Annotated in this window: 49 protein-coding genes and 2 pseudogenes (1 of these 51 running past the window's edge); 19 read left to right on the top strand and 32 right to left on the bottom strand. The window is 71.1% G+C overall.

The annotated features are described in order from the left end of the window. Positions 1–987: the 5' portion of an MFS transporter gene (locus ACZ60Q_RS20255; RefSeq protein WP_469636209.1), read on the bottom strand. Its footprint begins 483 nt before the window's first position; only the first 987 of its 1470 coding nucleotides appear in the window; it begins with the start codon at positions 985–987; its stop codon lies off the left edge, out of view. Between the two features lie 264 nt (positions 988–1251). Here ACZ60Q_RS20255 and ACZ60Q_RS20250 point away from each other — a divergent pair, with 264 nt between their 5' ends. The 3 genes from ACZ60Q_RS20250 to ACZ60Q_RS20240 all read left to right on the top strand — a co-directional run bounded on the left by ACZ60Q_RS20250 (position 1252) and on the right by ACZ60Q_RS20240 (position 3162). After that, positions 1252–1695 (top strand): winged helix-turn-helix transcriptional regulator, encoded by a 444-nt coding sequence (locus ACZ60Q_RS20250; protein WP_469636207.1) that lies wholly within the window; start codon positions 1252–1254, stop codon positions 1693–1695. 54 nt (positions 1696–1749) lie between these two features. After that, positions 1750–2268, top strand: coding sequence for a DUF1707 SHOCT-like domain-containing protein (locus ACZ60Q_RS20245; RefSeq protein ID WP_469636204.1), 519 nt, complete (start codon positions 1750–1752; stop codon positions 2266–2268). Positions 2269–2466: 198 nt separating this feature from the next. Next, positions 2467–3162: an alpha/beta hydrolase gene (locus ACZ60Q_RS20240; protein WP_469636201.1), complete on the top strand. Its 696-nt coding sequence runs from the start codon at positions 2467–2469 to the stop codon at positions 3160–3162. On the opposite strand, the pseudogene ACZ60Q_RS20235 reads toward ACZ60Q_RS20240, so the two are convergent. The 5 genes and pseudogenes from ACZ60Q_RS20235 to ACZ60Q_RS20215 form a co-directional block, all read right to left on the bottom strand. Continuing rightward, positions 3146–3374: pseudogene (locus ACZ60Q_RS20235) on the bottom strand (ElyC/SanA/YdcF family protein); the annotation flags it as partial. The gene ACZ60Q_RS20240 and the pseudogene ACZ60Q_RS20235 sit on opposite strands and share 17 nt — an antisense overlap. Positions 3375–3454: 80 nt before the next feature. Continuing rightward, positions 3455–4621 carry an acyl-CoA dehydrogenase family protein gene (locus ACZ60Q_RS20230; protein WP_469636199.1) on the bottom strand — a complete coding sequence of 389 codons (1167 nt, stop codon included), beginning with the start codon at positions 4619–4621 and terminating at the stop codon, positions 3455–3457. 7 nt (positions 4622–4628) lie between these two features. Continuing rightward, entirely contained in the window at positions 4629–5600 is a 972-nt protein-coding gene (locus ACZ60Q_RS20225; protein ID WP_469636196.1) for a hydroxymethylglutaryl-CoA lyase, read from the bottom strand. After that, on the bottom strand, positions 5597–7549 hold the full coding sequence (locus ACZ60Q_RS20220) for an acetyl/propionyl/methylcrotonyl-CoA carboxylase subunit alpha (RefSeq protein WP_469636193.1): 1953 nt from the start codon (positions 7547–7549) through the stop codon (positions 5597–5599). Before ACZ60Q_RS20220 ends, ACZ60Q_RS20225 begins: the two co-directional genes overlap by 4 nt. Before the next feature lie 7 nt (positions 7550–7556). Next, on the bottom strand, positions 7557–9179 hold the full coding sequence (locus tag ACZ60Q_RS20215; protein ID WP_469636190.1) for a carboxyl transferase domain-containing protein: 1623 nt from the start codon (positions 9177–9179) through the stop codon (positions 7557–7559). A gap of 112 nt (positions 9180–9291) precedes the next feature. Between ACZ60Q_RS20215 and ACZ60Q_RS20210 the strand changes: the two genes are divergently transcribed. The 3 genes from ACZ60Q_RS20210 (at position 9292) to ACZ60Q_RS20200 (ending at position 11940) form a co-directional block, all read left to right on the top strand. Then, positions 9292–9909 carry an SACE_7040 family transcriptional regulator gene (locus ACZ60Q_RS20210; RefSeq protein WP_265601486.1) on the top strand — a complete coding sequence of 206 codons (618 nt, stop codon included), beginning with the start codon at positions 9292–9294 and terminating at the stop codon, positions 9907–9909. A 99-nt stretch (positions 9910–10008) separates the two neighbouring features. After that, positions 10009–10674, top strand: coding sequence for a GOLPH3/VPS74 family protein (locus ACZ60Q_RS20205; RefSeq protein WP_469636187.1), 666 nt, complete (start codon positions 10009–10011; stop codon positions 10672–10674). A 57-nt stretch (positions 10675–10731) separates the two neighbouring features. After that, positions 10732–11940: a DUF418 domain-containing protein gene (locus ACZ60Q_RS20200; RefSeq protein WP_469636185.1), complete on the top strand. Its 1209-nt coding sequence runs from the start codon at positions 10732–10734 to the stop codon at positions 11938–11940. A 136-nt stretch (positions 11941–12076) separates the two neighbouring features. Here ACZ60Q_RS20200 and ACZ60Q_RS20195 read toward each other — a convergent pair whose 3' ends face one another. Both ACZ60Q_RS20195 and ACZ60Q_RS20190 read right to left on the bottom strand, forming a co-directional pair. Further along, positions 12077–14455: an acyltransferase family protein gene (locus tag ACZ60Q_RS20195; protein WP_469636182.1), complete on the bottom strand. Its 2379-nt coding sequence runs from the start codon at positions 14453–14455 to the stop codon at positions 12077–12079. 23 nt (positions 14456–14478) lie between these two features. Beyond that, positions 14479–16203: a glycosyltransferase family 2 protein gene (locus tag ACZ60Q_RS20190; RefSeq protein WP_469636179.1), complete on the bottom strand. Its 1725-nt coding sequence runs from the start codon at positions 16201–16203 to the stop codon at positions 14479–14481. Between the two features lie 367 nt (positions 16204–16570). Between ACZ60Q_RS20190 and ACZ60Q_RS20185 the strand changes: the two genes are divergently transcribed. Continuing rightward, complete coding sequence (locus ACZ60Q_RS20185; RefSeq protein ID WP_469636177.1) at positions 16571–17407, top strand: phosphatase; 837 nt, start codon at positions 16571–16573, stop codon at positions 17405–17407. Between the two features lie 143 nt (positions 17408–17550). On the opposite strand, the gene ACZ60Q_RS20180 is transcribed toward ACZ60Q_RS20185, so the two are convergent. Genes ACZ60Q_RS20180 through ACZ60Q_RS20170 form a run of 3 tightly spaced genes read right to left on the bottom strand, consistent with a single transcriptional unit; the run spans position 17551 to position 20634 of the window. Then, positions 17551–18519, bottom strand: coding sequence for a cation diffusion facilitator family transporter (locus tag ACZ60Q_RS20180; RefSeq protein WP_469636174.1), 969 nt, complete (start codon positions 18517–18519; stop codon positions 17551–17553). Between the two features lie 55 nt (positions 18520–18574). Next, a complete protein-coding gene (locus ACZ60Q_RS20175) occupies positions 18575–19459 on the bottom strand; it encodes an acyl-CoA thioesterase (protein WP_469636171.1) in 885 nt (294 codons plus the stop codon). Between the two features lie 17 nt (positions 19460–19476). Next, positions 19477–20634 (bottom strand): acyl-CoA dehydrogenase family protein, encoded by a 1158-nt coding sequence (locus tag ACZ60Q_RS20170; protein ID WP_469636168.1) that lies wholly within the window; start codon positions 20632–20634, stop codon positions 19477–19479. A gap of 222 nt (positions 20635–20856) precedes the next feature. On the opposite strand from ACZ60Q_RS20170, the gene ACZ60Q_RS20165 reads away from it, so the two are divergent. The 4 genes from ACZ60Q_RS20165 (at position 20857) to ACZ60Q_RS20150 (ending at position 24667) form a co-directional block, all read left to right on the top strand. Next, entirely contained in the window at positions 20857–21198 is a 342-nt protein-coding gene (locus ACZ60Q_RS20165) for a DUF5713 family protein (protein ID WP_469636166.1), read from the top strand. A 57-nt stretch (positions 21199–21255) separates the two neighbouring features. Next, positions 21256–21675 (top strand): helix-turn-helix transcriptional regulator, encoded by a 420-nt coding sequence (locus ACZ60Q_RS20160; protein WP_469636164.1) that lies wholly within the window; start codon positions 21256–21258, stop codon positions 21673–21675. A gap of 10 nt (positions 21676–21685) precedes the next feature. Continuing rightward, complete coding sequence (locus ACZ60Q_RS20155; protein ID WP_469636161.1) at positions 21686–22099, top strand: VOC family protein; 414 nt, start codon at positions 21686–21688, stop codon at positions 22097–22099. A gap of 180 nt (positions 22100–22279) precedes the next feature. Next, complete coding sequence (locus ACZ60Q_RS20150; RefSeq protein WP_469636158.1) at positions 22280–24667, top strand: excinuclease ABC subunit UvrA; 2388 nt, start codon at positions 22280–22282, stop codon at positions 24665–24667. Between the two features lie 30 nt (positions 24668–24697). On the opposite strand, the gene ACZ60Q_RS20145 is transcribed toward ACZ60Q_RS20150, so the two are convergent. Beyond that, positions 24698–24919: a DUF397 domain-containing protein gene (locus ACZ60Q_RS20145; protein WP_469636155.1), complete on the bottom strand. Its 222-nt coding sequence runs from the start codon at positions 24917–24919 to the stop codon at positions 24698–24700. Continuing rightward, positions 24912–25709: a helix-turn-helix domain-containing protein gene (locus ACZ60Q_RS20140; RefSeq protein WP_469636152.1), complete on the bottom strand. Its 798-nt coding sequence runs from the start codon at positions 25707–25709 to the stop codon at positions 24912–24914. The genes ACZ60Q_RS20145 and ACZ60Q_RS20140 overlap by 8 nt, the downstream gene beginning before the upstream one ends. A gap of 133 nt (positions 25710–25842) precedes the next feature. On the opposite strand from ACZ60Q_RS20140, the gene ACZ60Q_RS20135 reads away from it, so the two are divergent. Continuing rightward, positions 25843–26187, top strand: a complete 345-nt coding sequence (locus tag ACZ60Q_RS20135; protein WP_469636149.1) for a hypothetical protein — start codon at positions 25843–25845, stop codon at positions 26185–26187. A gap of 34 nt (positions 26188–26221) precedes the next feature. Here the strand turns inward: ACZ60Q_RS20135 and ACZ60Q_RS20130 are convergent, their stop codons facing one another. Further along, positions 26222–26716 carry a hypothetical protein gene (locus ACZ60Q_RS20130; RefSeq protein ID WP_469636147.1) on the bottom strand — a complete coding sequence of 165 codons (495 nt, stop codon included), beginning with the start codon at positions 26714–26716 and terminating at the stop codon, positions 26222–26224. A gap of 64 nt (positions 26717–26780) precedes the next feature. Here ACZ60Q_RS20130 and ACZ60Q_RS20125 point away from each other — a divergent pair, with 64 nt between their 5' ends. Further along, positions 26781–26990 (top strand): hypothetical protein, encoded by a 210-nt coding sequence (locus ACZ60Q_RS20125; protein ID WP_469636145.1) that lies wholly within the window; start codon positions 26781–26783, stop codon positions 26988–26990. Here ACZ60Q_RS20125 and ACZ60Q_RS20120 read toward each other — a convergent pair. After that, positions 26977–27894 carry an alpha/beta hydrolase gene (locus tag ACZ60Q_RS20120; RefSeq protein ID WP_469636142.1) on the bottom strand — a complete coding sequence of 306 codons (918 nt, stop codon included), beginning with the start codon at positions 27892–27894 and terminating at the stop codon, positions 26977–26979. The two genes, ACZ60Q_RS20125 and ACZ60Q_RS20120, sit on opposite strands and share 14 nt — an antisense overlap. Before the next feature lie 53 nt (positions 27895–27947). Next, positions 27948–28283 (bottom strand): cupin domain-containing protein, encoded by a 336-nt coding sequence (locus tag ACZ60Q_RS20115; RefSeq protein ID WP_469636803.1) that lies wholly within the window; start codon positions 28281–28283, stop codon positions 27948–27950. Between the two features lie 81 nt (positions 28284–28364). Here ACZ60Q_RS20115 and ACZ60Q_RS20110 point away from each other — a divergent pair, with 81 nt between their 5' ends. After that, entirely contained in the window at positions 28365–29306 is a 942-nt protein-coding gene (locus ACZ60Q_RS20110) for a GlxA family transcriptional regulator (RefSeq protein WP_469636140.1), read from the top strand. 450 nt (positions 29307–29756) lie between these two features. Continuing rightward, the gene (locus tag ACZ60Q_RS20105) at positions 29757–31667 is read left to right on the top strand and encodes a M4 family metallopeptidase (RefSeq protein ID WP_469636800.1); all 1911 of its coding nucleotides are present in this window, start codon (positions 29757–29759) and stop codon (positions 31665–31667) included. A gap of 200 nt (positions 31668–31867) precedes the next feature. On the opposite strand, the gene ACZ60Q_RS20100 is transcribed toward ACZ60Q_RS20105, so the two are convergent. Beyond that, positions 31868–32488, bottom strand: coding sequence for a TetR family transcriptional regulator (locus ACZ60Q_RS20100; protein ID WP_469636137.1), 621 nt, complete (start codon positions 32486–32488; stop codon positions 31868–31870). A gap of 159 nt (positions 32489–32647) precedes the next feature. Here ACZ60Q_RS20100 and ACZ60Q_RS20095 point away from each other — a divergent pair, with 159 nt between their 5' ends. Continuing rightward, positions 32648–33361, top strand: coding sequence for an NADPH-dependent F420 reductase (locus ACZ60Q_RS20095; RefSeq protein WP_469636134.1), 714 nt, complete (start codon positions 32648–32650; stop codon positions 33359–33361). Between the two features lie 124 nt (positions 33362–33485). Here ACZ60Q_RS20095 and ACZ60Q_RS20090 read toward each other — a convergent pair whose 3' ends face one another. After that, complete coding sequence (locus ACZ60Q_RS20090) at positions 33486–34055, bottom strand: CGNR zinc finger domain-containing protein (protein ID WP_469636131.1); 570 nt, start codon at positions 34053–34055, stop codon at positions 33486–33488. 130 nt (positions 34056–34185) lie between these two features. On the opposite strand from ACZ60Q_RS20090, the gene ACZ60Q_RS20085 reads away from it, so the two are divergent. Together ACZ60Q_RS20085 and ACZ60Q_RS20080 are read left to right on the top strand one after the other, a co-directional pair. Continuing rightward, entirely contained in the window at positions 34186–35457 is a 1272-nt protein-coding gene (locus ACZ60Q_RS20085; RefSeq protein ID WP_469636128.1) for an MFS transporter, read from the top strand. Between the two features lie 284 nt (positions 35458–35741). Continuing rightward, on the top strand, positions 35742–36668 hold the full coding sequence (locus tag ACZ60Q_RS20080; RefSeq protein ID WP_469636125.1) for an N-acetyltransferase: 927 nt from the start codon (positions 35742–35744) through the stop codon (positions 36666–36668). A gap of 111 nt (positions 36669–36779) precedes the next feature. Here the strand turns inward: ACZ60Q_RS20080 and ACZ60Q_RS20075 are convergent, their stop codons facing one another. Beyond that, positions 36780–37676, bottom strand: a complete 897-nt coding sequence (locus ACZ60Q_RS20075) for a class I SAM-dependent methyltransferase (RefSeq protein ID WP_469636122.1) — start codon at positions 37674–37676, stop codon at positions 36780–36782. Positions 37677–37872: 196 nt separating this feature from the next. On the opposite strand from ACZ60Q_RS20075, the gene ACZ60Q_RS20070 reads away from it, so the two are divergent. Beyond that, on the top strand, positions 37873–39294 hold the full coding sequence (locus tag ACZ60Q_RS20070) for an FG-GAP and VCBS repeat-containing protein (RefSeq protein ID WP_469636119.1): 1422 nt from the start codon (positions 37873–37875) through the stop codon (positions 39292–39294). A gap of 414 nt (positions 39295–39708) precedes the next feature. Here ACZ60Q_RS20070 and ACZ60Q_RS20065 read toward each other — a convergent pair. The 13 genes and pseudogenes from ACZ60Q_RS20065 to ACZ60Q_RS20005 all read right to left on the bottom strand — a co-directional run. Further along, positions 39709–39876: pseudogene (locus tag ACZ60Q_RS20065) on the bottom strand (Imm49 family immunity protein); the annotation flags it as partial. A gap of 156 nt (positions 39877–40032) precedes the next feature. Then, entirely contained in the window at positions 40033–40809 is a 777-nt protein-coding gene (locus ACZ60Q_RS20060; protein WP_469636116.1) for a hypothetical protein, read from the bottom strand. Next, positions 40806–43388 (bottom strand): hypothetical protein, encoded by a 2583-nt coding sequence (locus ACZ60Q_RS20055; RefSeq protein WP_469636114.1) that lies wholly within the window; start codon positions 43386–43388, stop codon positions 40806–40808. Before ACZ60Q_RS20055 ends, ACZ60Q_RS20060 begins: the two co-directional genes overlap by 4 nt. Continuing rightward, a complete protein-coding gene (locus ACZ60Q_RS20050) occupies positions 43385–43831 on the bottom strand; it encodes a DUF6507 family protein (protein WP_469636112.1) in 447 nt (148 codons plus the stop codon). Before ACZ60Q_RS20050 ends, ACZ60Q_RS20055 begins: the two co-directional genes overlap by 4 nt. A gap of 77 nt (positions 43832–43908) precedes the next feature. Next, complete coding sequence (locus ACZ60Q_RS20045; RefSeq protein WP_469636109.1) at positions 43909–44220, bottom strand: pore-forming ESAT-6 family protein; 312 nt, start codon at positions 44218–44220, stop codon at positions 43909–43911. Positions 44221–44276: 56 nt separating this feature from the next. Then, the gene (locus ACZ60Q_RS20040; protein ID WP_469636105.1) at positions 44277–44609 is read right to left on the bottom strand and encodes a hypothetical protein; all 333 of its coding nucleotides are present in this window, start codon (positions 44607–44609) and stop codon (positions 44277–44279) included. Between the two features lie 137 nt (positions 44610–44746). Beyond that, positions 44747–46165 carry a DUF6177 family protein gene (locus ACZ60Q_RS20035; protein ID WP_469636103.1) on the bottom strand — a complete coding sequence of 473 codons (1419 nt, stop codon included), beginning with the start codon at positions 46163–46165 and terminating at the stop codon, positions 44747–44749. Positions 46166–46241: 76 nt separating this feature from the next. Beyond that, on the bottom strand, positions 46242–50234 hold the full coding sequence (eccCa, locus tag ACZ60Q_RS20030) for a type VII secretion protein EccCa (protein WP_469636100.1): 3993 nt from the start codon (positions 50232–50234) through the stop codon (positions 46242–46244). A gap of 67 nt (positions 50235–50301) precedes the next feature. Further along, positions 50302–51501, bottom strand: coding sequence for a MinD/ParA family ATP-binding protein (locus ACZ60Q_RS20025; RefSeq protein ID WP_469636098.1), 1200 nt, complete (start codon positions 51499–51501; stop codon positions 50302–50304). A gap of 55 nt (positions 51502–51556) precedes the next feature. Further along, on the bottom strand, positions 51557–52900 hold the full coding sequence (gene eccD / locus ACZ60Q_RS20020; protein WP_469636095.1) for a type VII secretion integral membrane protein EccD: 1344 nt from the start codon (positions 52898–52900) through the stop codon (positions 51557–51559). 173 nt (positions 52901–53073) lie between these two features. Next, positions 53074–53364 (bottom strand): hypothetical protein, encoded by a 291-nt coding sequence (locus ACZ60Q_RS20015; RefSeq protein ID WP_469636092.1) that lies wholly within the window; start codon positions 53362–53364, stop codon positions 53074–53076. Between the two features lie 82 nt (positions 53365–53446). Continuing rightward, positions 53447–54262 (bottom strand): GNAT family N-acetyltransferase, encoded by an 816-nt coding sequence (locus tag ACZ60Q_RS20010; RefSeq protein WP_469636089.1) that lies wholly within the window; start codon positions 54260–54262, stop codon positions 53447–53449. A gap of 60 nt (positions 54263–54322) precedes the next feature. Continuing rightward, positions 54323–56044 (bottom strand): PucR family transcriptional regulator, encoded by a 1722-nt coding sequence (locus ACZ60Q_RS20005; protein ID WP_469636086.1) that lies wholly within the window; start codon positions 56042–56044, stop codon positions 54323–54325. Between the last annotated feature and the right edge of the window lie 83 nt (positions 56045–56127).

The following is a 56127-nucleotide window of genomic DNA, read 5'->3' as shown; positions in this document are numbered from 1 at the left end:
GAAGATGACCCGGGCGTTGCCGAACCGGGCCACCAGCCTCGGGGTGAGGAGCGGCGAGAGGACCGCGTCCACGCCGATCACGATCAGCGCGAAGCTGGTCTGCGAGGACGACCAGCCGCGCAGCTCCTGGAGGTAGAGCACGGCGATGAACTGGAAGCCGAAGAAACCCGCGGCGAACAGCAGCCCCGACACCTGGGCACGGACCAGCGCCCCGCCGCGGAAGATGCCCAGGCGCACCAGCGGTGAGGACGAGGCGCGCTCGATGAGGACGAACGCCAGGAAGAGGAGCAGGGCCGCGCCGATCGTGCCGACGGTCCAGACGGCCGGGACGTGCGTGGCCCGCTCGACGCCGAAGACGAGCAGCAGGATCCCGGCGGTGACGGTGAACGCTCCGGCCAGGTCGACGCCCTGCCCGGTACGGTCCGGGCGGGGCGAGGCGGGGACGAGCGCGAGCGCGGCGAGAAGGATGCCGAAGGAGAGGATGACCGGGGCGAAGAACACCCAGCGCCAGTCGATGGCGGAGAGCAGCCCGCCGACGACCAGTCCGATCGAGAAGCCCCCGGCGGCGGTGCCCGCGTAGACGAGCAGGGCCTTGTCGCGCTGCGGTCCCTCCGGGATGCCGGTGGTGATGATCGACAGGCCGGCCGGGGTCATGAAGGCCGCGGCGATACCCGTCACGAAGCGGGCGGCGACCAGCATCCAGCCCTCGGTGGCCAGGCCGCCCAGACCGGAGAAGAGCAGGAACACCACGAGCCAGAGGACGAACATCCGGCGACGGCCGAACAGATCCGCCGCCCGTCCGCCCAGCAGCATGAAACCGCCGTAGCCCAGGACGTACGCGCTCATCACCCACTGGAGCGTGCCGGTGGACAGATCCAGATCCTCCCGGATCGCGGGCAGGGCCACGTTGAGCATGGCCACATCAATGCCCTCCAGGAAGATCGCGCCGCACAGGACGAGCAGCACACCCCGGGCGCGCCCGGTCATGCGGGCGCTGCTCGAACTCGAAGGGGACGGATCCGAGACCGACGGTTCCGAGACGGACGGATCCGAAGGGGGCGGTGATGAGGACACGGGACTTCTCCTGGATGCGTGCGGGCGAAAAGGGCATGACGAGCTGCCGCAACGGCGGTCGTGTGAAACGGGATGCGCGTGAGGAGACCTCAAGCAGAAGCGAAAGAGGGTGAGTTACCGATCCGCTGGCCGGTTCCCTCTTGTAACCACTCGAAGCTTGCGGCACCGTGAGGAGGTATGGAAGAAGGCACTTCGAAGTCACCGAGTAACTGCGCGGATACCGGCGTCGGTCCGGACTACGACATCAGCCAGTGGGACGTCCGCGAGGGCTGCGAGGTGCGGCAGATCCTCGACCGTGTCGCGGACAAGTGGTCACTCCTCGCCATCGCCCACCTGGAACGCCGCACGCTGCGTTTCTCCGAGCTGCGCCGGCTGATCGACGGCATCAGCCAGCGCATGCTGACGGTGACCCTGCGCCAGCTCGAACGCGACGGCCTGGTGCGGCGCACGGTCTACCCGGTCGTCCCGCCGCGCGTGGAATACGAGTTGACGGAGCTGGGCGCGACGCTGCACACGACGATCCGGTCCCTGGTCGACTGGACCGAGGGTCACCAGCAGGAGATCGCGAAGGCACGCGCCGACTACGACAGCCGTCAGGATGTGGGGTCGTCGGCCTCCTGAGACCACCGGTGCGGCACTACAGTGAAGCGGGTGGACTCACCTCAGGGAAACGCCATGTCGCGCGTGAGCGAAGACGCCGGCGAGAGTGCCGTGCGGCGCGTGCGGGAGGCGTATGCCCAGGAGCGCATCTCGCACGAGGAGATGGACGAGCTCCTCGGCCGGGTGCTGGCCGCCACGACGCAAGGCGAGCTCGCGGCGGCCCTGGACTCGCTCCCGGCGGAGGACCCGGGCACCACGTCGACGATCGGCGCCGCCGGCGGACGGATCAAGCGGCGCGGGGCATGGCGGGTACCCCGCGTCCTCAAGGTCGAGTCCGCCTTCGGGCGGGTGCGCCTGGACCTGTCCCGGGCGATCATCGAATACCCGGTCATCGACATCGAGCTGGGCCTCGGCACCGGCAACGCGAGCATCACCGTGCCGCGCGACGCGATCGTCGAGGTCGAGGGCCTGGTGACCGGCTGGAAGGACCTGCGCTACAAGCCCCGGCAGCCGTCCCGCCCCGGCGCGCCGCGCATCCGCTTCTCGGGGGCGCTGGGATACGGGCGGCTGAAGATCCGCCACGCCTGGCGCTGAGGCGGCCCGGCGGGACCGGGACCTGACGGTGGCAGGTGGCAGGTGGCAGGTGGCAGGTGGCGGAGACCAGGACCTGACCGTGGCAGGTGGCCGGGGCGGCCACCTGAATGACGGCTCCGGCATGCGGGGTCGGCCGGACGGGCGTCTGCTGGGGATGTACGGCTTCCGTCACGTCACTCCCTCGAAAGGCTTCTCCCGATGGCTGACAAACCCTCGATCGTCCTGGTCCACGGCTTCTGGGGCGGCGCCGCCCACTGGGCCAAGGTCATCACCGAACTGCACCGCCGCGGCTTCGGTTCCCTCCACGCGGTGGAGAACCCGCTGACCTCCCTGGCCGAGGACGCCGAGCGGACCCGCAAGATGGTCCGGCAGATCGAAGGACCGGTGGTCCTGGTCGGCCACTCCTACGGCGGCGCGGTCATCACCGAGGCCGGCGACCTGCCCAATGTCACCGGACTCGTCTACATCGCCGCGTTCGCCCCGGACGCCGGCGAGAGCCCCGGACAGATCAGCCAGGAGAAGCCCCCCGCGGCGTTCGAGAACCTCGCCCCGGACTCCGACGGCTACCTGTGGATCAAGCAGGACAAGTTCCACGAGAGCTTCGGCCAGGACCTGACCGAGGAGGAGGCGCTGGTGATGGCGGTGACACAGAAGGCTCCTCTGGCCTCGACGTTCGGCGACAACATCACCGCCCCGGCCTGGCGTGCCAAGCCCACGTGGTACCAGGTCTCCGCCGACGACCGCATGATCCACCCCGACAACGAGCGCCGCATGGCGACACGCATGCAACCGCGCAGGACGATCGAGCTGGACGCCAGTCACGCCTCGCTCGCCTCGCATCCCGGCCCGGTCACCGACCTCATCGAGGAGGCGGCGCGATCAGCCGGCTCGTGAACCCGGTGTTCTCCCCGGTGTTGCGGGCTTTCGGCTCGACGAGCACGACGGAGTCCGGCACCCCGAGCCCGACAGCCCGCTCCCGGTAGTGCATGGCCTCGCCGCGCGGCATCCGTGGTGGGGCTGGTCGAGCCGGTGAAGACGATGACGGGGGCCAGCCCGCGCAGGTAGAACCCCGGCGAGACGAAGTCGTACGTCCGGTGACGGCTGATCGCAACCGGCCTCGCCGTCCCGGTCACCGTGAGGGCATCCACAGTGACCGGGGCGCCAGCCGGAGAGCCGGGCGGACGGTTCAGCCCGGCAGCCCCAACTCCCGCGCGATCAGCATCCGCTGCACCTCGCTCGTGCCCTCGCCGATCTCCAGGATCTTCGAGTCGCGCCACATCCGTGCCACCGGGTACTCGTTCATGAAGCCGTATCCGCCGTGGATCTGCGTCGCCTCCCGGGCGTTGTCCACCGCGACCGTCGAGGAGTACAGCTTCGCGATCGCCGCCTCCTTCTTGAACGGTTCGCCCGCCACCAGCCGCGAGGCCGCGTCGCGCCAGCCCACCCGGGCCATGTGGGCGCGCATCTCCATGTCGGCGATCTTGAACTGGATCGCCTGGTTCGCGCCGATCGGCCTGCCGAACGCGTGGCGCTCGGCCGCGTACTTCACCGACTCGTCCACGCAGCCCTGTGCCAGGCCCGTTGCCAGGGCCGAGATCGCGACCCGCCCCTCGTCCAGGATCCGCAGGAACTGTGCGTAGCCCCGGCCCTGTTCGCCCAGGAGGTTCGCCGCCGGTACGCGGACGTCCGTGAAGGACAGCTCCCGGGTGTCCGAGGCGTTCCAGCCGACCTTGGAGTACGGGGCGGCGACGGTGAAGCCGGGGGTGCCGGACGGGACGATGATCGCGGAGATCAGCGGGCGGCCGTCCTCCTTGCGGCCCGTCACCGCCGTGACCGTGACCAACTCCGTGATGTCCGTACCGGAGTTGGTGATGAAGCACTTCGAGCCGTTGATCACCCACTCGTCCGTCGCCTCGTCCAGCACCGCCGTCGTCCGCGTGCCGCCCGCGTCCGAGCCGCCGTCCGGCTCGGTCAGGCCGAACGCGCCGAGCGCCTCGCCCGCACACAGCTTCGGCAGCCACCGCCGCTTCTGCTCCTCCGTGCCGAACAGGTGCAGCGGCATCGCGCCCAGCGAGACCCCGGCCTCCAGGGTGATCGCCACCGAGGAGTCGACCCGGGCCAGCTCCTCCAGGGCGATCCCGAGCGCCAGGTAGTCGCCGCCCATACCGCCGTACTCCTCCGGGAACGGCAGCCCGAACAGGCCCATGCGGCCCATCTCCCGCACGATCTCGTACGGGAACTCATGCCGCTCGTAGAGGTCGCCGATCCTGGGCGCGACCACGTCGTGCGCGAACGCCTCGACCGTGCGGCGCAGTTCCTCGTGCTCGGCGGTCAGCCGGTGGTCCAAAGACATGGGTCACTCACTCCTGGTGGGAGGGGGAAGAAGAGGAAGGGGTCAGGGCGCGGACCGTGCGCGATGGGCTCGGCCGGCCCAGATGTCCGGCCAGCCACACGCTGGTGGCGGTCAACTCGTCGAGGTCGACGCCTGTTTCGATGCCGAGGCCGTCGAGCATCCACACCAGGTCCTCGGTGGCGAGATTGCCCGTGGCGCTCTTCGCGTACGGGCAGCCGCCCAGGCCGCCCGCCGAGGCGTCGACCGTGCTCACCCCGTGCTGGAGCGCCGCCAGGGTGTTGGACAGCGCCTGGCCGTAAGTGTCGTGGAAGTGGACGCCGATGGATTGTGTGGGGACGGCCGCTTCGTTCAGGGCGCTCAGCAGTGCCGTCACATGGCCCGGCGTCGCGACCCCGATCGTGTCGCCGAGCGACAGCTCGTCGCAGCCCAGGTCCATCAGCGCCTTGGCGACCTTCACCACCTGGGCGACCGGCACCGCGCCTTCCCACGGGTCGCCGAAGCACATCGACAGATAGCCGCGCACCTGCGCCTTCTCCGCCTTGGCGCGGGCCACCACCGGCTCGAACATGGCCAGCGACTCCTCCACGGTCCGGTTCAGGTTGCGCGCGGCGAACGTCTCCGTCGCCGAGCCGAACACCGCGACCGACCGGGCCCCGAGCGCCAGCGCCCGGTCCAGTCCGCGTTCGTTCGGCACGAGGACCGGGAGGGAGACGTCGCCCACGTCCGCGATATCCCCGAGGAGGGGGAACAGGGCTTCCGTGTCCGCCAGTTGGGGCACCCACTTCGGGTGCACGAAGCTCGTCGCCTCGATGGTGGTCAGGCCGGCCACCGCCAGGCGGCGGATGAACTCCGCCTTCACCTCCGTCGGAACGATCTCCTTCTCGTTCTGGAGGCCGTCCCGCGCGCCCACCTCGTGGATGCGCACCCGGGCCGGCAGCCCGGGGGCCGGGACCGTCATGGGGAGTGTGCGCGGGGTCATGAGCCCTCCTCGGCCGCGACGGGGACCACTACCGCCAGGATCTGGTCCATCGCGACCGTCGCGCCCGCGGTGACGTCCAACTCGGTGACGGTCCCCGCGTGCGGGGCCGAGATCACGTGCTCCATCTTCATCGCCTCCACCACGAGCAGGCTCTGGCCCGCCTCGACCGTGTCCCCGACAGCCACCTTCACCACCGTGACCGTGCCCGGCATCGGGGCCGCCAGCGTGTCCGCCCCGCTCCGGCCCGCCCCGCTCAGGGACGCCTCCACCGGATCGTGGTCCTGGACGTGCCAGGTGTCGCCGTCGCGGCCGAGCCAGTCCCCGGAGCGGTGGAAGTGGCCCACCGTGCGGTCGAGTTCGACCGTGACCCGGTCCGCCGTGACCGTCGCGGAGACCGGCGCGCTCCGCGTGACGGGTTCACCTCCCGCCACGCGCAGCGGGAAGAGCAGCGGCGCCCGCACACCCCCCGTCCGCCACCCGCTCGGCACCGAGAACGGGTCCGTCCAGCCGCCCGCGTCCGGCCGGGGCTCCAGCGCGTCCCGGCGGAGGGCCGCCGCCGCCGCGTACACCTCGTCCGGCACCCCGTCCGGCACCAGGCCCTCCGCCTCGCGCTCCACCAGACCCGTGTCCAGGTTCCCGGCGACCACGTCCGGGTGGGCCAGCAGGCGGCGCAGGAAACCCGCGTTGGTCGGGACGCCCAGGATCACGGTGTCCGCGAGGGCCGCCCGCAGCTTGCGCAGGGCGCTCGCGCGGTCAGGTCCGTAGGCGATGACCTTCGACAGCATCGGGTCGTACAGGCTGCCCACCGGCACGCCCTCGCTGAGCCCCGAGTCCGTCCGCACCCCACCGCCCTGCGGCTCGCGCAGCGCCAGCACCGTACCGCCGGAGGGCAGGAAGCCCCGGGCGGGGTCCTCGGCGCAGACGCGGGCCTCGATCGCCCAGCCGGTCAGGGTGATGTCCTCCTGCGCGTACGGCAGTCGCTCGCCGGACGCCACCCGCAGCTGCCACTCCACCAGGTCCAGGCCGGTGATCAGCTCGGTGACCGGGTGCTCGACCTGGAGGCGGGTGTTCATCTCCATGAAGTAGTACGAGGCCGGGTCGTCGCCCGGGACGATGAACTCCACCGTGCCCGCGCCCGCGTACCCGCAGGAGCGCGCCGCCTGCACCGCCGCCTCGCCCATCGCCGCCCGGGTCTCCTCGTCGAGGAAGACCGAAGGGGCCTCCTCGATGATCTTCTGGTGGCGGCGCTGGAGCGAGCACTCGCGCTCGCCGAGGTGGATCACGTGGCCGTGGGTGTCGGCCAGCACCTGGATCTCGATGTGGCGCGGCCGGTCGATCCACCGCTCGACGAGGAGCGTGTCGTCGCCGAAGGAGGCCCGTGCCTCGCGGCGGGCCGCCGCGATCTCCTCCGCCAGCGCCGCCGCGTCGCGGACCAGGCGCATGCCCTTGCCGCCGCCGCCGGCGGAGGGCTTCAGGAGGACCGGCATGCCGATCTCCCGTGCCGCTTGCTCCAGTTGGGTATCGGTCAGACCGCTGCCCGAGGAGCCGGGCACGACCGGGACGCCGGCCGCGGCGACCGTCTCCTTGGCCCGGATCTTGTCGCCCATGAGGGAGATCGCGGAGGCGGGCGGGCCGATGAAGACCAGCCCCGCGTCCGCGCACGCCCGGGCGAAGCCGGCGTTCTCCGCCAGGAATCCGTACCCGGGGTGCACGGCCCGCGCGCCCGTGCGGCGGGCCGCCTCCAGGAGCGCGGGCACGTTCAGATAGCTCTCGGAGGCGGGCGGCGGGCCGATGCGGACCGCCGTGTCCGCCTCCCGTACGTGCCGGGAGTCCGCGTCCGCGTCGCTGAAGACCGCGACCGAGCGCACCCCCTGCTCCCGCAGGGTCCGGATCACCCGGACCGCGATCTCGCCGCGGTTGGCGACCAGCACGGTGTCGAACATCGTCATCTGTTCCTCACATCCGGAAGACGCCGAAGCCGGGCCCGGCCGGGTCCTTCTGGGGCAGCGGGGCGTTGGCGCAGGCCGTGAGCGCGAGGCCCAGGACCTGCCGGGTGTCCACGGGGTCGATCACGCCGTCGTCCCAGAGCCGGGCGGTCGCGTAGTACGCGTTGCCCTGGGTCTCGTACTGGGCGCGGATCGGGGCCTTGAACGTCTCCTCGTCCTCGGCGCTCCAGTCGTCGCCGAGCTGGTCGCGCTTGACGGTGGCCAGCACGGAGGCGGCCTGCTCGCCGCCCATCACCGAGATCTTGGCGTTCGGCCACATCCACAGGAAACGGGGGCTGTAGGCCCGGCCGCACATCGAGTAGTTGCCCGCGCCGTACGAACCGCCGACCACGACCGTCAGCTTCGGCACGCGGGTGCAGGCCACGGCCGTGACCATCTTCGCGCCGTGTTTGGCGATGCCGCCCGCCTCGTAGTCCCGGCCGACCATGAAGCCGGAGATGTTCTGGAGGAAGACGAGCGGGATGCCGCGCTGGTCGCACAGCTCGATGAAGTGCGCGCCCTTCTGGGCCGACTCGGAGAACAGGATCCCGTTGTTCGCGACGATCCCGACGGGGTGACCGTGGACGCGGGCGAAGCCGGTGATCAGCGTCGTGCCGTACTCCGCCTTGAACTCCTGGAAGCGCGAGCCGTCCACCACCCGGGCGATCACCTCGCGCACGTCGTACGGGGTGCGGGAGTCCACCGGGACCGCCCCGTACAGCCCGGCCGGGTCCACCTTCGGCTCCTCGGCCGGCTCGACCGACCAGGGGAGCGGGGCCCGGTCCGGGAGGGTCGCGACGATGGTGCGGACGATCCGCAGGGCGTGCGCGTCGTCCTCCGCGAGGTGGTCGGTGACGCCCGACGTACGGGAGTGGACCTCGCCGCCGCCCAGCTCCTCGGCGGTGACCACCTCGCCGGTGGCGGCCTTCACCAGCGGCGGGCCGCCGAGGAAGATCGTGCCCTGGCCGCGGACGATGACGGCCTCGTCGCTCATCGCCGGGACGTACGCCCCGCCCGCCGTGCAGGAGCCCAGCACCGCGGCGATCTGCGGGATGCCCGTCCCCGACATCCGGGCCTGGTTGTAGAAGATCCGCCCGAAGTGGTCCCGGTCGGGGAAGACCTCGTCCTGCATCGGCAGGAACGCGCCGCCCGAGTCGACCAGATAGAGGCAGGGGAGGCGGTTCTCCAGCGCCACCTCCTGGGCGCGCAGGTGCTTCTTCACGGTCATCGGGTAGTACGTGCCGCCCTTGACGGTCGCGTCATTGGCGACGATCACGCACTCCCGGCCGCTGACCCGCCCGATCCCGGCGATCACTCCGGCCGCCGGGGCGGCGCCCCCGTACAGCCCCTCGGCCGCCAGCGGGGCCAGCTCCAGGAACGGCGAGCCCGGGTCGAGGAGGGTGTCCACCCGGTCCCGGGGGAGCAGCTTGCCGCGCGCCTCGTGGCGGGCCCGGGCCTTCTCACCCCCGCCCAGCCGTGCCGTGGCGAGGCGTCCCGCCAGCTCGTCGGAGAGCGCGCGATGAGCCGCCTCGTTGGCCTGCCAGGCCTCCGAGGCGGGATCGGCCGCGCTCGCCAGGACCGGTGCCTGCTGCATCGTGTCGAGCCCCCTTGCCCGTACCGCGATAGTCAACCGCTGCTGTTAGTGATCGTTAACGCGTTTCCCTCAGGTTAACGAGCGCTAACGACCCTGTCTAGAATGCATCCTCATGAGCACCCATGCCGCCGCCCGCGTCGCGGCCCCCACCCGCCGCGAGCAGATCCTCCGGGAGGCCGCCCGGCTCTTCGCCGAGCGCGGCTTCCACGGCGTCGGCGTCGACGAGATAGGCGCCGCCGTCGGGATCAGCGGCCCCGGCCTCTACCGCCACTTCCCCGGCAAGGACGCGATGCTCGCCGAACTGCTGGTGGGCATCAGCGAGCGTCTGCTGGAGGGCGGTCGCATGCGGGTGTCGGAGGACGCCGCCCGGGGTGGCGGCTCCCCGGAGGCCCTCCTGGACGCGCTCATCGAGGGCCATATCGACTTCGCCCTCGACGACCGCCCCCTGATCACCCTCCACGACCGCGAGCTGGACCGGCTGCGCGACACGGACCGCAAGCGGGTGCGCCGGCTCCAGCGCGAGTACGTGGAGGTCTGGGTCGGCGTCGTCCGCGCCCTCTATCCGTCGCTGGCCGAGAACCGGGCCCGGGTCACCGTGCACGCCGTCTTCGGCCTGCTGAACTCCACCCCGCACCTGGCCCGCCCCGAGGCCCTGCCCGGCCGGGCCGTGACCGCCGCCCTGCTGCACCGGTTGGCCCGGGGCGCCTTCGCCGCGGCGGAGCCCTCCTGAGCGGTGGCCTCCGCCGGCGGGCGCTCTCGGTTCCGGGCAACCCCGGACGGGGTGCGTACGTCTGTCCGGTCAGGACGCAACGAATCGGGGAGTCGCACCATGGCCGTCTCACTGGGTGAAGAGATCATGCTGCTGTCGCTGGACGACACGACCGGCGCGCCGAAGGGGGAGACCGCGGCCCGCTGGGGCGTGGCGGCGGGCATGCTCCTGGAGCTGGTCATGGCGGGCCGTGTCACGGTGAAGGGCGGCCGCGTCGAGGTCTTCGACCCGTTCCCGACGGGCGACCCGCTCCTGGACGGACGGCTCGACCGGCTGGTGCGCTGGGTCCACGGGGCGTCCAGCAGCCGCAAGGTCACCGACTGGCTGACCCGGGACCACGCCAAGGGCTCGCAGGACATCGTGGAGAGCCTCTGCGCCCGCGGCCTGGTGACCGAGGAGAGGCACCGGGCCCTCGGCGTCTTCCCGGTCCGCCGCTACCCGGAGGCCGACGGAACGGTCGAGCGGGAGCTGCGCACCCGGCTGGCCGACGTGGTGCTGCACGGGGCCGGGCCGGACGCCCGCACCAGCGCCCTCATCGCCCTGCTGCACGCCACGGGCATGCACCCCCAGGCCTTCCCCGGCCTGCCGAAGAAGCAGGTCGCCCCGCGCATGGCCCACATCGCCGAAGGCCACTGGGCGGGTGTGAGCGTGGGCGAGGCGATCCGTAACCTCCAGGTGGCGATCGCCACGGTGACCGTGGTGACGGTCCTCACCGTGGTGTCGTAGCCCGCCCGGAGCGCAGGGCATGACGGACACGGACACCAACTGAACCGAGAGGGACACGTGCTGCGAAGCCCGGAGACCATGGAGCCCACCCCCGGAACGCCCCGGCCCCACCGCATCGTCGAGGTCGACGCGCTGCGCGGCTTCGCGCTCTGTGGCATCTTCCTCGCCAATGTCCTGGTGATGGCGGGCCTCGACGGGCAGCGCGGCGGAGGACCGCACACCAGCGGCGTGGACCAGGTCGCGTACTGGCTGGTCATGATGTTCGTGCAGACCAAGTTCTATCTGCTGTTCTCGTTCCTCTTCGGCTACAGCTTCACCCTGCAGATGGGCGCGGCCGAACGCGACGGCGCGTCCTTCGCGCCGAGGATGCTGCGCCGGCTGCTCGGCCTGTTCGTGCTCGGGCTCCTGCACGCCGCGCTGCTGTACCCCGGTGACATCCTCGCCACCTACGCCGTCCTCGGCCTGGTCCTGTTCGCCGCGCGCTCGGCCGACCCGGGCAGGATGTGGCGCGCCGCGCTCTGGGTGTACGGGGTCCTGGCCGGGCTCTATCTTCTCGTCGGGGCGGCCGTCGCCCTGGTGGACTCCGGGGTCGACGAGACGTCCGCCGCCGCGAGCGCCGAGCAGACCGCCGCGTACCGGGGCGGCGCCGGCGACGTGATCCGGGCCAACATCGGCGCGTGGCCGGACCTGCTGGCCGGACTGTTCCTGATAGGCGGCATGGTGGTCGCCGCCTTCCTGGCCGGGTTCGTGGCGGGAAAGCGCCGCCTCCTCACCGGCACCCGGGACCGGGCGGTCCGGTTGCGCCGGATCTTCGTGTGGGGGCTGGCCGTCGGGCTGCCCGGCGGGGCGCTCATGGCGGCGGGCGCGGTGGGCCCGCTGGGCGCCCGCTGGGAGGTCCCGATGTTCGTCGTCGGCATGGTCACGGCACCGGCGCTCAGCGCGGCGTACGCGAGCGGCCTGCTCCTGTGGTTCGCCACTCCGCGCGGCGCGCGCCTCGCCGCCCGGCTGGCCCCGGCGGGCCGTATGGCGCTCACCAACTATCTGACGCAGTCCCTGGTGATGGCGCTCGTCCTCACCGGTTACGGGGCGGCCCTGTACGGCAGGGTCGGGGCGGCGGCCGTGCTGGGCGGTGCGCTGCTCTTCTACGGGTTCCAACTCGCCGCCTCGGCCTGGCTGATGAGGCGCTACCGGTTCGGCCCCGTCGAACGGCTGCTGCGGACCGTCACGTTGTGGGGCCCGCCGACCCCTCGCGTACGGGAGCCCTGAACCCCGGGAGCCGGCCCCCTCGGGGCCCGGGGGCCACCGGGCAGCCGGGATAGCAGGTGCCGAGGTCGTAGTTCCAGTTCGTGGGGGAGGGGCGGCTGTCCGGCGGTCCGTCGAAGTCGTCCCGCAGCAGCTCGGTTCAGCCGTCCGCCCCGGGCGCGGCGGACGGCGCGGACGGAGCGGGTGCGGCGGACGAAGCGCCCGGGGCGGGGGCGGCGGACGGCGCGCCCGGGGCGGGGGCGGCGAGCGGGGGCAGCGCGCCCGACTCCGTCAGCAGCCGCTCCAGTCGGGGGGTCAGCACGATGGCCGCCACGTTCGTCAGATGGGTGTCGTCCCGGTAGAGCAGGATCCGGTCCCGTACCGCCGGGCACGTCGGGCCGTCCCCCGGGCAGAGCACCGGGTTCACGCTGACGGACCGCACACCCGGCACCGCACCGGCCGCGATCCGCCGCGCCAGCGGGTCCGCCCCGACCGCGTCCGCCCGGCTGAACGCACAGGCCGCCACCTCGTCCGGAGCGCCGGAGACGCACGCCGGGATGTCCTTACCCGGTACGGGGGTGTCCTCGATGTACACGATCGGCGCGCCGGTCGCCCGCAGCGCCTTCAGCGTCTTCTCCCATGCGGTGGAGAGGAGTTCACGGTCGGCGGTGTAGCGGTTGAGTGAGCCGATCACGATGAGGCGGGGCTTCGGCCCCGTCCGCAGGCGGTCCAGGGTGTCGGCCCGCCAGATGTCGCACTCCCGGTACTCGCGTCCCAACTGGGAGTTCTTCACGGTGAGTTCCGGCAGCGGGCAGCCCTGTTTCACCAGCTCCTGGAGTGCCCAGCCGCGCTGGGAGGCCAGCGCGAGCAGCGGGGAGAACCACTGGCCGGCGTGCGAGTCGCCGAGCAGGACGACGCGGTCGGGGCTGTCCACCGCCCCGAACAGGCACTTAGGGCTGCGGGTCGCCGCCGGGGCGACCTGGCAGGCCCCGTCCGGCGGGAAGTCCTTACGTGCCTGTGCCGGGCCCGGCACCAGCGGGCCGTCCGCGAGCGGAGAGCCCTCGGCCCGGGCGAGCAGCGAGGGGCCGGCGGCCGCACCCGGCGGGAGACCCTTGGCGTCGACGGGGGTGGCCGGGCCCATCAGGTGCAGGGTCGTGGTGCCGACGACCAGCGCGAGCACGACGGGCAGGACGATGGCGGAGATCCCCACCGCCATTCCCCGGCGCGGGAGTTCGGAGACCGTACGGCTGCGGCGCAGCGGCTGCTCGACCCAGCGCATGGTGGCGAGGGCGGGCAGCGCGGCGGCCAGCGTCAGGGCCGTCTTCGCGGGCCAGCCGAGCGCCCCGAGACGCGCCTCGGCGAGGACGAGCACCGGCCAGTGCCACAGGTACAGGTTGTAGGAGAGCCGCCCGACCGCCCGGGGGGCCCGGCCGCTGAGCAACCGCTCGACGCCATAGGCGCCTTGGGTGTCATCCCCACCCCGGCCCGGGATCGCGGCGAGGATGACGGCGGCCGTGCCCAGGGTGGGGACGAGCGCCGCGTAGCCGGGGTACGGGGTCGACGCGTCGTACGACACGACGCACCAGCCGATCGCCGCGGCCCCCGCCCAACCGCAGACCAGCCGCAGCGGACGCGGCCCGCGCAGCAGATGCCAGGGCAGCAGCGCCAGCAGCGCGCCGACCGCGAACTGCCAGACCCGCGAAGGGGTTGCGAGGTACGCGAGCGAGACGGAGTCCCGCGTCCAGTGCAGCGACAGCGCGAACGAGGCGAGCGCCACGGCGGCGGTGGCGAGCGCCACGGCCGCGCGCACGGCCCGGCCCCGGCGGACCGCACGGGCGGCGACCAGCACGATCACCGCCAGCAGCGGGGCCCAGAACAGGTAGAACTGCTCCTCGACGGCGAGCGACCAGAAGTGCAGCAGCGGGCTCTGGTCGTGCCCGGCGGCCAGGTAGTCGGTCTGCTGGGAGACGAAACGCCAGTTGGCGACGGACAGCGCGGACGCGAGGACGTCCTGCTCCAGGCCGGCGCGGAGCAGCGGTACGGTCAGCCACGCCCCGGCGACCGCGACCGCGGCGAGGACGACGGCGGCGGAGGGCAGCAGCCGGCGGGCCCGGCGGGAGAAGAAGTCGCCGAGCCGGATCCGGCCGGTGGTGATCGCCTCCCGGACCAGGAGCCCGGTGATCAGATAGCCGGAGATGACGAAGAAGACGTCCACGCCGACGAAGCCGCCCGCCGCCCCCGGTATCCGGGCGTGGAAGGCGAGGACCGCGAGGACGGCGACCGCGCGCAGCCCCTCGATGTCGGGCCGGAACGTGGACCGGTGCGGGCTGGGCCCGGACTCGCCGCCCGAGCTGCCCGAGCCGGCCGAACTGTCCGAGCTGCCTGAGCTGCCCGAGCCGGCCGAACTGCCTGAGCTGCCTGAGCCGGCCGAACTGTCCGAGCTGCCCGAACTGTCCGAGCTGCCCGCGTGTGGAGGTGTGGCCGGCGGCGGGGGAGCGGACCGCTTCCGGCGGGGGCCGCGGGCGAGGAGGAACGGCATCGGGTGGCGCCTTTCGGGACGGCTCAACTCAGCCACGGGAGCATCGGGTCGACCCACCCGGAGGCGAGCAGGCCGGTGAGCAGGAGGACGGCGGAGGCGGCCAGCGCCTCGGGCCAGCGGCGGGGCAGCATGCCCGTCCGGGCCGGTGGACGGCGGCCGGTGAGCGCCCGCACGGCCTCGGCGGGTGATCGGCCGTCCGGCCGCAGCCCGGCCGACAGGTCGCGGATCAGGGGAACGTTGATCTGGAGCTGGACCAGGAGGTAGAGGCCGAGGCCCCAGGTGGGCTCCCAGCCGCTACGGGCCACGGCCAGCGCGAGGCCGACGGCGGCGGCCCCGTTGGACAGGACCAGCCAGACCAGCGAGACGCCCACCACCCGGCGGGCCATCGAGCCCGAACTCCCCCCGCGTCGGGCCTCCTTGTCCTCAGGCCCCCTGTTCTGCGCCCCCGTGGGCACCCAGGCGGCGCTGCGGCCCCGCAGGGTGTGCCAGAACGCGGTGGCGGCGGCCACGCTGGTGAGGACGCCTGCGCGGATCACCTCCACCCGCCACCGGGTCCGGCTGATCCGGGGAAGCAGTACGTGCCACAGCCAGAGCGGGGCGAGCAGCGGCAGCACATGCCAGGGGCGGATGTGGTCCGGGTACCAGAACATCATCACCAGCGGCGGCAGCGGGGCGGCGAAGGTGTTCACGGCCGTGGTCAGGTAGCCGATGACGCCCTCGTAGAAGCAGAGCCGCATCCGCCAGGGCGCGCCCATCCGCTGGAGGACCGGGGTGCCGAGGAGGTGCAGGTTGCCCATCGCCCACCGGTACTGCTGGTTGACGAACGAGGTGACCGTGTCGGGCGAGGTGCCCTTGGCGACCAGGACCGGGACGTACTGGGTGCGGAACCCCCGCTCGTGCAGGGCGAGTCCGGTGTACAGGTCCTCGCTGTGGTCGAGCCGGGCGAAGCCGCCCGCCAGGTCGATCGCGGCGCGCCGGTAGACGGCGTTGCTGCCGCAGCAGATCGCCGCGTCGCTGGCGTCCCGCGAGGGCTGGATCCAGCGGAAGAACCACTCCTGCGCGGACCCGGCGGCGCGCTGGATCCAGTCCATGCCCGCGTCGGTGTCGAAGCACTGCGGGCTCTGCACGATGCCGACGGCGGGGTCCGCGAGATACGGGACCAGATGGCGCAGGAAGTCCGGCCGGGGTGCGAAGTCCGCGTCCAGGATCGCGATGTACTCGGCCTCGGACAGCGTGAGTGCGTGGTTGAGGTTCCCCGCCTTCTTCAGGTGGCCCCGGTCGGGGCGTACGACGTACCGGTAGCCGTGCTCGGCCGCCAGGGCCGCCACCTCGGCCCGGTCGGCGTCGTCCAGCACCCAGACGGTGAGCGCGTCGGGCCAGTCGAGGGCGGCGACCGCGCGGTAGGCGTTGGCGAGGACGGGAAGAGGCTCGCCGCAGGTCGGCAGGTAGAGGTCCACGCCCGGCAGCCCGGCGGGCCGCCAGGCGCGGACGAGCACCTCGTGGGAGGCCCGGGTGAGCCGGCGCTGACGCAGGCTGTTCACGGAGGACAGCAGCAGGGCCACGACGTTCAGCCCGAGGATCGCGAGGAACGCCCACAGCGCCGGGGTCCGCAGCGCGAAGGTGAACATCGTCGCCGCGGTGAACACGAAGGCCAGCGAGCTGCTCACCAGTACCCACCGGCGCTGCGGCCCGAAGTACCAGTAGAGCTCGTCGTCGGACGGAGGTTGCGGAAGGTGATGCACGGTCATAAAGCCCCCCACGGCTGTGTATGTGGCCGTTTCAGGTGGCCCACCCTAATGTGAAAGGTATAGACCACTTACCCGAGAGCGCCCCAACGGAGAGAATCGGACACCGGTTTGGCGCGACTCAATTGGTCCAGACCTCTGGGTGTTCCCTTCGGGCCCGACGCCCGCCCGGCGAGGGAAGAAGCAGGTCACGCGGGGGTGAACAGTCCTGGAAGAACGGCCGCCCGGACGCCCGACCGGCCACCGGTCCCCAGGTCCGGTCCGCAGGCGGGGCCGCGAGCGGACCCGCCGCCGGACAGAACCCCGGCGCACCCCGCCCGCCGGGCAGTACACCGGGCACGCCCCGCGCACCGGACGGCACAATGGGTCCATGCCGATACCCAGCCGCGCCGCCCTCGTCGACCACCTCGTCCGTACGCGTATCGCGGGGGACGTCGCCACGCCACGCGACAACAACCTCTCCCACTACCGCAAGCTCGCCAACGGCGACCGCCACTACTGGCTGGGCCTGGAACTGGGCGACCGCTGGACCGACGAGCAGGACGTGCTCGCCGTGATGGCCGAGCGCTGCGGCGTCAACGACGACCCGGCGCACCGGCAGGGCCAGGACACCATCGACCCGGAGCTCACGGTCGACGCCCTGGAGCGGATGGCGGCCCGGCTGCGCAAGGCCGCGGACGGCCGCGAGCGGGTCCTGTTCGCCACCGGACACCCCGGCGGCATGCTGGACGTGCACCGGCAGACGGCGGACGCGCTGCGCCGCGCGGGCTGCGAGATCGTCCGTGTCCCGTCCGGGCTGATGGCGGACGAGGGCATGGTCTTCCAGTTCGCCGACGTCGCGATGCTGGAACGCGGGGCGACCCTCTGGCACACCCACTCCCCGGCCCCGATGGCCGCCATCCTGGACGCCATGGCCCACCTGGGCCGCCCGCTGCCCGACCTGGTCGTCGCCGACCACGGCTGGGCGGGCTGCGCGGGGCAGCGGGGGCTGGACGCGATCGGTTACGCGGACTGCAACGACCCGGCCCTGTTCCTCGGCGAGGCGGAGGGCACGCTCCAGGTCACGGTCCCGCTGGACGACCACGTCACCGACCCGCGCTTCTACGACCCGATGACGGACTACCTGCTGCACGCGGCGGGGCTGCTGGAGACGGAGCCTGTGGAGCCCGTGGAGGCCGTGGAGGCCGTGGAGGAGCCCGCCGCGTAGGCGACGGCGGCCGGCGATGGGCCTCGGGCCCGGCGGGTGTCGTCACCGACACCGACACCGACACCGACGCAGGGGCAAGGGCAGGCCATGGAGTTCAGCACGGCGATGTTCCGGACCGGGAACAGCACGGGCGTCGAGGTGCCTCAGGGGCCGGAGTGCCGCAGCCGGTGCGCCCGCCCCGGCGTCGGGTCCAGGTACACCCGCCGGATCGACGGGAACCGCTCGCGCAACTGGTCCTCCGCCTCCTCGCAGGCCCACTCGACCTCCGCCGCGGTGGCGGTGTCCCGGAAGTCGACCTTCGCGGCGATCAGCAGCTCGGCCGGCCCCTGGATCAGCGTGGTCAGCTCCAGTACGTCCACGATGTGCGGCACCGACAGCAGTTCCTCGCGCACGCCCGAGCGCATCGCCGGGGGCAGTGGCCGCCCGATGAGCAGTCGCGCGTTGGCGCGGCCGAGCACCCATGCCACGTACACCAACAGCAGCCCGATCAGGCAGGAGGCGATCCCGTCCCAGACGCCCGAGCCGGAGAGCTGCCCGCCCAGCAGCCCGCCCGCCGCCAGCAGCAGCCCGATCAGGGCCGCCGCATCCTCCATCACGACGGCCTTCACCGCCGTGTCGGGTGTGTGGCGCAGGTAGTACGTGTCCGGCACCCGCAGCCGTGACGCCTCGCGCCGCACCTGCTTGACCCCGGTGCGCAGCGAGTAGCCCTCCAACAGGAAGGCGACGCCGAGGACGAGGTAGGAGAGGAGCGGATCGCCCGGCTCCTCGCCCTCGACCAGGGTGTGCACCCCGTCGTAGACCGAGAAGACGGCCCCGCCGACGAAGGTGGCGATGGAGGCGAGCATCGCCCAGATGTAGCGCTCGGGGCCGTAACCGAGGGGATGGTCCTCGTCGGCCGGCTTCCCGCTCCGCTTGAGCGCGGTGAGGAGCATGACCTCGGTGACGGTGTCGGCGACCGAGTGGGCCGCCTCGGAGAGCATCGCGCTGGAGCCGCTGACCAGCCCGGCGACGGCCTTCGCCACGGCGATGCCGAGGTTGGCGACGGCCGCCACGATCACCGTGGAAGTGGACTCCCCGCCATCAGCTTCACTGTCCGCCTCCGCGTCACCCATGGTGGGGAGTATGTCCGAAATGGTACGTGAGGTGGCGCTCATCCCCCGGGGTGCGTCATTCCCGTGGGACGCGGACGACGCCTTCCTGGATGACGGTGATCGCGAGACGCCCGTCGGCGGTGTGGATACGGGCCTGGCCCAGGCCGCGCCCGCCGGAGGCCGACGGGGACTCCTGGTCGTACAGCAGCCACTCGTCCGCCCGGAACGGCCGGTGGAACCACATCGCGTGGTCCAGGCTCGCCCCGACCACGTCGCCGACCGCCCAGCCGCCCCGCCCGTGGGCGAGGAGCACCGAGTCGAGCAGGGTCATGTCGGAGACGTACGTCGCGAGGCAGACGTGCAGCAGCGGATCGTCGGCGAGCTTCCCGTTCGTCCGGAACCACACCTGGGAGCGCGGTTCGCGCGCCTTGCCCACCGTGGCGAACGGTGGCGTGTCCACGTACCGCAGGTCCACGGCCGCCCGCGCCTCGATCAGCCGGTCCACGACCCCCGGATCGCTGAAGCGGTCCGCGTACCGGGGCAGCATCTCGGCGGCCGTCGGCAAGGTCTCCGGGTCCGGGGCGGCGGGCATGGGCGCCTGGTGCTCCATGCCCTCCTCGTGACTTTGGAAGGACGCGGAGAGGTGGAAGATCGGCTGCCCGTGCTGGACGGCGACGACGCGGCGGGTGGTGAAGGACCTCCCGTCGCGGATGCGGTCGACGCTGTAGACGATCGGCGCGCCCGGGTCGCCCGCCCGCAGGAAGTACGCGTGCAGGGAGTGGGCGGCCCGGTCGTCCGGGACGGTGCGGCCGGCGGCGACGAGCGCCTGGGCCGCGACCTGGCCGCCGAACACCCGGGGCACGAGCGAACCGCGGCTCACGCCCCGGAAGATGTCCCGCTCGATCTGCTCCAGGTCGAGCAGGTGGAGCAGATCGAGCAGGGGATCGGGGCTCTCGTTCATAGAGGGAACGTAACCCCTTACAGGCCCATGGACTTGGCGATGATCGACTTCATGACCTCGCTGGTGCCGCCGTAGATGCGGTTGACCCGGTTGTCCGCGTACAGGCGGGCGATCGGGTACTCGTTCATGAAGCCGTAGCCGCCGTGCAACTGGAGGCAGCGGTCGATGACGCGGTGGGCGACCTCGGTGCAGAACAGCTTCGCGGAGGCGGCCTCGGCCGCCGTCAGCTCGCCGGCGTCCAGGGCCTCCAGCGCGCGGTCGGCGACGGCCTGGGCCGCGTCGACCTCGGCCTGGCAGGCGGCCAGTTCGAACTTGGTGTTCTGGAACGAGGCGACCGTCTTGCCGAAGACCGTGCGCTCGCGCACGTAGTCCGAGGCGAAACGGACGGCGGCCGCGGCCTGGGCGTACGCGCCGAAGGCGATGCCCCAGCGCTCGGAGGCCAGGTTGGTGCCGAGGTAGCCGAAGCCCTTGTTCGCCTCGCCCATGAGGTCCTCGGCCGGGACCTTGACGTCGACGAACGCCAGCTCGGCGGTGTCGGAGGTCTTCAGGCCGAGCTTGTCGAGCTTGCGGCCGACCGAGTAGCCCGCGGACCTGGTGTCGACGGCGAAGAGGGAGATGCCGAAGCGGCGGTCGTCCTCGCGGGGGGCGGCGGTGCGGGCGCAGACGATCACGCGGTCGGCGTGCACGCCGCCGGTGATGAAGGTCTTCGCGCCGTTGAGGACGTAGTGCGTGCCGTCCTCGGAGAGCTTGGCGGTGGTCTTCATGCCCGCGACGTCGGAGCCGGCGCCCGGCTCGGTCATCGCGAGGGCCCACATCTCCTCGCCGGTGGCGAACTTCGGCAGCCAGCGCTTCTTCTGCTCGTCGGTGGCGAGCATCTTCACGTAGGGCAGGCCGAGCAGCGTGTGCACGCCGGAGCCGCCGAAGGAGACGCCCGCGCGGGCGGTCTCCTCGTAGATGACGGCCTCGTACTTGTGAGAGTCGATGCCCGCGCCGCCGTACTCCTCGTCGACCTCGATGCCGAAGATGCCCAGCTCACCGAGTTTGAGGTAGAAGTCGCGCGGCACCTGGCCCGCGGCGAACCACTCGTCGTAGACCGGTACGACCTCGGCCGTGATGAAGGCGCGGATGGTCTCCCGGAACGCCTCGTGGTCCTCGTTGAATACCGTACGGCGCACGGGATGCCTCCTGGGTCGGCAGTCGATTCGATCTCGGCTAAGCGCTTGCTCAGATTTCCTTCGAAGTTACCCGCCGGTTGTGGTCGCTGTCCAGGGTGATGCTCGGCACGCGGAGCCCCGGTGCACACGGACGGGAACCCGCGTGCGGCCCGATTGTCAGTGGCGTGGGGGAGTATCGGAACGACGGCGACGGAACGTACGGAACGTATGCGGGAGACCACCGTGACCATCACGAACGAGCGGCTGGCGGGGTATGAGTTCCTGGCCCTGCTGTACGAGGACGACTACTTCCCGGACCACGTCCTGGACAGGGGCACGGCGGTCCTGCGCGCCCTGTGCGAACGGATCGAGGCCGAGAAGCCCGCCGACCTCACCGCGCTGTACGCACTGACGGCGGTGGCCACCGAGGCGTTCAACAGCCTGGAGGCGGAGTTCGAGGCGGCGGGCAGCGAGATCGAGACAGTCGCCCGCGAGGAGATAGGCGAGGCCTTCTGGATCATCGCGACGGCGTACGGCTTCGCGGACGCGGACCCGGAGAAGCTGATCGCCGAGCGCGAGTGGTGACCGGGCCCCGCGTCCGAAGGACGGGCCGGGCACCGGCGACCGTGGGAGGGTGAGGGAGTGAGGCTGGAGGACCTGGCCCGGCTCCGTCGGGCCCGCGACCGCATGGACCGCGAGTACGCCGAACCACTCGACGTCCCCTCGCTGGCCCGCGCCGCGCTGATGTCGCCCGGCCACTTCTCCCGCAGCTTCCGCGCCGCCTTCGGCGAGACCCCGTACAGCTATCTCATGACCCGCCGCATCGAGCGGGCCAAGGCATTGCTGCGCCGGGGCGATCTGTCGGTCACGGACGTCTGCTTCGCCGTCGGCTGTACGTCGCTCGGCTCGTTCAGCACGCGCTTCACCGAACTGGTCGGCGAGAGCCCCAGCGCCTACCGGGCCCGCCCCCACGACGCGGGCGAGACCATCCCCGCGTGCGTCGCCAAGATGCTCACCCGACCGGTCAGGAATGGAGAAGCGGATCGCACCCGCCGCCCGTAGCGTGAAATCCATGGACATCAAACTCTCGCAGTGCTTCATCGCCGTCGACGACCACGACAAGGCGCTCGCCTTCTACCGCGACGCCCTGGGAATGGAGGTGCGCAACGACGTCGGATTCGAAGGCATGCGCTGGGTGACCGTCGGATCCCCCGCACAGCCGGACGTGGAGATCGTCCTGGAGCCGCCGCTCGCGGACCCGAACGCCCCGGCCGCCGACCGCCGGACCATGGACGAGCTGCTCGCCAAGGGCATGCTGCGCGGCGTCATCCTCTCCGCCGAAGACGTGGACGCGGCCTTCGAGAAGGTCCGCGCGGCGGGCGGAGAGGTGCTCCAGGAGCCGATCGACCAGCCGTACGGCGTCCGCGACTGCGCCTTCCGGGACCCCTCCGGCAACATGATCCGCATCACTCAGGCCAAGAAGTAACACCAGCCCCCAGGGGCCGGGGCCCGATACGGGCCCCGGCCCTCACGCACGACCAGTAGGCTCCGCGCACCAGCGGGCGCCGGTACCAGCCGCACCAGCCGAACGAGCCGTACCAGCAGGGCTCCCGCACCAGCAGGCTCCGCGCATCAGTAACGGCCAGTTATGGAGAGACAAACGAGCATGGCTCCGCGAACGAAGACCCAGCAGCCGCCCGCGCAGCACGCTGCCGACAGCCACGACCTGATCCGTGTGCACGGTGCGCGGGAGAACAACCTGAAGGACGTCAGTATCGAGCTCCCGAAGCGCCGGCTGACGGTGTTCACCGGAGTCTCCGGCTCGGGCAAGAGCTCGCTGGTCTTCGCCACGATCGCCGCGGAGTCCCAGCGGCTGATCAACGAGACCTACCCCGCCTTCGTCCAGGGCTTCATGCCCAACCAGGCACGGCCCGACGTCGACGTCCTCGACGGGCTGACGACGGCGATCATCGTCGACCAGCAGCGCATGGGCAGCGACCCCCGCTCCACGGTCGGCACCGCCACCGACGCCAACGCCATGCTCCGGATCCTCTTCAGCCGGCTCGGCAAGCCGCACATCGGCCCGCCCGGCGCGTTCGCCTTCAACGTCCCCTCGGTGACGGCCAGCGGCGCGATCACCGTCGAGCGCGGCAACAAGAAGGCCGTCAAGGCGACCTTCAGCCGCACCGGCGGCATGTGTCCCCGCTGCGAGGGCCGCGGTTCGGTCTCGGACATCGACCTCACCCAGCTCTACGACGACTCCAAGTCGATCGCCGAGGGCGCGTTCACCATCCCCGGCTGGAAGTCCGACAGCTGGTGGACCGTGCGGACGTACGCGGAGTCGGGCTTCCTCGACCCGGACAAGCCGATCGCGAAGTTCACCAAGAAGGAGATGCAGGACTTCCTCTACCGGGAGCCGACCAAGGTGAAGGTCGAGGGCGCGAACCTCACCTTCGAGGGTCTGATCCCCAAGATCCAGAAGTCGTTCCTCTCCAAGGACCGCGAGTCGATGCAGCCTCACATCCGGGAGTTCGTCGACCGGGCGGTCACCTTCACCACCTGCCCCGAGTGCGAGGGGACCCGGCTCACCGAGGGCGCCCGCTCCTCGAAGATCAAGAAGATCTCCATCGCCGACGCCTGCGCGATGGAGATCCGGGACCTCGCGGAGTGGGTCCGCGGCCTGGACGAGCCCTCGGTCGCCCCGCTGCTCGAAGCCCTCCAGCAGACGCTGGACTCGTTCGTGGAGATCGGCCTCGGCTATCTCGCCCTGGACCGCCCCTCGGGCACCCTCTCCGGCGGCGAGGCGCAACGCGTCAAGATGATCCGCCACCTCGGTTCCTCACTGACCGACGTCACCTATGTCTTCGACGAGCCCACCATCGGTCTGCACCCGCACGACATCCAGCGGATGAACGACCTGCTGCTGCGCCTGCGCGACAAGGGCAACACCGTCCTCGTCGTGGAGCACAAGCCCGAGGCCATCGCCATCGCCGACCACGTCGTCGACCTCGGCCCCGGGGCCGGTACGGCGGGCGGCACCGTCTGCTTCGAGGGCACCCTGGAAGGCCTCCGCGCCTCCGACACCGTCACCGGCCGCCACCTGGATGACCGGGCCGTCCTCAAGGACGAGGTGCGCAAGTCCACCGACGCGCTGGAGATCCGGGGCGCGACCTCGCACAACCTCCGCGACGTCGACGTCGACATCCCGCTCGGCGTCCTCACCGTCATCACCGGTGTCGCCGGCTCCGGGAAGAGCTCGCTCGTCCACGGATCGATCCCGGCGGGCGAGAACGTCATCTCGGTCGACCAGAGCCCCATCAAGGGTTCCCGCCGCAGCAACCCGGCGACGTACACGGGCCTCCTGGAGCCGATCCGCAAGGCCTTCGCCAAGGCCAACGGCGTGAAGCCCGCCCTGTTCAGCGCCAACTCCGAGGGCGCCTGCCCCACCTGCAACGGCGCGGGCGTCATCTTCACCGACCTCGGCATGATGGCGAGCGTCTCCAGCCCCTGCGAGGACTGCGAGGGCAAGCGGTTCCAGGCCTCCGTCCTCGACTACCACCTGGGGGGCCGGGACATCAGCCAGGTCCTCGCCATGTCGGTCGCCCAGGCCGAGGAGTTCTTCGGCTCCGGAGAGGCGGCCATCCCGGCCGCGCACAAGATCCTCGACCGCCTCGTGGACGTCGGCCTCGGCTATCTGAGCCTCGGCCAGCCGCTCACCACCCTGTCCGGCGGCGAACGTCAACGCCTGAAGCTGGCAACGCACATGGGCGACAAGGGCGGCGTCTACGTCCTCGACGAGCCGACCACCGGCCTGCACCTCGCGGACGTCGAGCAGCTCCTCGGCCTGCTGGACCGCCTCGTCGACTCCGGAAAGTCGGTGATCGTCATCGAGCACCACCAGGCGGTGATGGCCCACGCCGACTGGATCATCGACCTCGGCCCCGGCGCGGGCCACGACGGCGGGCAGATCGTCTTCGAGGGCACCCCGGCCGACCTGGTGGCCGACCGCTCGACCCTGACGGGCGAGCACCTCGCGGAGTACGTGGGGGAGTGAGACCCGGGCCCTTTCCGCCTGTCTTGCGGATCAGGCGGAGAAGGTCCCGCGCTTGACCGCGTCCACGAAGGAGGTCCACCCGGCGGCGGGGATGAGCAGGGTGGGCCCGCCGGGGACCTTGGAGTCGCGGACGGGGACGGCGGTGGGGTGGTGGTCCTGGACTTCTAGGCAGCTGCCGCTGTCACCGTTGCTGTAGGACGACTTGCGCCAGCCGTGGAGGAGCGATGTCGACGGGACGGATTCGCTAGCCATGGTCTCTGAAGCCCCTCGATGTCGCCTTCATCGCTGCCAGCGACTCCTTCAACGGCAGTGCGTCGCTCAGGCCGAGAGTGTAGTCGCCCTGGAATGCCTCGACCACGGATGGCGAATCGTGCAGCTTTCCCATGCGCAAGCCTTCGCTGTACGCCACCGGCGGCTGGTCGTCGAACCACATCAACGTGAGCATGCCGTCGAGCAGAGGGTGGTATCCGAGGCCCAGCGGAATTACGTGTGCGCGGATTCGTTCCGACTCAGTCAACGTGACGATGTGTTCGATCTGCTCGGCCATGACTGTCGGACCGCCAACCGGGCGTCGTAGGACCGCCTCATCGAGCACCGCCCAGACCACAGGCGTGGCCGGGTTCTTGAGGATCTCGGCGCGCTTCAGACGCGCGACAACCGCTCTGTCACGTTCGGCTGCGCTCATCGAGGGAAAAGCTCTCCCGAGAACCGCTCTTGCGTACGCCTCGGTCTGGAGGATTCCCGGGACCAGCGAGGGTGCGTACTCGCGGATCACCGTTGCTTGCTGCTCAAGGTGCTGTACAGGTGCGAAGTAGTTGGCCAGTACTTCGTTGTCTGCGCCGGGCCGGAAGGTGGTCAGCACATCGCCCGTCCCTAGGGCCATGTCGAGCCGCCGGGCATCCTCCTCGCTTGGCATGCGACGCCCCGCCTCGATGTGCGAGATGTGCGACCGCGTCATCAGTGCCCGGTCCGCGAGCTGCTGTTGCGTCAGGCCCGCCGCTTCCCGCCGCGCCTTCAACCATGTGCCATAGGTATTACTCACAGCCAACTCCCGTGCGACGAACGCCGTGTCACCACAAACCCCCTGGCGAGCCTAGCCGCGCCGCTCGCACGCTGTGAGTGGATCGCTACGCAGCGAAGAATTCATCCCCACCGCACACGGAGTTGACGCCCTCATGAAAGAACAGCCGCTGAACACCGTCCGCCTGCTCCCCTGGGCCGGCACGGCAGGCAGGCCGTGTTACGTCGTCGGCAACGGCGACGGCAAGGTCTCTCGCGAGGCCGACAAGGTCGAGGCGATGCAACTCGGCATGGCGTACGAACTCCTCGACCACGCGGACGACCTGGTCGCGGACGACCGGTCCACGGCCGTCCAGCTCCGCCATGTCTCCGCCGCGCTGGCGCACTCACTGCGGGACGTTCACCGGGTCGCCCGGAGCCGGGGCCTGAGGCTGGGGATTCCCGACGCGTTCGAGCCGGACCACCCGTCGGGCCCGGGGCTGGTCCGGCTGCGGCCGTGAGGCGTGGGCGGGCGACCGGGCCCGCTCCGGGCGCTCAGACCCCGGCCGCGCAGAACACGCACACATCCCAGAACGGCAGCGCGTCCAGCACCCTGTGACGTACACACGAGGCCATTGCGGCGTACTCCGGACCGGGCAGAGTATCCGCGCCGGCCTTCGCTGTCGCAGGGTCGAACTCCTCCACCATCGACCGGTACGTGCGCAAATAGCCCTCGGCGCGGGGAGGCTCGTACGTCAGTTCTTCCCACCGGTGGCGGGACAGTGCCAGATCGAGGACGCGCAGCAGGAAGTCCTTCGCCGCAGCCCGCTCCTGCGGTGTGTCCCCCCAGTCGAGGTCCGCCAGGCCGAATCCGACCACCCCGCGCCCCATGATGCTCTGGTCCTGGAGCGTCAGCAGAGCAGCGAAACGGAAGTCCCATGGGTCGTGGGCGAGGTCGGACACGGCGAGCATCAGCACGTCAACGAATACGGCCGTGCCGCCGTTGGTCATCTCCAAGTAGCGACCGCCACCGCCGCGAAACACGTTCATATCCCGAGAGTAAGGAGAGGGACGGCCTTGACGCGCGGGTTCATCGCCGGGTGACCATGAGGCCATGATCCGTACCCTGTCGACGCCTCCCGCCATGGCCCCCGGCTGCCTCGCCGCCGCCCCGCAACCCGTGCTCCCGACAACCGACGGCCACGGCCTGCTGCTGCGCCCCTGGGCACGGGCCGACCCGGCGGCGTTCCTCTCCGCGTACGAGGACGGGGAGACCCGCCGTCGGCACGACACGCATCCGCACGCCCGGGTCAGGGGCGGCTGATCCGTTCGCGCAGCCAGGAGTTGATGCCGGTGAGCGCGGTGGCGGCCAGGGCCGTGGGGTGGCCGGTGAAGCCGTGGGGCGACGCGGGATAGACGCGGAGCTCCACGTCGTTGCCGGCCGCCGACAACCGGCCCGCCAGCGTCAGGTTGTCCTCCAGGAGTACGTCCTCGCTGCCGACGACCAGCAGTGCCGGAGGAAGGCCGTTCAGGTCGGCGTAGAGGGGCGAGATGTCGGGCAGGGTGCGGTCCGCCACGTGACCGGCGTACGCCTGGAGGAAGTACTCCTCCGCGATGAGACGGCCGCCCGGGGTGCCTGCGCTCAGGTCCCACGTACCGAAGCGGAGCGCGGCCCCGGCGAATCGGTCGACGACGCCCCGGTCGCGCAGCCGGAGCAGGGTCGCCAGGGCGAGGGTGGCCCCCGCGGAGCTTCCGCCGATGGCGAGCCGGGTGGTCCCGAAACGCGCCCCGGCCTCTTCGACGAGCCAGAGCGCCACCGCTTCGCAGTCGTCGGGCGCGGCCGGCCAGGGGTGCTCGGGCGCGAGCCGGTAGTCGACGCTGACGACCGCGATGCCGAGGGCGTCCGCGAGCTCGCGGTGGCGTTCGTCGCCTTGCGCCGCGGATCCCATGAAGAAGCCGCCGCCGTGGATCCCCAGGTAGACGGCCCGGGGCGGGCCGTCGGCAGGGAGGAAGATCCGGACCGGGACGCGCACTCCGGCGGCTTCGACGCTCTCCTCGACAGCGGGCGGAACGGCGGCACGGGGAGCGGGCTTCTTCGCGCGGGCCTCCTTCAGCTCCTCGAACGAGCCGGGCCCACGGCCCGCCACCCTCGCCCGGTAGAAGGCGCGAGCCTCGGCGACCTGCTCGGGGGGCACGTCGGCCAGCAGTGCTTCCAGCGCGAATCGCATGCGCTCTCCTCGTTGTTGGTCCCGTCACCGGCCCTCGGGGCGGAAACACGGCCCTAGCCCTCGGGGTAGAAGAGGAACAGTGTGCAGCCCGTGGTGGTCGAGGGCACGTGCCACGACCCGGCCGGGGCGTGCAGGAACGTGCCGGGCGCGTAGTCGCGTGCTCCGTCGTTGAAGGTTCCGGCAACCACGTAGACCTCTTCCGGGCCTGGTTCGTGGACATCGCGGTGCGGCCAGGAGGAGCCCGCCTCCATCTCCAGCACGTGGGCGTGTGCGCCGGCGGGACTCCGCCACAGGGGGCGCAGGCGGATCCCGGGAAACAGCTCACGGACCGGGGACGCGTCGACGGAGGCGGAGGTGTAGCCCTCCTGCGCAAGAATCTCGGGGTGCATGGGGTGCATGCCCGCAACAGTGCCGTGCGCGGGCCGCGAGGAGACAGAGTCCACGATGACACCATGGGGTACTTTCGTGCCATGCATCGCGTGGTGGCCCTGGTGCGGCCGGTGCAGTCGACGTTCGAACTCGGCTGCGCCGTCGAGGTCTTCGGCACGGAGCGGCCGGAGATGCCGCGGCACTACCGGTTCGAGGTGTGCACGCAGACGCCCGGCCCGGTGCCGACCACGGGCGGGTACGCGATGTCCGTGTCACGGGACCTGTCGGCGCTCGACACCGCGGACAGCGTGATCATCCCGGGCTGGCTGCCGGTGGAGGAGCCGCTCTCCGACCCGGTACGCCGAGCGCTGCTGCGGGCGCACGCGCGTGGGGCACGGCTGGTCACGATCTGCTCCGGGGTGTTCGCACTGGCCCGCACCGGACTGCTGGACGGCCGCTCGGCCACCACGCACTGGGCGCGCGCCGAGCAGCTACGACGTGAGTTCCCCCGGGTGCGCGTGGAGCCGGACAGGCTCTTCGTGGATCACGGCGACGTCGCCACCAGCGCCGGCGCGGGAGCGGGGTTCGACCTGTGCCTGCATCTGGTCCGGCGCGACCACGGGGCCGCGTACGCGTCCCTCCTCGCGCGGCACATGACGCTGCCGCCGCACCGCGAGGTCGGCCACGTACGGCACGCGCCGCCTTCCTCGCCCGTGGACGCACCCGACGGCCTGCTCGCGTGGGCCGACGAGCGCATCGGGACCGCCTTGTCGGTGGACGACCTCGCCGCCCACCTCGGCGTCTCGCCCCGCACCCTGGCCCGACGTTTCGCCCAGTGGTTCGGCACGAGTCCGGGTGCGTGGCTGCTCTCCCGGAGGGTCGCCGCGGCGCGCACTCTCCTGGAGGAGACGGACCTGCCGGTCGAGGCGATCGCGACGCGCGTCGGCCTCGCCTCGGCGGTCAACCTGCGCCGCCGCTTCCGCGCCCGGACGGGGACGACCCCGGGTGCCTACCGGCGGGAGTTCAGGGCTCCGCTCCGGTAGCGACGACTCGATCCGTGCCCACGGCGCGTCGACGCGTCCCGACCGGCGTCCGGTGCCGATATCGCACCTCCACCACCGAACTCGGCCCAGGTGTAAAGGAGTTGCTGCGGCCTGCGGATGCCTTTTCCGCGGCGGGCAGATCCGGCCAATGCCTGTCCTGCCCCTGACATGCGCCTCGGCTGGGTGGCACCCTGACTCTCGACCGTTGCCTTATGTGCCTGACCACCCTCAAGTGTCAAACCGGTTGGCTCCGCCGCACCTTGCCGGACGCCGCTCCACTCGATCTGCCGTCACCGGGCCCGACAGCCGCCGACCGCTGTACGGACCCCCATTGGTCGTGCCCCCGCACCGGCCAGCAGAGAAGGAGTTCAGACCTTGAGTCCCATCCATCCCAGGCGTACCGACCGGCGCGCCCGAACCGCTGCCGCCGCCCTGGTGGCCACGGCCACCATGCTCACCACCGGGCTCCAGGCGGCCCAGGCCACCGCCGTACCCCGGCAGCCCCGGGCCGCGACCTCCTCGGTCGACCCCGGCGCGCTGCCCCTCGCACTGAGCGCCAAGCAGAAGGCGGCACTGGTCCGTGCGGCGGAGCTGGGTCAGGACAGCACGGCGGCAGCGCTCGAACTGGGCTCCCGCACCGACCTGAGGGTCAAGGACGTAGTCAAGAACCGCGACGGCGCCACCCACACCCGGTACGAACGCGTCTATGCGGGTCTGCCGGTCCTCGGCGGTCAACTCATCGTCCACCGAGGCCCGGACGGGGTGATCGACGAGGTCGACAAGGCGACCGAGGCGGAGATAGCCGTCCCCACCACCGTGGCACCCGCGGCCATGAAGCCGAAGGCGTCCACCGCCAAGGACTCCCGGGCACCGCGCAAGGTGATCTGGGCCGGGCAGGACAGGTCCGTACTGGCCTGGGAGCAGGTCATCGGCGGTACCCAGAAGGACGGCACCCCCAACGAGCTGCACGTCATCACGGACGCGCACACCGGCAAGAAGGTCTCCGAGTTTCAGGCCGTGCACACCGGCGCGGGCGTCAGCCAGTACAGCGGCGAGGTGCCGCTCGGTACCAGTGGCGCACCCGGGGCCTACACCCTCAGCGACTCGACGCGCGGCGGACACGCCACGTTCGACAGCGATACGGGTACCGTCTTCGAGGACGCCGACGACATCTGGGGCGACGGCACCCCCGCCAACCTCCAGACCGCTGGAGTGGACGCCCACTACGGTGCGGCGCTCACCTGGGACTACTACCAACAGGTCCACCAGCGCAACGGCATTCGCGGTGACGGTGTAGCCGCCTCCAGCAGAGTCCACTACGGGAACGGCTATGCCAACGCCTTCTGGCGCGACGCCTGTTTCTGTATGACCTACGGCGACGGGGCGGACAACGCCAGCCCTCTGACGGCCATCGATGTCGCCGCCCATGAGATGACCCACGGCCTCACCTCCAACACCGCGGGGTTGGTCTACAACGCCTACGACTCCGGTGGTCTCAACGAAGCGACCTCCGACATCTTCGCCGCCGCCGTCGAGTTCCACGCCAACAACGCCCAGGACCCCGGCGACTACCTCGCCGGCGAGAAGCTCAACCTCAACGGCAACGGAACCCCGCTGCGCTACTTCGACGAGCCCAGTAAGGACGGCAAGTCGCTGGACTACTGGCGGTCGAACATCGGGGTCATGAACTCCCACTACTCGTCGGGAATCGGCAACCACTTCTTCTATCTGCTCTCGGAGGGCGGCGGCCCGAAGATCGTCAACGGGGTCAGGTACTTCAGCCCGACCTTCGACAACCTGGCCGTGCCCGCCATCGGGATCGCCAAGGCCGAGAAGATCTGGTTCAAGGCGCTCACCGAGCGGATGCTCCCCAACGAGACCTACCCCGACGCCCGCACCCACACGCTCCAGGTCGCGGGAGAGCTGTACGGGGTGGACAGCCCCGAGCAGAAGGCGGTCGCTCATGCCTGGGCAGCCGTGAACGTCGGCACCCGGCCCGACGGCCCCTGGCCGGCCGGCCAGTCCTTCGAGAACCTCACCGACTACGCCGTCAAGGACTTCCGCCCGGCCATCACCTCGCCGATCACGGTTACCGGGGTCGCCGGCAACGCCCCCGCATCGGTCAGGGTCAGCGTCGATGTCAAACACCCCTTCTCGGGCGAAGTGACGCTGGCCCTGGTCGCACCGGACGGCACGGAGTACTCGATCAAGAACTTCGAGGCCAATGGCAGGCGCGACATCCAGGCGACCTACGGGGTCAACGCCTCCTCCGAGGTGGCCAACGGCACCTGGAAGCTGAAGGTGCAGGACGTCTACCCCGGGACCGAAGGCTTCCTCGACAGCTGGAAGATCACCTTCTGACCTTGTCCACCGGGGAGCCCTCACCGGCTCCCCGGTGGAAACGGCTCCGCAGTGGAAACGGCTCCGCGCGGGCCCGAACGCTCCCCGGACCTTGACCCTCAGGTCTTGCCCCCGGATTCTGCCACCGGAGAGCGGACGGTGGCGTGAGATCCCCGGTGGACCTGTGTGCACAGGGGCGGCGCGGTCGTGGAGCGGTGCCGCTACGTGGCGAGGACCGCGAACGCCTCGTCGAGGAGTGCGTCGAGGTCGGAGCGCCCGTTGGAGGCGGTCCAGTAGCCGAGGGCGACATCGAGGCAGTCCAGGGCCGCGGCGGCCCGGACGGTCTGGGCGAGTGTGCCGGGGTCGGGGCTGCCGGAGCGCTCAGCGAGGGATCGGACCAGGGCCGTCCGCCAGCCGTCCTGCTTCTCCAGGCGCCGCGCGCACAGCGATGAGGTCTGCCGGACCAGTGTCGTCAGCGCGAGGGAGTGCTCGGGATCCTCGCGGTAGGGCTCGAGGACGCAGTCCATGGCGTACCGCAGGGCCGTCCAGTCATCCTCGGCCGCGGGGCGCTCCCGCAGCGCGGCGGCGAGTTTCTCCCCCTGTGCGTCGAAAGCGCCGAGGACCGCGTCCTCCTTTGTGCGGAAGTAGCGCAGGAACGTGCTGCGTGAGACCCCGGCGGCTGAGGCGAGGTCGTCGAGGGTGACGTTGTCGAACCCCTCGCGGCGGAAGAGCTCGAAGGCCACCTGCGCGAGCTCCGCACGTACGGCGGCGCGTGCGATGCCCCGGGTGGTGCCTTTGGTCGCGCTCGTCATTCCGGCCGTCCTCTCGGTTTGGCTCTTCATCACGTTAATGGTACAAAGAAACCAATGTGAACCTCAGTGTCACTTATGACACTGAGAGCGAAGCGAGGGCCGGCCGCCACGCCGTGGGCCCTCGGGCCGCCGACGGTCGGATACGACAGCGGCGGCCCCACCCGCTCCCCTGCGAAACGGAGACACACCATGACCAAAAAGCTGGGCATCATCGGCAGCGGAATGATCGGCGGCACGATTGCCCGCCTGGCCGCCGACGCCGGACTCGACGTGGTCCTGAGCAATTCACGTGACCCTCAGACCCTCACCGACCTGGTCGCCGAGCTGGGGCCACGCGTCCGGGCGGCATCCGTCACCGAGACGGCGCAGGCCGCCGACCTCATCGTCGCGGCCGTCCCTCTGGGCGCTGTCGACAAGCTCCCCGCCGACGCCCTGGCAGGCCGCACGGTGATCGACACGACCAACTACTATGCCGAGCGCGACGGCCACATCGCCGCACTCGAGACCGGAGGCCTCACCTCCAGCACATACGTGCAGCGGCACCTCCGTGACTCGCGGGTGGTCAAGGCCCTCAACAACGTCTTCTTCCGCCACCTGCTCGCGCTCGCCCGCCCGGCGAATGCCCCCGACCGCAGCGCCCTGCCCCTCGCCGCCGATGACCAGGCAGCCAAGGCCGAGGTCATCGCCCTGCTGGACGCTCTCGGCTACGACGCTGTCGACCTCGGCACCCTCGCCGACAGCCGGCCCAGCCAGCCCGGCTTCGCACTCCAGGCCCTGCCCTACATGCCCTCTCTCCCCGTGGGACTCGGCGAGCAGGAGATCCAGCAGTGGATCTTCCAGGCCCCCGCTGTCCCCGCTCCCGCCCACCGAATCCGGGAACTCCTGTCCGCTTCCGCACTCTGAGACACCAGACCCGCCACCCGACCGCGTACCGCAGGGGTGACCGCGGTGCCGTAGTGGCCGGTTGGCCGCACCGTGGCCGCGTCCGGGGCGCCCCGGGACTCCGGCCCGGCGAAGCGGATGTGGGTTAGCTGGGCGCTCCGGGTGCGGGGGTGGTGGTGTGTTTGGTCGCGTAGCGGCGGGCTTTTGTGCGGTTGCCGCAGATGCGCATGGAGCACCAGCGGCGGCTGCGGTTCTTGGAGGAGTCCCAGAAGGCCCAGGCGCAGGCGTGTTCGGCGCAGCGTTTGAGCCGTGCGGCTTCGCCGGTGACGGCGAGCTCGGTCCAGGCGATGGTGATGGTGGCCAGTGCCTGTCGGGCGGGTGCGAGTCCGGATGCCGGTACCAGGGCGGCCTGTGAGCCCGGCCGGAGGGCGGCGACCAGGGGGAGACGGTGGAGCGCTTCGTCGGCGGCGTGGAGCAGGCGCGGGTCAGGGGTGTCACCGGTGTGGGCTCCCAGTTCCTCGCGGATACCGTCCCGCAGTCGCAGGCTGAGGTCGTGGTCCTCGGTGGTGATCCGGCTGCCGGGTCGGAGCAGTCCCCGGTCTGCCAGCCAGGCGGAGAGCTGGGCGGGCGCGGCGAGATCGTCGGTGCCGAGTTCCACGTCGACGGTGTTGACGAAGGCTTCGACCAGCTGGGCCGAAGGCGGTGCTTCAAGCATGGGTCACTCCAGGAGAGGGAGTCGATCTCTCCCCAGAGTAACCAGCTAACGGGTTGACTGGTGAAGAGGCCGGGTGGCAGTCTTCGCCAGAATTAACCAGTCAACCCGTTAGCCAGTTAGGTGTCGTGTCATGAGCACCCAGAATCTGTCGGTCAGTGGGGCTCAGGCTCGCTCCACATCCTCCGGTCCGCGCGGCACACGGAACACGGTCGTCCTGCTCGTCCTCACCGCGGTGACCAATCTCGCGGACGGGATCATCAAGATCTCTCTGCCGGTACTGGCGACCGGGATCACCGATTCCCCCGGCCGGGTCGCGGGGGTCGCGCTGACCCTGACACTGCCCTGGCTGCTCGTCTCCCTGCCCGCCGGCGTCCTCGCCGACCGCACCGACCGCCGTCGGCTGCTCTGGCTGGCCAACGGGATCCGGCTGCTGGCGATCGGCTGGCTGATACAGACCGTGACCACCGGAAGCACCACCATCTGGACGCTGGCCATCACCGGCTCGGTGCTCGGCACCGCGGAAGTGATCGCCCAGACCTCGGAGACCGCACTGGTCCCCGCCCTCGTGCCGCGCGCGGAACGGGAACGCGCGAACGCGTGGATCACCGGCGTCGAAACAGCCGCCAACGAGTTCTGCGGTCCCATGGTCGGCGGGCTGCTCCTGACCGCCGGAACGGCTGTCGCGCTGGGCTCCACCTGGGTCGCCTACCTCGCGGCCGCCCTCCTCCTGCTCCTGCTCACCGGTCGCTTCCGCGCGGCGAAGGCCACTGCTGAGCCGGAGACCGGGGCATTGCCCAGGGGCCGGGAGTTCACCGAAGGGCTGCGCTACCTCTGGCACCACCGCCTGCTCCGTACGACGACCCTCATCCTGACCGTCCTCAGCGCGAGCTGGGGTGCCTGGCTGGCCCTCATGCCCTTGGTCGCGAAGGAAACGATGGGCCTGTCCACGCAGGAGTACGGCATCGTGCTCAGTGCACTCGGCGTCGGCGGGCTGGCCGGTACGCTCGCCGTCACCCGGATCAACCGGCTGCTCGGACGTCGCTGGGCGATGTTTGCCGACCTCCTCGGCACGCTGGCGATGATGACCGTCCCCGTGCTCACCACTCAGGTCTGGGCCGTCGCGGCAGCCGCCTTCCTCGGCGGCATGGGCGGCACCCTCTGGACGGTCAACTCACGCCTCATAGCGCAGAACACCGTGCCGGACGCCCTCATGGGCCGCTTCAGCAGCGCAGCACGGCTCGTCGGCTGGGGCGGTATGCCGGTCGGAGCGGGCCTGATCGGCATCCTCGCCGAATGGTTCGGGACGCAGCTTGCCTTCCTCGTCTTCGCCACCGTGGTCGCTGCCACGATCCCCCCGTTCCTGCGCGTCGTCACCGTCGGCGAACTGCGCACAGCCGCCTGACCGTCCAAGCGGTGACGGCCCCGATACCCGCCCGGCATCGGGGCCGGGGCCCTCTCGGCGCCAGGTGTCGCCGGGCGCGAACAGACTGGTCAGCCATGCGATTTCCGCGGCGGAGGCCCTACGGGTTACCTGCCGAGCTGAACAGTGGTGACAGCCCACACCGCCCCACACCGCATCGGCGGCGGAGTCGGCATCAGCCGAACGGCCTCTCCCGCGCATCTGCTAGCGTCGCGGTGTGCCGCATCGCATGGCGGTCTTCCCTCACTGCTCTCCAGAGGACCGCCATGTCTCCGTCTCCTGCCGTGCGTACCTTCCGCCGCAGCGACCGTCACCAGCTCACCGACCTGGTGAACCGCCACGTCGCAGCGGTGCTTCCAGGTGTCAGCATCTCCGTCAACACCGTCCTGAGCAGCCTTGAGGGACGGCCCGACGAGTACGTCGTCGATCCTTGGGTCGCGGAGCGCGTCACGCTCGTCACCGAGGACCGGGGCCGCGTCGTGGCGGCCGCTCATCTGCACCGCTACCGTGACGAGCCCGACGTCGGCCCCGACTACCGGGGAGCCGCGGCCGTCCAGTGGTTTCTGCACCTTCCCGGTGACGGCCCGTCCGACGCGGCCCCGTCGGACGCGGCGGACCGGCTGCTCTCCGCGTGCCTGGCGACCGTCACCCGATGGGGAGTCGGGGTGGTACACGCGGACGGAGCGCTTCCCTGCCCAGGGGTGTACGGAGTCCCCGCTTCCTGGCCGCATGTCCGGGCCGCACTGGAGCGGGCGGGTTTCGTGCACACCGGTGCGACGGAGGCGCTGTTCCTCGCGGAGGTGAGCGGCCTGCCCGCCGCCGAGGGGAGGGCTTCCTGGCGGAGCCCCACCCTCCTGCGCACCCTCGGCTCCCAGGGCACCCGTTTCACCGCCCTCGCCGGCGACCGTGTCCTCGGCCACCTGGAACTGGACACCACCATCGACCGCCCCGAACGTGTCGGTCGCGGAGCCGGGCCGGCGGAGTTGGCCGATGTCGACCTGTGCCCCGACGCCCCGGCGGGCACCCTCACCTGGCTGCTCGCCCACGCCCACGACTGGCTCGCCCTCTGCGGGATCGACCGCCTCATCACGTGCGCCGACCCCGACGACCGGGACGAGATCGATGTCCTGAACCGCCACGGCTTCCGCGAAGTCGCGCGGACCGCCTGTGGATGGGAACTGCGGCCCGCCTGAGACCGGACCGCTGCCCCGCCTGCGTCCTGCGTCCTGCGTCCTGCGTCCTGCGTCTGCACGGACGGATGGACGGATGGACGGATGGACGGATGGATGGACGGACGGATCCGCTCAGGCGGGGCGGCGGGCCATCCACGTCTGGCGGGTGGACCGTACGACAAGGTCGTCGCGGTGACGTACGTCCTCGGGGCCGCCGTCGACGAGTCGGTCGAGCGCGGCCAGGTCCTCGGGGGCGACGCGCCCTTCGAGAGAGCCGCGGATACGCTCGAAGACCAGGTAGGCGTACCGGCCGGCGCCCTCGGGCAGCGGGGCGCGCAGCTCCCACGGTTCGGCGCGTTCCTGCTCGACGGAGAAGCCGGCGGCCGCCAGCAGCGAGCCCCAGTCGGCCCCCCGGTGCGGCAACCGCTCGGCATGCAGGCCGTCGAGCGCCATCCGGCAGCGGGCCTCCAACGCACCCGGCTCCCCGCCCTCGGGCAGGAAGGCCGGCATCCCGTCCACCTCCGCGACGGCCAGGATCCCACCGGGACGGAGCGCGGCGCGGATGCCGGCGAGGGCGGTGGCGGGGTCGTCCAAGTGGTGCAGGGACGCCGACGCCCAGACGAGGTCGGCGTCGACGACCCCGGGCAGCCCCGCACCGGCGTCTGCCTCCAGTGTGCGCACGCGATCGCCGAGCCCCCGGTCCCGGGCTGCCGAGGCGAGTCGCTCCAGCATCTCGGGGGAGCTGTCGACGGCGGTCACCCGGGCGGTCGGGAACCGCTCCAGCAGGGCGAAGGTGCCGGTACCGGTGCCCGAGCCGAGGTCGACGATGCTCCGGACGCCGTCACCGGCCAGAGCGGCGATGCGCTGGGTGAGCGCGGTCAGGTGGGGTGCGAAGAGGGCGGCGTCGAGGTCGAGGATCTCGGGGAGGCCGTTCGGCGTCGCGTCGGAGTCGTGGATGTGACCGTGGGCGTGCGAGGAGTGCGCCGCCGTAGGTCCGTGCTGGTGCTGGTGCTGGTGTGCGTGAGCCATGCGATCGAGCGTACGGAAACTTGCGCCTGATGCATGCGATGTTGCCCATAACGCAAGAAGATGGCGTGGGAGCCACCCTCGTACGCATAGCGATTGGGACCGGAGCGCACAACCATTCACCGTACGGATGGTCTTCCTCTGTGTGCGGGTACAGACAGCCCGCCGACCGACTGTGTGCATATCCGGGGGATGACCTATGAAGACCTATCGACTCCGTACCGCTTCCGCGATCTTCGTGGCGCTCGCGGCCACGGCCGCTGCCGCACCGGCCTTGTCCGGTACGGCGGTGGCGGCCACGCCGACCCCTGCCGCACGTCAGCAGATCGACTTCAACAAGGACGGGTACGAGGACATGTACGTCTCGGTGCCCGAGGGGACCGTGTCCGGCATCAAGAAGGCCGGGTACCTGGTGGTCTACCCGGGCGACGCGAAGGGCATCAGCCCCGCCCGGCACCGGGTGATCAACCAGAACACGTCCGGGGTACCCGGCTCGGCCGCCGCGAACGCCCGCTTCGGCGGGGGAACGCCCGCCGACATCGACCGCGACGGATACACCGACCTGCTGGTCTCGCCCGGCAGCGGCCCGAAGACCATCCTGTTCGGCGGCAAGGGTGGTCTCGGCACCCGGGCCGTCGAGTTCCAGGGCCAGGGGTACGCCCTGGGCGACTTCGACGGGGACGGGCGGACGGACGCGGCCGGGATCGCCCATGCCGAATGGGGCGGGAAGGTCGTGCTGAACGAAAGCATCGGCGCGGACGGCTCGATCGGCAGCACCCGCACCGCGCTCACCGCCGACGGCGTCACCGTCTTCGAGAGAGTGCAGACCGTGGACATGAACAACGACGGCAAGGACGACCTGCTGGTGAGCAGCGGCTGCAGCGACGAGCCGGACTGCGGTGGGAGGTCGCTCTACCTGTCGACGGATACGGGCTTCACCTACACCCCCATCGTCACCGCGCCGGGGACGTCCTTCAAGCACTCCTCCATGACGGTCGGTTCGGTCAACGGCGACGCGTACCCGGACCTGGTCTTCACCCGGCAGCCCACCGGCATGGACAGCGACGTGGACTTCCCGAGCAAGGGCGGCGCGGTGGCGGTCGTCCTCGGCGGCCCCAAGGGCCAGAACACCGCGGTGAAGCCGAAGTGGATCACCCAGGCCACCACCGGGGTGCCCGGAGCCGACGAGCAGGGCGACGCCATGGGTGCGAGCGCCGCGGTGGGGGACCTGGACGGCGACGGCTACGGCGAGGTCGTCGTGGGGCTGCCGGGCGAGGACGTGGGCACGGCGAAGGACGCCGGCGGGGTCCTGGTCTTCAAGGGCCGCGCCTCGGGCATCACGGGCGCCGACACGAAGGTGATCGGCCAGTCCACGGTCAACGTCCCCGGAGTCGACGAGAAGGGCGACTCCTTCGGCGGCGAGGTCCACGTGGTGGCCGCCGCCAAGGGCGTACGGGCCACGCTCGCGGTGGCCGCCCCCGGAGAGAACACCGGCCAGGGCGGTGTGTGGCTCTTCAAGGGCAGCCGTACGGGCCCCATCGCCAAGGGCAGCGTCTCCTTCGGCGAGTCGAGCCTGGGCGTGAAGCCGTCGGCGGTCAACTTCGGCCGGCTGCTGGGCTGACGGGTCCCCCATACGGGCCACCGGCGGGCGGACGGAGCAGCCCGGAACACGAACAGGGCGAAAACAGAGGCCCGTTGGAGACCGGGTTCGGCGAAGAGCCCACTGTCCAGGAGGCTGTACGCGGTGTAAAGGCCGACCTTCAGGTCGGTCACCATGACACCGCAGGTGAGATCGAGGCCGATCCGCTTGCCGCGGAGCAGGAAGACGGCGGCAAGCGGATCGACGACCGCGAGCGCCCCCCCCCGGACCACGGCCACCGACGGGCGGGGCGTACGGCTGCGGCTCATCCGTCCGCTCACGCCGGGCATCGTTCCGCGCCCGACCGCAGTAGCGCAGCCCGACGACACCCCAACCATGCGGCTCGGTCTGACAGATGACGTCACCCCACCCTCGGATCAGCCGGAATTCCAGAGCTTCGATGAGTGCCTCGTTGAAGCTGGCATGGTCTTCTAGGACAAATTTGTAAAACAGGTTGATCGGCGGATGCATCACGCGTTGGAGCAGGTCGTGAGATGTAGTACGGGCGATGTTGGGATGAGGTATCGCGATCGCATCCGTCAGCTTCTCCGGAAGTCCCGGCAGGTCGATTCATTCTTCGAGACTGCGGCCCCCGAGCTAAAGGGGCGACTGGAGATGACAGGGGCTGTTGCACCCCTCCCGAAGGAGCCTCGAAGCGAGACTATTCCATGGCCTCGACGACGGAATCAGGGATTTTCTTCTTAACTGGTCAGACGTGGTTCACTCCTGGTCCGCGGATCGAGGTACGCCAAATATGGCCTCCTCGATAATCCTGGCAGCATCCTGGTCGTAGATGCGGACGCAGTCGGCATCCCCTTCCGAGGCGGACAGTTGGGCCGTCGGCTGCCATCCCAGGTGCCCACTGAATACCTCATCGCGCTGCACGCCTTCCTGCGGCAAAAGACGCCTGAAAACGGGCCCTCGATCACTATCAGAGGCGTAAAATGTGACGCGCCCTTCAATGTCCAGAGCGTCGAGTACGGCGCCGTGGAGCGCGACAACTGGGGTGTTGCTCGCATTGCCCTGCAAGCTTCCGGGGCGAAACGAGACACCTGTCAGATCCAGGGCTCCGGCATTGTCTGTCATGAACTCGCCGCCTCGCTCATACAGGCGAATCAGCGGCTCATAGAGGTCAGGGAGATTGTCAGCCCCGATTGCAGGGTTATGCAAACGTAGTTCCGCAAGGCGTACAGCGCCACGGCAGGTTACTTTGACGTCCCCGCTCATTCGTGCGCGAAGAAATTCCTCCAATTCGTGCGCCGTGCCGGGCGAAAGTTTAAATTCTGGATCCATATACTCTGTGATATCGAAGAATGGCCAGACACTCTCGGCGGAGTACGTCTGGGCCCACAAGGCGGATCGCCTCAGGTATTCGCGCATCAATAGTCGCCGCGAAATCGATTTCCCGAAAACGTCACCCCAATCGCCATCCCATTCCGCTGAGCGGAGACGCTCCATCACTTTGGATGCCGTCTGTTCGCCTTGCCCGTCAGTCACTTCAGATCAACCCCCTTGGATCGCAGCTCCCGTTTGAGGGCCGCAACGACGTCGTCAATATTTGCCAGTTGGGGCGCCACCTCGACCCGCGAAGCATCCATGCCCAATGAGCGCCAATGGCCGAACCCGCCCGAACCTTCATTCAAGGAAAGATCATGGGCGCCCGCGTCGAACGCATCCCGGGGCCAAACATGGTAATAATCAACCGTCTTACCACCATCATTGGAGAAACTTTCCCACGCGTCCGGATAATCGCGCAAGTAGGGCATACCTGCCTCCATCAGGTGGCTCTCAATATATTCATGAGCGATGAACCTTTCAAACTTGACAACTTCCGCTGGATCCAAGCTGCGTTGACTTGCAGTTTCGAGGATAGCGGCAATATCTTCACGGGGCGTAAAATATGCCTTGCGCGCAGTGCCCGGAGCATCAGACACCACGTGCTCGGTGAGGAAGAAATGCGTTCTGACGCGGTCCAGTACATCCTTGCTCACGCCGGTGTTCTCGGAGATGCGCGTGATGTCCAGGGAACCGGGGTCAGCTCGCACTCGGTCGTAGAACTCTGCCGCTGCTGTGTGCTCGGCGGTAGGCTCCTCGACATATCGGGCACCGTCCGGCCTCACCTCGGAATTACCCCCAAGTGGCGGTGGCTCATGACCGTCTCCATGACCGGACGTGCCTTTGGCGTCGGCGCTGTGACCGCCGCTGGCCGTCGGGGCGTCCGTGGGTTTGCCCCCATCCAGGCTGTTCGCCTGGAGATGGTCGCTCTGGCCGCCTCGCGGACCAGTACCAGGCGTGCCGTTGTCCACGCTGTTGGTCGGCAGGTTGTTCGCGGTGCCGCCCGGTGCTCTGTTCGAGACCGATGTGTCGTTGCCCGCCCGGCCGAGGTCGTCGCCGATCCGGCCCGCGTCGCCCAGGTCCGAGCCCAGGCGGACCGTGTCGCCGCTGCCGCGTGCGCCCGCGCCGATCAGGGCCGATTGTTCGGCCGGGGTGCGGGGCAGGGGGGTGTTCGCGTCCGTCCTGACAGAAGCGTCGTCGGTCGGGTTCTCCTTGGTGGCACCGGTGTGGTGCTGTAGGAGGGTGCCGTCCTCGCCGAGGATGTTGCCTTGACGGTCGACGTGCACGACCTCGCCCTGGGCGTTCACGTCTTTGAGGGTGCCTTCGGGCAGGGCGGTGGTGCCTTCGGGGAGTTTGAGGGCGCCTTCCTGGACCGGTAGGGAGCCCCCCGGCGGGGTCACGCCTTCGGGGAGGTGGACCACGCCGTCGCCGAGGTCGACCGCTCCGGCGGGGATCTCCGCCCCGTCGGGCAGCCTGACCGAGTTCCTCGGGATCTCGAAAGCGTTGTCCGGGATCGCCGTACCCTCGGGCAGGTGCAGGGTGCCGTCGGCGAGTTTGAACGCACCGTCCGGCAGGGTGACGGTACCGGGCGGCAGCGTGGGGATCTCGACGCGGCCCGATTCCTTCAGGCCGGCCATGACGTCGCCGATCTTCGTCAGGCCCGCGCCCGCGCCCTTGAAGAGGTACGTGGTGGGGTCGGCGAAGCGGCCCGCCCTGTTCGCGAACGACAGGGCCTTGGCCGCCACCGCCGCCTTGCCCGCACCGGTGACCGCACCTCCGGTGCCGCCGGTGAAGACCGTGGTCAGGACGTTGAAGGTGACGGCACCGCCCGCGCGGGCCGGGTTCTCGCCCCACTGGTCGTAGGCGATCAGTGCCTTGCCGGTCTCCTTCATCGCGTTGCGCGCGTCCCGGGCGAAGCCCGGCAGCTTCTCCTCCGGAGTGAGCCACAGGACGTGCGGGGCAGCGACGGTGAGGATGACGCCGGTGGTGAGGTTCCCGAGGCCGGTCCAGGCCTGCTTCGCGGCGTCCCAGCCCTCGGTGCCGAAGAGCGTCCCCAGGCCCTTGACCGTGCCCCAGACACCGTCCACGACGAAGCCCTTGCCGAAGTCCCAGACATGCTCGTAGAACTGGAACCACCGGGTCGACTCCTTGACCGGGTCGCCCCAGGGCAGACCCTTGGCCTGTTTCAGGGCTTCGGCGTCGTAGCCGTACATGCCCTTCCCGCCCGACCCGTCATCCGTCTTGAGCGGTGTGCCGCCGGGCACCATGGAGATGATCCTGTTGTAGCAGGCGCGCTCCACCGCCTGGAACGCGGTCCAGGTCTCGGCGATCTCGTCGCGGCGGCGGTTGTTCTCCTCGACCAGATCGCCGTCCTCGCGCCACGTCTCGTCCGCGTTCGCCTTGTCCAGGAAGGTCGAAGCCTCCTGCCTGAGCCGCTCCAGCTTCGTGACCAGCGGCTGCGCGTCGTCCGCATAGGCGCCAAGGGCGCCGGTGACAACCGCGAGGTCGGACTTCAGCGCCGCCCCGCGGTCCGCGACCGGTTTCGTCGTCGCGAACAGCTGATCCGCCTCCGGTGCCCTGTAGAAGGCCTGCAGTCCGCCGAAGCTGCTGTGGATGTCGCCCGTGGCCGTCGCGATCTTCGCGGCGTCCTTGGTCAGGGCGGTCACCTTCGTGTCCAGCACCGCGAGATCACCGGTGAACACCGGCACTCCGTACGGGTCGACCGGCTCGGCGTCGCTCACTTAGTGCCCCGCAGTTCCTTCAGCAGGTCCAGACGGACCGCCTTCGCCGCGTCCTGCGCCTGCTTCGCCGTGTCGAGGTCGCCCTCCACGTACTCGTTCGTCGCTGTCGCCGCACCCAGCACCGCGGCCTGGATCCGCTCCGACATCGACTTCAGCTGGGCCTGCCGTGCGGTGACGTACTCACCCAGAGCCGCTGCCACCGGACCCGTCGCGGTCGGCGCGACCGCACTCGCCGCGACCGGGCTGAGCTGTTGGCCCGGAGCCACGGGACCCATCGGTGAGCCTGCCTTCATGCCGCCCGGCACCGCGGTCCCCGCCGCCTGCGCGGCCTCCATCAGGTCCTTCATCAGCGCGTTGAGTGCCTGCTCCAGCTCACCGGCGTGCCCGCCGACCACCTTCAACTGGCCTTGCACGCCTTGCGGCTTGATATCCCACCCGGTCATCCCGTATCCCCCGTACGCACCACAGAGCCAAGCCGCCCACCCCGCACGGTGGGCGACGACATGAACCACGCCGGCGGTCAGCCGATGCCGTCGACCGCGGCCTTCGCCCGCGCCAGTGTCTGTGCGGCCGTGCCGTCGTTCTTCTCCAACGTCGTCCGCAGCAGCCGGATGATGTTCCGTACCTCCTGCGACGTCGCGTTCCACCGCAGTTCCTTGCCGTGGTACTCATCCGCCACACCATCGGCCGCGAAGTCGTTCATCGCCGCCTTCACCTGCGTGTCCCGCGCCGTGATCACCTGCTCCAGCCGGCCGATCACCACCTGAAGCGCGGCCTGTACCTCTGTCGAAGCACCCGTGTCGTACGAACGCCGGTCCGTGCTGCCCGCCATCAGTTCTCAACTCCCCGTCAGACACAACCTGTACGAACTGTTCACCGTCACCGGCGTCACCGGCCGCCGAAACGCGCCGCGTCGAAATTCGCCGACGCCATCTGCGACTTCGCGTTCTCGTCCTGCTCCTGGTCACCCGAGCCGAACGCCGCGTCCATCCCCGACTGACCGCCCAGGATCCCCGACAACGACGCGTTCAACGCCTTCGTGATCTCGTCCGAACGCATCTTGAAATCGTCGAACGCGACCTTCCCCGCTCCGTTGAACTTCCCCTCCAACGGCTCCGCCGCCGCGATCAACTGCTGGATCAGGGTCCCCAGATCCGTACTCGCACCCTGCGAATCCGACAGCAGCCTCGACAGGACCGACGCCCCCATGTCGAACTTCATGACATCCCCCGTTACCTCGAACGCCTCGAACGCATCGAACGACCATGTGCGCGCGTACGCGCGCCCACCTCTCTGTCTATCAACGCCGGCATCGCTACTGCAATCCGCAATCAGCCAGATTCCCGCCCGCGGAGCCTCTAGACCCCTTTGAGGTGCCGCATCAGCCTCTCGAAGTCCTGCCACCCCGCCAGATCCGACGGGTTTCCCGGCAGCGGGTAGTACAGCGCCGGCCTCGTCCTCGGGCCGAGCCGCACCGGCTGTTCGGCCAGCGGGGTGCGCCGGGCCCGGTCTCCGGGCATCGCGCGGACCTCCTCCGCGCCCAGCACGAACGCCAGCGGGACCCCCGGGCCCTCGAAGCGCGGCGGTACGGCCATATCGCGGCGCGCTTTGCGAAGTTGTACGAGCATCGACTGGAGGCGGTGGCGGGTGGCGAGCGCCTCGGCCACCGCGGGCAGAGCGCCCAGCGGAGGTTCCTCGTCGGCGCCGTAGCCGAAGGCGAGGGTGACCTCCTCCTCCACGCCCGCCTTCGTCCGCGTGATGTGCACGGTCGCGATGCTCGGTCGCGAGCGGTTCCCGACCACGACGAACCACGTGGGTTCCGGCGCCCGTTCGGACGCGACGTCGGTCAGCCGGCCCGGGGACCAGGGAAGCGTCGCGGGTTCCGATGTGCCCCAGCCGGCCGGCGGTTCGCCCGTCAGCTCCCGCCACACCGTCTCCAGACCGCCGCCCAGCACCAGCCGCTCATCCGCCGGGTGCACCATCTTGAAGGTCAGGCCCAGTTGGCGTTCGCCGGTGTCGTGGACCTCCTGGTAGGAGGCCGCGACCGGGGTGCGTGGGTCGTCCTTGGTGGCGTCGGGGGAGAGCATCGGGTCGAAGGCGCCGTCCTGCCAGCGCAGTACGGCTCCGGTCAGGCCGTCGTAGTAGCCGTCCCGTTCGTCCTGGACGATCCAGCGGGACGGCCAACCGCCCAGCGCGTTCCGTACGGCGGGGGAGAGCGTGGTGCCCGCCGGGCTGACGATCTGGAGGCCGAGACCCGCCTCCGCCGCCGCCCGGAAGGCGTCGGACAGCCAGGCGGTCATCGCCACCACCGGGCGGTCCTGGATGACGACCGCGACCTTGCCGGTGAGCACGTCGATGGCCAGCTGTGCGGCGGCGGGTTCCGGTGCGACGCTCACACCGTCGGTCTTCACCACGGCGAGCGAGCCGGCGGCGTCCGGCGGCCAGGCCGACCCGCCCACCAACGCGGCGAGCCGGGTCGCGAAGGTGCCCGCGAGCTGTTCCGCCTCCGCGACGCCCGTGGTGGCGCGGGCCTCCGTCCACCAGTACGGGACCGGCGGGGCCGTGGTCCCGAGCAGCCGCTCGGCCTCGCCCTCGACGGAGACCAGCAGGGGCGCCTCCACGGAGACGAGCGGGCGGCCCTGCGCGTCGCAGAGCTGGATCACCGCGCCCTCACCCCGCGTGCCCACCAGCTTGTCCGGGCCGCCCGAGAGCAGGCCTGCCAGGACGGCCCACGGTTCGGGCATACGAGGGGTGAGAGCGATGACGTCCTTGGTCATGGAGTGCTCGTCCAGTCCTTCGTCGTTCGGCGGTGGGCGTGCTCGGGCGGCCGGCGCTGTTCCGCGGCGCGGGTTCTCACCTCGGCGCGTACACCGTCTGGATCAGGCGGTTCGGCTGCCCCCGGCGGACGAACACGCCTCGTCCGGGAGCCTGCTGGGAGGCGTACACGCCAGGGAACAACTGGCCCTCGCTGCGGTCGCCCGCCATCAGGAGCGCCGAGGCCCCCGACTCCCGAAGACCCTGCACCAGCGGCTCGTACATGCCCCGTGAGGCGCCGGCGACCCGGCGCGTCAGGACGAAGTGGAGGCCGATGTCGACCGCCGAGGGGATGTAGGGAAGGAAGGCCGACAGCGGGGACTGTCCGGCGGTCGTGAGGACGTCGTAGTCGTCGACGAGGACGACGATGCGCGGGCCCGTGCCCCAGTTGCCGGGCTCCAGGTCCTCCAGACGGGCGTTCTCGTCGGGCAGCCGCTTCTCCAGTTCGGTGGCGATGCCCGCCGAAAGTACGGCACACAGCTTCGAGTTGTATGCGTACCCTCCGTTGAACTCCTCCGGCACCACACCGCGCAGTGAGCGCCGAGGGTCCATCACGGCGAACACCAGCTCGTCCTCGCCGTAACGGTCGATGAGGCCGTGCGCGACGGTCCGCAGCAGGTTCGTCTTGCCGCATTCGCTGTCCCCCAGGACCAGCAGGTGCTGATCGTGCCGGAACAGGTCGAGCACTACGGGCGCGAGCGCCGACTGGTCGAGCCCGATCGGTACGAGGATGGGCTCGGCCGCCGGCCCCGGCAGCGAGTGCGGCTCCAGAATCTGCGGCAACACACGTACGGGCTGGGCCACTTCACCACTCCAGGTGGCCCGGACCGTACGCGTCGCACGCTCCAGGACCGTACCGAGGTCCGCCGTGTCGGCGACCCCGTCCGTACGGGGGAGCGCCACCTGGGCAAAGAGCTTTCCGTCGGTGAGGACCCGTCCGGGCTCGTCGGGCGACAGGGTCTCGGCGAGTTTGCGGTCGATGCTGGACTCGCCGGGGTCGTTGAGGCGCAGTTCGACGCGGGTGCCGAAGTTGGACTGGGTGGCGATGCGTACGTCGTTCCAGCGCAGCATGCCCGCGACGACGTGGATGCCGTAACCGCCGCCGCGTTTGAGGATGTCGGTGATCGCGTCGTCCAGCTCGTCGAAGTCGTCGCGCAGTGCGCCGAATCCGTCGATGACGAGGAGGATCTCGGCCGAGGACAGCTCGGGCAGCCGGCCGGCCGCGTGCAGGGTGCGCATTTGCTCGACCGAGTCGATGCCGTGCTCGCGGAAGAGGTCCTCGCGCAGCGCGAGCATCGTGCGGACCTCCTCCACGGTGCGGGCCGCCCGTTCCCGGTCGGCGCGGCCCGCGACGCCGCCGACGTGCGGCAAACCCGCCAGCGCCTGGAGGCCGCCGCCGACCAGGTCGAGTCCGTAGACGCCGATCTCGCGCGGGGTGTGGGTGAGCGCGAGGGAGAGGACGAGCGTGCGCAGCAGCGTCGTCTTGCCCGACTGGGGCCCGCCGATCACCGCCGCGTGGCCGCCCGCCGTCGTGAGGTCCAGGAGCCACTGCCCCTGCCACTGCTTGGCCGGGTCGTCGAGCAGGCCGACGGGTACGCGCAGAGGCCTCCGGGGCCCTTCCGTGACCGCTCCGGTCAGCCGCATCCCGCGCGGTCCGATGTCCAGCGGACCGGCGACGGTGTCCAGCGTGGTGGCCGTGGGCAGCGGCGGCAGCCAGATACTCCGAACGGGCGGTGCCGATCCGGTCAACTGGTCGACCATGACGCCGAGTTCGGTCGGGCCCGTCTCGCGGCGGCGGGACGCCGGCTCCGCGGACCGCCGTGTCTCGTCCGGTCCGGCCAGGGTGTTGAACGCCTCGTAGGGCAGCGCCAGCGGGCCGCTCTCCTCCTCGGTGGTGCTGCGGACCGGACCGCGATACCCGCCCGACACATAGCCCGCCTTGAATCGGGCGTAGTGGCTCGTGTCGACCTTCAGATAGCCGAAACCGGGCAGCGGAGGCAGATGGAAGGCGTCCGTCGTGTCCAGGACGGTCCGGGACTCGTCGGCGGAGAAGGTCCGCAGGCCGAGACGGTAGGAGAGATAGGTGTCCAGACCCTTGAGCTTGCCGCCCTCGATGCGCTGGCTGGAGAGCAGCAGATGCACGCCGATGGAGCGGCCGATCCGCCCGATGGAGAGGAACAGGTCGATGAAGTCCGGCTTCGCGGTGAGCAGTTCGCCGAACTCGTCGATCACCACGAACAGGTGCGGCAGCGGGTCCAGGTCCGGCCGCTTCTCGGCGCGCAGAGCCGCGTAGTCCCCGATGTCCGCGACGTTCCCCGCGTCCTTGAGGGCCTGCTGCCGGCGCTTGACCTCGCCGGCGAGGGAGGAGTGGACCCGCTCGACGAGCCCTGCCTGGTTCTCCAGGTTGGTGATGACCCCGGCCACGTGCGGCAGGTCCGCGAACGGTGCGAACGTCGCCCCGCCCTTGTAGTCGACCAGCACCAGCGCCAGGTCCTCCGGCGGATGGGTGGCCACCAGGGCGAGGACCAGGGTGCGCAGCAGCTCCGACTTGCCCGAGCCCGTCGCACCCACGCACAGACCGTGCGGGCCCATCCCCAGCTCCGAGGACTCCTTGAGGTCCAGCAGCACCGGCTCGTGGGCGTCGCTGACGCCGATCGGGACGCGCAGGAAGGCGCGTTCGCCGCGCGGCGCCCACAGCCGCTCCAGGTCGAGGCGGGCCACGTCGTCGATGCCGAGCATCGCCGCGAACTCCACCGGCCCGGAGAGCGGGGCGTCGACCAGGGACTCGGCGGACAGCCGCAGCGGCGCGAGCATCCGGGCCAGACCCTCGGCGAACGGGAGGCCCGCCTCGTCCACCGTGCCGTGCGCCTCCACGGGCTCCGGCGTCCGCAGGTCCTCGATGCTGACGTCCGCGCCGTCGACCGTGATCCGCACGCTGACGTGTCCGGGCTCCTGCACCCGCTGTTCCAGCAGATGCAGCACGGTGACGCCCATCTCGCGCAGACCGACGGCGTCGTCCGGGCGCGGCAGGTCCACGGCGTCCTCGCCGTGCCCGTCGGTGACGACGAGCAGCCGGGAGTTCATGGACAGCGCGTCACGGCCGGCCAGTCCCCGGCGGACCTCGGCCGCGTACGAGGCGCGGCGGCGCAGCTCCGCCCCGATCTGCCGGGCGAGCTGCGGGGCGGAGGGGGCGATGCGGCGGGCGGCGACCGGCCCGTCGAACTGCTCGGTGTCGAGCAGGTGCGGCAGCCACTTGGCCCACTCCCAGTCGGCCATGCGGTCCCCCGGCGCCGCGACGGCGATCGCCACGTCGTCGGGGGCGTGCAGGGCGGCCGTCTGGACCAGCAGGGTGCGGGCCACCCGCAGGCAGTCCTCGCGGGGGCCGATCACACTGATGTTGCCGATCCGGTCCAGCGGGACGGTGAGCGGCAGTTCGGTGCCGTTGCGGAACCGGTTCACCAGCGCCGAGGCCTCGTTGAGCATGAACAGGTCGGGCGGTGTGAGGACCGTCGAACCAGGCTCGGCGATCCCCAGATCCCGTACGGGCATCTCTCCGGTGCCGACCCGCACCCGCAGGAAGTCGTCGTCGACCCTGCGCCGTTCCCAGAGGCGCGCGGGGTCGCGCACGATGTCGTACAGGGCGTACGGCGGGGGGTTCAGGACATCGGCGCGCTCACGCCGTTCGCGCTCCTCGCCCGAGAGCTCCTCCCGCAGGTCCTCCACGTAGGCGAGATACGCCTCGCGCTGGGTGCGGCGGGTGCGCTGGGCCTTGCCCCGCTGCGAGAAGAGCAGCGCCACGGAGCCGATGACGGTGACCACGAGGATGATCGCGCCGAGGGCGGCGAACTGGCTGTTGCGGACGACCGTCATCATCACGACGGACGACATGACCCCGGCGACCGGCAGCAGCGACATCGCTATGTTGCCCGCCTTCCCCTCGGGGAGGTTGGGCGGGGCCTCGATGGTGCGGGGCGCGGGCGCGGCCGGTGGTCGGGTGGTCCGGGCGGGGCGGTGGATCAGACGGGTGCTCATCGGCGTGGTCCGGCGTTCGCGGTGGGCTCGTGGTTCGTGGTCGGTGTCGCGGGCGTCCGCATCTCGGTCACCGGCGCTTCTGGGAGAGCTGGAAGACCTCGGCGGCGAGCCGGGTGGCGGCCAGCCTCGTCGGCCGGGCGAGCAGTTCGGTGCGGAGCGCTCCACCTGCCGCCAGATGGCGGTCGTGGGGCAGCACGTGGACGGTCGCGCCGGTGGACCGGAGCTTCTCGGCGGCGGCCTCCACATCGATCCCGGGGCGGGACGTCGTGCTGGTGAGCGCCACCACGGTCCCGGCGATCAGGTGGCGCGGCAGCCCCTGCATCCACTGGAGGACCGCGTACGTGCTGGTGATGCCGTCCAGTGTGGCGGGGGCGGCCAGTACCCGGGCCTGGGCGGCGGAAAGCGCGACCCGGGCGACCTCGGCGGGCAGTGTCTCGCAGTCGACGACGGTCACCCCGAAGTAGCGGCGGAGAGCGACCATGACCCGCTCGTACGCCGTCGTGTCCAGCATCGCCCCGATCCGGCCCTGGCTGCCGGGCAGCAGCCAGGCGTTGTCGGGGAGTTGCACGAGATAGCCGGTGACGTCGAGCAGCGACATCTGCGGCTCCACGATGTCCGCCAGATCGGCCGTCGTCCAGCGCAGCGACTTCGCTCCGAGACGCAGGGGCAGCGACCCGAGCGCCGGATCGGCCTCCACGAGGAGGACCGGGTCCTGGCGGTAGTGCGCGTACGCCGTGCCGAGCAGGGCGGCCACCGTCGTCTTGCCCGCACCGCCCCGGATGGAGGTGACGGCGATCTGCCGGCCGGTCGTCACCGGCTGCTGGATCCGCTCGGCGGTGCGGGTGATCTCGGCGACCTCGCGGGCCGCCGACGAGGAGACGATCCGGCGGACCGCGCGCGAGATCCGCGCGGCGGCCGGCTCACCCTGCCGGGGGCGGCGTGCCGTACCGGACAGCGCGCTGTCGATCACGGGCCGTGACTCGGGGGAGCGGGCGGGCCGTTGCGCGGGTGCCGGGGGAGCGGTGGGAGAGGGGGCGATCGACGCGGCGGGGGACGCGGGGGAGTTCGGGCCCGGCGCCCGCGTACCCGTACCCGCACCGGCATCCGTACGCTCCGGCGGCGGTTGCTGCTGCGGTCGCGGAGGCTGCTCCTGTTCCCGTGCCGGATGCTGGTCCTGCGCCGCACCGCGGCCCTGCGCGTGCTGCGAAGGCGGCGTTCCCCTCAGATCGCGCAGCACATCACCCTGCCAGTTGTCCGCGTTCGGCATGTCTGCCCTTCTCCTCCGCTCCGATGCCCCGACCGGAGCCGCCCGCGCATGAATGTCAGAACTTGTCGAGCAACTGGCCGTAGATGCCGAACACGCCGATGGCGAGCGGGAACAGCCCCACCATGCCGATGGACTCGACCAGATCGGCGGTGCGCCGCAGCCGTACCCGTACATGCTCGGGAGGCTCCACCGCCAGGGCGAGCAGCGGCAGCAGCGCCGCCACGCCGAGCACGACGACGGGCCCCGCACCCCCGGACGCCTGCTCCATCCACAGCATCACCAGGCGTACGAGAAGGACCGCTGAGGCGGCGAACAGGGCCACCACCTCGGCCACCAGGGGAAACGCACGAGCCCTCGACAGCAGCACCACCGCCACCAGCGAGGGCAGGAGCACCGTCCACACGGTCGGCCGCGCGGCCAGGGTGAGGAGCCAGCCCGCAGCCGTCGCCGAAGCCGCGGTGACCACGGTGGCGAGGGCGAGACCGCGGTGTGTGGCGGCCAGGGCGTCGGCCACGTCGTGGCGGCTGACCGATGCCCCGCCCGATCGCCGGTCGTCGAGCGCGGTGAGGCCCGACGCCATCAGCGCGAGCCGGGGCAGCATGCCGAGCAGCACCACGGAGAACACCGCCATCACGGCGCCCAGCCGGGCCGGATCCGGCTCGACGGCGGCGACGGCCTCCCACACCGCGGTGACGGCGGCGGTGGCGCCGGCGCCGATCAGGCCGCCGCGGCCGAGCGGCGAGAAGAACCCGAGCAGCAGCAGGGCCAGGGCCAGGGCCGTCGCCACCGCGGCGAGCCGGGCCGGGCCCGACCAGTCGTACGCGTCGGCGGCGGTCCAGGCCGTGAGAACGCCGAGCCCGCCCGAGACGAACAGCAGGGCGGTCGCCAGGCCGCGGTTGCCCGTTCCGATCCGGGCGCACAGTGCGCCGCCCACCAGAAGGACGGCGGTGGCGACCGCCAGCGCGACGGCCAGGGTGTCGAGCGGGAACTCGCGCCGGGCCAACAGGGCGGCGATCACGGCGAAGGCCACGGTCGACGCCCCGGCGGTGACCCTTCGAGCGGCCGGACGCCAGCGCCAGGCCCCTAGGCCGAGGCTGTCGGCCACCTGGTCCGTGACGTCGTGGACCACCGGGGCGGGCGGCGCCGCGTGGGTCCTGACCAGGCGTAGCACGGCACCGTCGCTGATGCCGGCCGAGGTGAGAGTGCTGTCGTGCGGCAGGGCCGAGCCGTCGGAGGTGATCAACTGCCGGGTCAGCGGCCGTGAAGCCGCCCGGTCATCCAGCAACTGCAGTATGTCCGGAAGGAGTTGACCGATAGGTGTGTCCGATGGCAGCACGATGTCGGCCCGGCGCCGCTCACCGACCAGGGTCACTCGGCTCAGTTCTGATCGGGACGTCATCGCTGTGCTCACCACTTACGGAAACCTATCATCGTGATGTTCCGAAATATCGGGCCAATGAGGCATAGCGCATGGTGTGGTTGGCGCATTTCCGAGTTCGGCGAAATCTCGCCCGCGCCATGTGTGCGCCCGGCGAATATCCGGCCGCCTCGTCGGTTCTCGGGCGGTGTTGATCAGGGGCCTTTCTCCGGGCCGGAGGAATGCGCCGACGGTTCGTACCGCTGCGCCTGCCTCTGCGGTTTCTCCTGCTCGGCCTTCTGTTTGTCCAGCGTGTGCTGGAGGAAGGACCAGCCGACGCACCCGGCGCAGAGCACGGCGGTGATGGCGACGCCCGCGAATACCTTCCCGAGCCGTTCGTCGGCGGTGCGCCGTGCGCGCCCCGAGCCGAAGAGCAGGGCGTCTCGCATCCTGCGGCGGCGTACCCCCACCGATTCCAGCAGCTGACTGTCGTAATCCCGTGCCACACGATCCCCCTTTGCCACTGCAACATACCGAGGGGCGGTCGTGGAGTACACACCAGGGGCCGGGACATGAGGGGAGCGGTGTTCACACCGGGCCGGGGCGCGTCCAGTCGTGGCTCTCGCGTACGAGGGTGAATCCGGCCGATCTGTAGAGCGCCGCCGCCGCCTCGTTCGCGGCGGGCGTCAGAACGGCCACCGCGCTCGCGCCCCGGTCGGCGAGTGCCGCGCACGCGCCCCGTACGGCGTCGCGACCGTAGCCGTGTCCGCGGTGGTCCGGGTGTGTGCCGACCGGTTCGAGCAGTCCGCACCTGCCCACGCCGGCGAACCAGCCGGTCGCGGCGGCGGCGGGGTCCCCGGCGGGGGTGCGGACGAGGGTTTCCAGAGCCAGGTGGCCGGCCGGTGACCGCCGCATCGCGTGCCGCCGTTCGAGGGTGAACGTCGAGCCCTCGAAGGCGGATCGCTGCACCAGCACCAGGTCGGTCGCGTCGGACTCGTCCACCTCCACCGCACGGCTCGACACCGGCTCCGGGGTCCAGGACAGGACGAGCCAGGGCTCTTGCGGGTCCGGCTCCCAGCCGGGCACGGGCAGGCCGTCGGACCAGTCGTTGCCGGGTACGAGCAGCTTCTCGGCGTCCGCCGCGAGCGCCCCGAGGTCGGCGCCGGGGGCGGCGGTCACCCGCAGTACGGGGCCGTCGAGGAAGCCCACCGCCAACGGCGACGCGGTGTCGGCCCCTGCCTCGGTCCAGAGGTGGACCGTCGCGTCGTCCAGCCGCAGATACCAGCCGACGTCCCCCGGATGGAGGCCGCCGCCCGGGATGTCCGACGGGGTCCACGCGCACAGCGCGCGCAGCGCCGGACCGGTCTCGGCAGGGGACAGGCGGTGCCGCGTGAGTGAGGTCATGGGCGGGAGACTAGCCAGCATGCCGCGGAGGTGCGCGGGCGATTGCGTCCGGGCGAGCGGTCAGGTCTGCCGCAGCGCGAACCACAACTCCGCCCGTATGTCCATGTCATCCAGGTCCGCCCCCAGCAACTCCCCGCACCGCCCGATGCGTTGGCGGACGGTGTTGCGGTGGACGCCGAGGGCCACCGCCGTACGGTCCCAACTGCCGTGGAGGGAGAGCCAGCAGCGCAGGGTGCCGGCCAGCGGCTCGGTGAGCGGGGCGAGGAGGACGCGGGCGTGGGCGGCCGCCTGCTCGGGCGGGATCAGCGCGGCGAGGCCACCCGTGGGGGTATCCACCGTCAACGGGGCGCGGGTCGCCTGCGCGTGCGCCAGGGCGCGGGCCGCCAGGGTGTCGGCGGCGTCGAGCGCGGTGATGGGGGTGGGGGCGGACGCGCCGAGCGTCCAGCCGGGCTGCGGGGTGAGTCGGGCGGACCGGGGTCGTGAACCCGTCCCCGCGGGATCGTCGTTCAGCGGCTCCCCGCCCGCCGCCGCCCCCTCCCCGTCGCCCAGCAGCAGCCGGACCGCCTCGCCGCCCCCGCGCCCCGCGTCGACCAGGGCCGTGCCCAGTGACGCGCCCAGGGCCCCGGCCGTCAGGGCGTCCGCCGGGGCGCCGTCCGTGCGGCGGGCGTGGATCACTGTCCAGGTGCCGGTCGTGCCGGTCGTGCCGGTCGTGCCGGTGGTGCCGGTGGTGCCGGTGGTGCCGGTGGTGCCGGTCGTGCCGGTGGTGCCGGTGGTGCCGGTAGTGCCGGTGGTGCCGGTGGTGTGGGTGGTGCCGGTGGTGCCGGTGGTGCCGGTGGTGTGGGTCGTGCCGGTGGTGCCGAGGAGCGGCGCCACCTCGGCGGGGGAGGCGCCCAGGAGCATGCGGACCAGGGCCGCCGAACGACCCGCCGCGTCCGCGCCCTGGTGAGGGGCGGCCAGGAGGGAGAGGAGGACCACCGCGATGCCCGCCACCGTGTGGTCGCCGGATCCCCGCCGCCGGGTCGCCAGCGCCAGGACCAGGCCCTCGCCGCCGCCCAGCGCGTACGCGGACAGGTGGGTACCGCCGTGGGCGTCGGTCGCCGACGACGGGGAGCCGGGGCGTTCGCGGGCGACCACCCGGGCCAGCCGTGTCAGGGCCCCCGCCGCCTCCGGCCCCGGGCGGTGGCCCGCCGCGTGGACCTCCTCGCCCCGCGCCGTCAGCAGGACCGCCCGGCCGCCCAGCTGCGTCGCGAGCTGGTGCAGGACCGCCGGCACGGGGTCGGGGCGGGCCGCCGCAGTCGCCAGCGCCTGCTGGGCGCGGGTCACCCGGCGCAGCTCGCGGTGGCGCGCCTCGGCCATCAGCCGCCACACCGCCCGCGCGATCGTGGTGAACGGGGTCTCGGGCGGCACCTCCAGCAGCGGCAGTCCGTGGCGGTCGCACGCCTCGATCAGCGCCCGGGGCACCGTCTCGTGCACCGGGCGCACCCCGAACCCCAGCGCCGCCGCCCCCGCCGCCACCAGCCGGCCGACGTAGTGGTCCGGGTCGCTCAGCAGCACGCCCGCGCTCAGCAGCAGTTCGCCGCCGAGCAGATACGGATACGGGTCGGCCATCTCCGAGGTGTGCACCCAGAGCAGATCGGCGTCGGCCGGGCCCGCGATCCGGCGCAGCCCCAGCTCCTCGCGCGCCAGGAGCTCCGCCAGCGGGACGGGCGGGGTCGGCGGGCCGGCCGGCGGAGTCGTCTGCGGGGTGCCCCCGGAAGAGCTCGGCATGGACAGTTCCTCCATTCGGTGCGACGAGAATGGAGGAAACGTACACTTCAGCGTCGGCTTTCGGCCACCTACCGTCTTCCTCGCACGGACAACTGTCT

This window comes from Streptomyces sp. NPDC104313 (genome assembly GCF_055583985.1).
This window is presented reverse-complemented; position numbering and strand designations above follow the sequence as displayed.

Bases quoted from the DNA above. Each gene is read 5' to 3' on its own strand.
- ACZ60Q_RS20250 (WP_469636207.1), top strand. From the start codon at position 1,252: ATGGAAGAAGGCACTTCGAAGTCACCGAGTAACTGCGCGGATACCGGC.
- ACZ60Q_RS20245 (WP_469636204.1), top strand. From the start codon at position 1,750: ATGTCGCGCGTGAGCGAAGACGCCGGCGAGAGTGCCGTGCGGCGCGTG.
- ACZ60Q_RS20240 (WP_469636201.1), top strand. From the start codon at position 2,467: ATGGCTGACAAACCCTCGATCGTCCTGGTCCACGGCTTCTGGGGCGGC.
- ACZ60Q_RS20230 (WP_469636199.1), bottom strand. From the start codon at position 4,621: ATGTCTTTGGACCACCGGCTGACCGCCGAGCACGAGGAACTGCGCCGC.
- ACZ60Q_RS20225 (WP_469636196.1), bottom strand. From the start codon at position 5,600: ATGACCCCGCGCACACTCCCCATGACGGTCCCGGCCCCCGGGCTGCCG.
- ACZ60Q_RS20220 (WP_469636193.1), bottom strand. From the start codon at position 7,549: ATGACGATGTTCGACACCGTGCTGGTCGCCAACCGCGGCGAGATCGCG.
- ACZ60Q_RS20215 (WP_469636190.1), bottom strand. From the start codon at position 9,179: ATGCAGCAGGCACCGGTCCTGGCGAGCGCGGCCGATCCCGCCTCGGAG.
- ACZ60Q_RS20210 (WP_265601486.1), top strand. From the start codon at position 9,292: ATGAGCACCCATGCCGCCGCCCGCGTCGCGGCCCCCACCCGCCGCGAG.
- ACZ60Q_RS20205 (WP_469636187.1), top strand. From the start codon at position 10,009: ATGGCCGTCTCACTGGGTGAAGAGATCATGCTGCTGTCGCTGGACGAC.
- ACZ60Q_RS20195 (WP_469636182.1), bottom strand. From the start codon at position 14,455: ATGCCGTTCCTCCTCGCCCGCGGCCCCCGCCGGAAGCGGTCCGCTCCC.
- ACZ60Q_RS20190 (WP_469636179.1), bottom strand. From the start codon at position 16,203: ATGACCGTGCATCACCTTCCGCAACCTCCGTCCGACGACGAGCTCTAC.
- ACZ60Q_RS20185 (WP_469636177.1), top strand. From the start codon at position 16,571: ATGCCGATACCCAGCCGCGCCGCCCTCGTCGACCACCTCGTCCGTACG.
- ACZ60Q_RS20180 (WP_469636174.1), bottom strand. From the start codon at position 18,519: ATGGGTGACGCGGAGGCGGACAGTGAAGCTGATGGCGGGGAGTCCACT.
- ACZ60Q_RS20175 (WP_469636171.1), bottom strand. From the start codon at position 19,459: ATGAACGAGAGCCCCGATCCCCTGCTCGATCTGCTCCACCTGCTCGAC.
- ACZ60Q_RS20155 (WP_469636161.1), top strand. From the start codon at position 21,686: ATGGACATCAAACTCTCGCAGTGCTTCATCGCCGTCGACGACCACGAC.
- ACZ60Q_RS20150 (WP_469636158.1), top strand. From the start codon at position 22,280: ATGGCTCCGCGAACGAAGACCCAGCAGCCGCCCGCGCAGCACGCTGCC.
- ACZ60Q_RS20145 (WP_469636155.1), bottom strand. From the start codon at position 24,919: ATGGCTAGCGAATCCGTCCCGTCGACATCGCTCCTCCACGGCTGGCGC.
- ACZ60Q_RS20135 (WP_469636149.1), top strand. From the start codon at position 25,843: ATGAAAGAACAGCCGCTGAACACCGTCCGCCTGCTCCCCTGGGCCGGC.
- ACZ60Q_RS20130 (WP_469636147.1), bottom strand. From the start codon at position 26,716: ATGAACGTGTTTCGCGGCGGTGGCGGTCGCTACTTGGAGATGACCAAC.
- ACZ60Q_RS20125 (WP_469636145.1), top strand. From the start codon at position 26,781: ATGATCCGTACCCTGTCGACGCCTCCCGCCATGGCCCCCGGCTGCCTC.
- ACZ60Q_RS20120 (WP_469636142.1), bottom strand. From the start codon at position 27,894: ATGCGATTCGCGCTGGAAGCACTGCTGGCCGACGTGCCCCCCGAGCAG.
- ACZ60Q_RS20115 (WP_469636803.1), bottom strand. From the start codon at position 28,283: ATGCACCCCGAGATTCTTGCGCAGGAGGGCTACACCTCCGCCTCCGTC.
- ACZ60Q_RS20110 (WP_469636140.1), top strand. From the start codon at position 28,365: ATGCATCGCGTGGTGGCCCTGGTGCGGCCGGTGCAGTCGACGTTCGAA.
- ACZ60Q_RS20105 (WP_469636800.1), top strand. From the start codon at position 29,757: ATGCTCACCACCGGGCTCCAGGCGGCCCAGGCCACCGCCGTACCCCGG.
- ACZ60Q_RS20100 (WP_469636137.1), bottom strand. From the start codon at position 32,488: ATGAAGAGCCAAACCGAGAGGACGGCCGGAATGACGAGCGCGACCAAA.
- ACZ60Q_RS20095 (WP_469636134.1), top strand. From the start codon at position 32,648: ATGACCAAAAAGCTGGGCATCATCGGCAGCGGAATGATCGGCGGCACG.
- ACZ60Q_RS20090 (WP_469636131.1), bottom strand. From the start codon at position 34,055: ATGCTTGAAGCACCGCCTTCGGCCCAGCTGGTCGAAGCCTTCGTCAAC.
- ACZ60Q_RS20085 (WP_469636128.1), top strand. From the start codon at position 34,186: ATGAGCACCCAGAATCTGTCGGTCAGTGGGGCTCAGGCTCGCTCCACA.
- ACZ60Q_RS20080 (WP_469636125.1), top strand. From the start codon at position 35,742: ATGTCTCCGTCTCCTGCCGTGCGTACCTTCCGCCGCAGCGACCGTCAC.
- ACZ60Q_RS20075 (WP_469636122.1), bottom strand. From the start codon at position 37,676: ATGGCTCACGCACACCAGCACCAGCACCAGCACGGACCTACGGCGGCG.
- ACZ60Q_RS20070 (WP_469636119.1), top strand. From the start codon at position 37,873: ATGAAGACCTATCGACTCCGTACCGCTTCCGCGATCTTCGTGGCGCTC.
- ACZ60Q_RS20050 (WP_469636112.1), bottom strand. From the start codon at position 43,831: ATGACCGGGTGGGATATCAAGCCGCAAGGCGTGCAAGGCCAGTTGAAG.
- ACZ60Q_RS20045 (WP_469636109.1), bottom strand. From the start codon at position 44,220: ATGGCGGGCAGCACGGACCGGCGTTCGTACGACACGGGTGCTTCGACA.
- ACZ60Q_RS20040 (WP_469636105.1), bottom strand. From the start codon at position 44,609: ATGAAGTTCGACATGGGGGCGTCGGTCCTGTCGAGGCTGCTGTCGGAT.
- ACZ60Q_RS20035 (WP_469636103.1), bottom strand. From the start codon at position 46,165: ATGACCAAGGACGTCATCGCTCTCACCCCTCGTATGCCCGAACCGTGG.
- eccCa (WP_469636100.1), bottom strand. From the start codon at position 50,234: ATGAGCACCCGTCTGATCCACCGCCCCGCCCGGACCACCCGACCACCG.
- ACZ60Q_RS20025 (WP_469636098.1), bottom strand. From the start codon at position 51,501: ATGCCGAACGCGGACAACTGGCAGGGTGATGTGCTGCGCGATCTGAGG.
- eccD (WP_469636095.1), bottom strand. From the start codon at position 52,900: ATGACGTCCCGATCAGAACTGAGCCGAGTGACCCTGGTCGGTGAGCGG.
- ACZ60Q_RS20010 (WP_469636089.1), bottom strand. From the start codon at position 54,262: ATGACCTCACTCACGCGGCACCGCCTGTCCCCTGCCGAGACCGGTCCG.
- ACZ60Q_RS20005 (WP_469636086.1), bottom strand. From the start codon at position 56,044: ATGGAGGAACTGTCCATGCCGAGCTCTTCCGGGGGCACCCCGCAGACG.